Origin of the sequence: Streptomyces inhibens (assembly GCF_003389455.1) — a bacterium.
GTDB lineage: Bacteria > Actinomycetota > Actinomycetes > Streptomycetales > Streptomycetaceae > Streptomyces > Streptomyces inhibens.
The window spans coordinates 1-41970 of the sequence record NZ_QUAC01000122.1 but is presented as its reverse complement, the minus strand read 5'-3'; the positions used below and the strand labels follow the sequence as shown (position 1 = coordinate 41970).

Sequence of the window (41970 nt, the reverse complement as noted above, 5' to 3'; positions counted from 1 at the left end):
AGGCGGTGGCCGGTCCCCGAGAGGGGCCGGCCACCGCCTTCGTCTTCGGCGCGCCCGATCGGCCCACCGGCTCGTCGGCCCACCAGCCCGTCAGCCCGTCAGCCCATCGGCCCACCGGCCCGTCAGCCCGCCGGCTCCTCCGCACTCCGCAGCGGCACCTCCCGTACGCACCACGCCACCGCGAAGCCGAGTACGGCCAGCACCGCGGCGCCGATGAGGACGCCGTGCAGCCCGCTGGTGACCGCCGCCCGGTAGGCGCCCCGCACCGGCCCGGCCATCTCGTCCAACAACTGCGGCGTCAGCTGCCCGGACCCCGCCGTCAGCCGTCGCGCGGCGCCCTCTCCGACCCGGTCGGCGAGTCCGCTGCGCAGCCGGTCGGTGAAGATTGCGCCCAGCAGAGCGACGCCGAGCGAGCCGCCGAGCGTCCGCAGCAGGGTGACCGTGCCGCTGGCGGCTCCCATGTCACGTGGCGCCGCGCTGTTCATGGTGATGATCATGGTGCTCTGCATGACGAACCCGATGCCCATCCCCGCCACAACGGTGAGCGCCGAGGCGACGGCCGTCGTGGTGTCCGTACCGAGCAGCAACAGCAGCAGGACGCCGGCGGTCAGCACCCCGCCGCCCACGATCGGATAGATCCGGTAGCGGCCGTTGCGGCTGATCAGCGCGCCGGTGCCGAGCTGTACGCCGAGCATCCCGAACATCAGCGGCAGCAACAGCAGACCGCTGGCCGTCGGCGACAGGGACTGCACGAACTGCATGTACTGCGGCAGATAGCTGGTCGCGCCGAGCATCACCGCGCCGACCAGGAAGCTCAGGATCTGCGCCACGGTGAAGTTGCGGCTGCGGAACAGCCGGGGCGGGATGACCGGCTCCGCGGCCCGCCGTTCGACCCGTACGAACCAGGCCAGCGCCACCACGCCCACCGCCGCCAGCCCGAGAATCTGCGGCGATCCCCACCCGTAGCGAACACCGCCCCAACTGGCCAGCAGGGTCAGCGCCAGGATGGCGACGGACAGCAGCACCGCGCCCAGGTAGTCGATCCGCGCCGTGCTCCGCTCGGTGCGGGCCAGCCGGATCCCCACCCCCACGATCACCAGCGCCACCGCCCCGAGCGGCACATTCACATAGAACGCCCACCGCCAGCTCAGATGGTCCGTGAGGAACCCGCCCAGCAGCGGCCCGCCGATGAACGCGACCGGCATCATGCCGCCGATCATCGACTGCATCCGGCCGCTCTCCCGGGGCGGCACCAGCACCCCGATGATCGACAGCGCGCCGACCATCAACCCGCCCGCACCCAGCCCCTGTAGGGCCCGGAAGGCGATCAGCTGCCCCATGTCCTGCGACAGTCCGGACAGCATCGACCCGGCCAGAAAGACCACGATCGCCGCCATGAAGGTGCCCTTGCGGCCGTAGAGATCGCCCAGCTTCCCCCAGATCGGTGTCGCCACGGCGGTGGTGAGCAGATAGGCCGTCACCACCCACGACAGCTGTTCCAGCCCCCCGAGTTCGCCGACGATGGTGGGCAGCGCGGTCCCCACGATCATGCCGTCCACCATCGCCAGGAACATCCCCAGCAGCAGCCCGAACACCCCGAAGTACAGCGACCGCGGCCGTCGTCGCCGCGCTCCGCTTCCCGCCGCCTCGTCCGTCTCGTCGGCCCCTTCGGCCCGGTCGGCCGGTTCCGCCACCACCCTCACTGCGCCCCCTCCAGATATGTGTACGACACGCGCCGTGTACGGCGTATCGATCGAGATACAACGTACACACGAGTGTGTACAACGTCTACTCCTGATACGTTGTACGCCACGCTCCGGGAGGATCCGGGAAGGAATCGAGGCGACCCATGGCCAGCAAGAACGCCGACAACGGCAAGAAAGCCGCTGACGGCAAGGACCGGGAGCCGGCCGCCCCCGCCGCGGACGCGGCAGACCCGGCCGCGATCTCCCTCTGGGAGCGCCTGGACCGCCCGGCGCCGGCCCCCCGTGCCGCCCTGACGCCGCAGAAGATCGCCGCGGCCGCCGTACGGATCGCCGACGCCGACGGCATCGACGCCGTCACCATGCGCCGCCTGGCCACCGAACTGGGTGTCGCCCCCATGGCCGCCTACCGCTATGTCTCCGGCAAGGGCGACCTCCTCGACCTGATGACGGACGCGGTCTACGCGGACCTCAAGCTGCCCGATGACATCGACAACTGGCGCGAGGTCATGCGCGCCAACGCGCTGCGCACCCGCGAGATCGTGCTGAGCCACCCCTGGCTCATCCAGATCTCCTCACCACAGGCGCTGCGCGCGCTCACCCCCAGCCGGATGGCCGCGGCCGAACGCGCGCTCTCCGCCNCGCGCTCACCCCCAGCCGGATGGCCGCGGCCGAACGCGCGCTCTCCGCCCTGGACGGGCTGGGGCTCGACATCGACGCGATGATGTCCGTGCTCGGCACCGTCAACTCCTATGTCCACGGTGCGGTGTCCGCCGAATGCGCCCAGTACCTCCTGATGAAGGAGCAGGGCTGGACCAGCACCGACGACCTGCGGCTGGCCCTCGCCCCCCAGATGCGCTATCTGCTGAGCACCGGCCGCTATCCGACCTACCGCCGCTATATCCACGAAGCCACCCGCAAGGACGACCCTCAGTGGCGCTTCGAAACCGGCCTGGACAGCGTCCTCGACGGCATCGCGGCCCGACTGGGAATCTGATCTTCCGTCAGTTCAACGCGGATGCACCAGCTCCACCACACCCGCGAACCCCTCGCTCCCATGGCCGTCCGCCACCCGTCGCCGCATCAGCGCGAACAGCGGGGCGAAGAGCTCGGCACTGACACCCTGCGCGCGGCTCACCTCCCCGATGCTGTCGTGCGAGACCTGCATGGCGAGGGGTGAGCCGGTGACCGCGTAATCGCCGGAGTCGATCTGCGCCGCCATCGCGGGCAGGCCGCCGGCCATCGCCCGCAGCCACGGCAGCAGCAGCGCCGTGGTGAACTCCGCCACCGGACCGCCCGCCGAGCGCACCAGCGCGGCCGCGTGCACAAAGCCGCCGAACATCCCGTACATGCCGCTCAGCAGCGCGAGGTCGTTCAGCGGCGCCAGCCCGGGGTCCTCCCCCAGGTAGACGCTGCGGGCGAACGTGTCCAGCAGCTCCCGATGCGCCTCGAACGCCTCGCGCGAGCCGCTGTAGAGCACAAACGCCTCGGGGCGCGCGATGATCTCGGGGACGGCCATGATCCCGCCGTCGAGATAGGCGGCGCCGAGCGCCGTCACCCGCTCCGCCATCGCTCGGGCCTCCTCGGGCGACCCATTGGTCACATTGACCACCACCCGCCCCTGCAGCGCCGCGCGCCCGACGCCCTGCCCCTCCAACAGGGGGCCGATATCGGCGTAATCGAGAATGCAGACGATGACCACCTCACCGGCGGTGACCGCCTCGGCCACGGAACCGGCGCGCCGCGCACCCCGCCCGACCAGCCCCTCGTCCTTGCCGGGCGTCCTGTTCCACACGGTCACCTGATGGCCGGCCGCGAGCAGCGCAGCCGCCAGCGCCGTACCCATGCTCCCCAGACCGAGGACCGCCACACTCTTCTCTGCCGTCGTCACGAACCGAACTCCCGCCTCATTGCCAATGGTTCAGCGGCCGTCGCATGCTCCGACGGCCGCTGAACCAGTCTTGGCGGGAGTCCGGTACCGGACAAGTACCTACTTTTTAGTGCGTACTTACCTCAAGGTGAGTGCTGTGCTGTGCGGTGTGGGTGCGCGGGTGCCCGTACGGGTGGCCCCTCACTGGCGGTAGTGCTCGACGACCTTCGTGGCCGCGCCGCCGGCCACCGTGACCCGGACCTCGACGTTGCCGAGCCTGGCCGCCTTGCGCAGGTCGGCGAGGGTGCACGGGATGGTGCCGTAGCCGGAGCCGTCCGCGTGGACCCGGCCGTCGGGGGCCTCGCAGATCGCCGCCGCGCCGAGCACCTTGGTGCTGTCGGCGAGGAAGAACGCCTGCTCCGCGCCGCTCTTCGGGGCCACCGTGAGCTTGTCCTCGGTGAGCCACTGCAGCGTGCCGACCCAGGTGCCGCTGACGCCCTTACGGCCGGTGGACGCACCGCCCTGGCCACCGGAACCGCCGCCCGCCTGCTGGCCACCCGTAGTGGACGCACCCGAGGAAGAACCACCGGATGCGGAACCTCCGGATGCGGAGCCGCCGGTGGACGAGCCTCCGGTGGACGAGCCTCCGGTGGACGAACCCCCGGTGGACGAACCCCCGGTGGACGACCCTCCGGTCGCCTTCGAGCCACCGTCCGACGCGCCCTGGCCGCTCGACGAGGCCGAGGGCGCGGCCGATGCCTTGTCGTCCCCGTTCTGGCAGGCGGTCAGCGAGAGCGCCGCGGCGGCGATGAGCGAGGCGGCGGCGAGGCGACGGCCGCGGCGGCGGGTGGCGGCGGTGAGCGACACAGGAATCCCCCGAGCTGGTGAATGGTGCCCTTCGGCGTGATGATCACGACTCTCGCCGGACCGGCTAAAGATCCACTAACGCGCGGGTAACAACGCCTCGCAGCCGCGGCGTTCGTGCCTCACGGCCGAGGCGATGAACGGGAACGCACCGAGGCCCCCACCGTCCTGTCCCATCGGTGGGGGCCTCGGCACGTTCGGCGGAAGTGGCGGTCAGGCGGCGACCGTCACCTCGCCGCCCTCGGGGGCCCGCGTGTCCGCCGACCCGGTGGCCGGCGTCTTGCGGAGGCCCTTGAGGAGGATGACCAGGGCCGTGCTGACGACCGTGCCCGCGGCGATGGCGAGCAGGTAGAGCAACGGCTGGCCGATCAGAGGGACGACGAAGATCCCGCCGTGCGGGGCGCGGAGGGTGCAGCCGAAGGCCATCGACAGGGCGCCGGTGACCGCGCCGCCGGCCATCGCGGAGGGGATGACGCGCAGCGGATCGGCGGCGGCGAACGGAATCGCGCCCTCAGTGATGAACGAGGCACCGAGCACCCAGGCCGCCTTGCCGTTCTCCCGCTCGGCCTTGGTGAAGAGCCGGCCGCGGACGGTCGTGGCCAGCGCCATCGCCAGCGGCGGGACCATACCGGCCGCCATCACCGCGGCCATGACCTTCAGGCTGCCCTCGTTGGGGTTGGCGAGACCGCCGACCGCGAAGGCGTACGCGACCTTGTTCAGCGGGCCGCCGAGGTCGAAGCACATCATCAGGCCGAGAAGCGCGCCCAGGATGATCGCGTTGGCGCCGGAGAGGCCGGACAGCCAGTCGGTCAGGCCCTTTTGCAGCGCGGCGATCGGCTTGCCGACCACGAGGAACATCAGGAAGCCGACGATCGCCGACGAGATGAGCGGTATGACGACGACCGGCATGATGCCGCGCAACACCGGTGGGATGCTGATCCGTTGGATCGCCAGCACCACCGCACCCGCGATGAGTCCGGCGATCAGGCCGCCGAGGAAGCCCGCGTTGATGGTGAGGGCGAGGGCACCGCCGACGAAGCCCGGGACGAGGCCGGGCCGGTCCGCCATGCCGTACGCGATGAAACCGGCCAGGACCGGGACGAGGAAGCCGAAGGCCACGCTGCCGATCTGGAAGAGCAGGGCCGCCCAGCTCGTGGACTCGGTCCAGATGAAGTGTTCGGCGACGGACGGCGCCTTGTTGATCGTGTAGCCGCCGATGGCGAAGGCGAGGGCGATCAGCAGGCCGCCCGCGGCGACGAACGGCACCATGTAACTGACACCGGTCATCAGCCATTTGCGCAGACGGGTGGCGAAGCGGTCGGTGGCGTCGGCGCCCCTGTCCATGGGCACGCCGGCCCGAGCCGGGGCGCTCACCTCGCCGCGTTCGGCCTTCTCGCGTACCTCGGCGATGAGCTCGGCGGGGCGGTTGATGCCCGCCTTCACCCCGACGTCGACGGTGGGCTTCCCGGCGAACCGTTCCTTGTCCCGTACCTCGACGTCATGCGCGAGGATCACGCCGTCCGCGTCCGCGACCAGCTGCGGGTCGAGCCGCTTGAACCCGGCCGAGCCCTGCGTCTCGACGAACACCTCGACGCCGGCGGCCTGTCCGGCCTTCTCCAGCGACTCGGCGGCCATGTAGGTGTGTGCGATACCGGTGGGGCAGGAGGTGATGGCGACGATACGGAAGGGGGCGGGGGCGGGGGCGGTCTCCGCTTCGGCGTTGGCGTCGGCGTCCGCCTTGGCCTCCGCGTCCGTCTCCGCCTCCGCCTCCGTCTCCACGTCGGCCTCGGCTTCAGCCGACGGGGCGGACTCAGCGGCTGGCTCAGCGGAAGGCTCGGCAACCGGCTCGGCAACCGGCTCGTCCCCGCGGATCAGTGCCGCCGCGGCCTCCCCTCCGGTGGCGGACCGCAGCGCGCCGGTGAAGGACTCGTCCATCAGATGGCGGGCGAGCGTCGAGAGGATCGACAGATGGTCGGCGTCGCCGCCCGCCGGGGCCGCGATCAGGAAGATCAGGTCGGCCGGGCCGTCCGGCGCACCGAAGTCGATACCGGAGGCGCTGCGTCCGAAGGCCAGCGTCGGCTCGGTGACATGCGCGCTACGGCAGTGCGGAATGCCGATCCCGCCGTCCAGACCGGTCGGCATCTGGGCCTCGCGTGCGGCCACATCCGCGAGGAAGCCCTCCAGGTCGGTGACACGGCCGGACGCGACCATCCGCTCGGCCAGCGCTCGTGCGGCGGCGTCCTTCGTTTCTGCGGACAGGTCGAGGTCGACCAGTTCCGCGGTGATCAGCTCACTCATCGCGGGCTCCCTTGCGCGCGGTACCGCCGGACGGCGGTGGGGACGGGGCGGGGGGTGGCTGGGGACCCGGAGGTCGCAGGAGATCGATGCCTCGCGGGCGGGCGAGGACGCGCGGAGAGGTGCGGCGGGCAGTCATGACACCGGCTCCGTCAGCGCGCGGTCGAGCGGCACCTCGTCCGTCGTCGTCACGGCCGCCATATCGAGATCGGCCGGCGTCGGCATCAGGCTGCCGGGCAGCTGGACGGCGGCCGCGCCGTGCGCCACCGCGGCGGCCAGCGCGGCCACGCCGCTGCCGCCCGCCGCGAGGAAGCCGGCCAGCGAGGCATCGCCCGCGCCGACATTGCTGCGGACGGCGGTGACCGGGGCGCTGCCGAAGTGGGTGCCGTCCTCGTCGACCAGGAGCTGACCGTCCGCCCCCAGGGAGGCCAGTACGGCGCGGGCGCCCCACGCCCGCAGCTCCTCGGCGGCCTTGACCGCGTCGCCCACGGTGGCGAGCGGGCGTCCGACGGCCTGCGCCAGCTCCTCGGCGTTCGGCTTGACGACGTCCGGGCGTTCGCGCAGCGCCGCGGTCAGCGACGGTCCGGAGGCGTCCAGGGCGATCCGGGCACCGGCGCGATGGGCGCGGGCGACCAGTTCGGCGTACCACTCGGGTGCGAGGCCGCGCGGCAGGCTGCCGCAGCAGGCGATCCAGTCGGCTCCTGCCGAACGCTCGCCGACCTTCCGCAGCAGCGCCTCCGACTCGTCGCCGGTCAGCTCGGGGCCGGTCGCGTTGATCTTCGTGAGCGTGCCGTCGGGTTCGGCCACCGAGATGTTGGAGCGGGTCTGGCCGGCCACCGGCACGCCCGCCACCTCGATGCCCTCGGCGCCCAGCAGCCCGGCCAGGGCGGCGCCGGCGGGGCCGCCGAGCGGCAGCACCGCGAGGGTGATGTGTCCGGCGGCGGCGACCGCCCGCGAGACATTGACGCCCTTGCCGCCAGGGTCGATCCGGTCGGCGGTGGCCCGCAGCACGGCTCCACGGTCCAGCGCCGGGATCTCGTACGTACGGTCCAGGCTGGGGTTGGGGGTGACGGTGAGGATCATGCGCGTACTACTTCCGTGCCCGCGCGCTCGATGGCGAGGGCGTCGTCGGGGCTCAGGCCGGTGTCGGTGATGAGCAGGTCCACGTCCGACAGCTCGCCGAAGCGGGCGAAGTGCTGCTGCCCGAATTTGGCGGAGTCGGCGAGCAGGACGACCCGGCGGGCGGCGGCGATCAGCGCCCGCTTGACCGCGGCCTCCGCGAGGTCGGGGGTGGTCAGTCCGCCGTCGAGGGAGAAGCCGTTGGTCGCGAGGAACAGCACATCGGCGTTGATCTCGCGGTAGGCGCGCAGCGCCCAGTCGTCGACCGCGGCGCGCGTACGGTGCCGGATTCGGCCGCCTACGAGGTGGAGGGTGAGGCCGGGGTGGTCGGCCAGCCGGGCCGCGACCGGCAGGCCGTGGGTGACGACCGTGAGCTCGGCCTCCAGCGGGATCTCGGCGGCGAGCCGGGCGGCGGTCGTACCGGCGTCCAGGATCACGCTGCCGGAGCTGCCGGCGCCGTCCTCGCCTCCGGGGAGCTCGGCGAGCGCAGCCCGGGCGATGCGCTGCTTCTCGTCGGCGGCGACGGCGTCCCGCTCGGCGAGGTCCGGCTCGAAGTCCAGCCGGCCGGCCAGGATGGCGCCGCCGTGCACCCTGCGCACCAGGCCGGCCCGGTCCAGGGCCTTCAGATCGCGCCGCACGGTCTCGGCGGTGACCTGGAACTCCTCCGCCAGGGAGAGCACATCGACCCGTCCGCCCTCACGGGCCAGACGCAGGATCTCCTGCTGGCGCTCCGGTGCATACATCAGCGTTTGTGTCCGTTCCCTGCCCGAACCTGTGGTTTCACTGCGATGCTACGCCTGGATTTCCGAGAAGTAAACGGATTCGGGCTTCAGTCAGACCCAAACGGACATCGGAGGGTAGGGGAGGGCGCAGGTCACCCCGCCCTGGGATGCACAGGACGCACAGGACGCACGGGACGCACGGGACGCACGGGACGCACGGGACGCACGGGACGCACGGGACACGGAGATACCCCGGGGCACACCCGGGACACAAAGGAGCCCCGACGCCAGAAGTGGCACCGGGGCTCGTCCTATCGGGTACGGGGGGCTTACGCGGCCGCGTCGAATCCCGTGTCACGCGCCATCCGCTTCAGTTCGAGCAGCGCGTGCTTCTCGATCTGCCGGATCCGCTCGCGGGTCAGGCCGTGCTGCTTGCCGACCTCGGTCAGCGTGCGCTCGCGGCCGTCCTCGATGCCGTACCGGGCCTTGATGATCGAGGCGGTGCGGTGGTCGAGGCGATCGATCAGATCCTCCAGCTCCTCGCTGCGCAGCAGCGTGAGCACGGATTGCTCGGGCGAGGCCGCGGAGGCGTCCTCCAGCAGATCGCCGAACTGGGTGTCGCCGTCGTCGTCCACCGACATGTTGAGGCTGACCGGGTCGCGCGCCCAGTCCAGTACGTCGATGACGCGGGCGGGCGTCGAGCCCAGCTCACCGGCGACCTCCGCCGGCTCCGGGTCACGGCCGTTCTCGCGGTTGAACTCGCGCTGCACGCGACGGATCCGGCCAAGCTCCTCGACGAGGTGCACGGGCAGCCGGATCGTGCGCGACTGGTCGGCGATGGAGCGGGTGATGGCCTGACGGATCCACCACGTCGCATACGTCGAGAACTTGAAGCCCTTGGCGTAGTCGAACTTCTCCACGGCACGCACCAGACCGGCGTTGCCCTCCTGGATCAGATCCAGCAGCGGCAGTCCGGCGCGCGGGTAGCGGCGGGCGACGGCGACGACCAGGCGCAGGTTGGACCGGATGAAGACATCCTTGGCCTTGGCGCCCTCCGCGGCCAGCGCCTCGAGTTCCTCGCGGCCAGCACCTGCGGCGTTGCCGTCGGTGACCTCGCCGTCCAGGATCTGCTGGGCGTAGACACCCGCCTCGATGGTCTGGGACAGCTCAACCTCCTTGGCGGCGTCGAGCAGGGGTGTTCGCGCGATCTCGTCGAGGTACATGCCGACCAGGTCGCGGTCGGCGATCTCCCCGCCTACGGCGCGAACACTGTTGGCCCCGCCAGAAGCGCTGGTGCTTTCCTGACGACGGGCGACGGCACGGGTTGCCATGCGTGTGCTCCCTTTGCGATGAGTCGGTCGCGGGACGATGGGCGGGCCGGATGGTGCACGGGGTGCCGATGCTCACCGTGTGGTCCGTCCGAAGGAAACAACGGCTGGAATCCGGACAGAATTCCCACGCGGCAGCTCTATTTTTCTGATCATGCAGTACCCTGCACGGCCACCCTGGGAGGTCATGTGCTGCAGGAGCACCGGGAAGTGCAGGTCAGGGCGGGCGTCGAAGCGGACCTCCCGGCCCTTACGGATCTTTACAACCACTACATCCGTGAGACGTGCATCACATTCGACATGGAGCCCTTCACTCCCGAGGAGCGCCGCCCGTGGTTGCTCTCCCACCCCCAAGACGGCCCGCATCGCCTTGTGGTTGCACAGGAGACGACAGATCAGGCGAAAAAGCCGCACAACGGGCCGGCGGCCGGCCTACCGGGTGGTGCGTTGCCCAGTGACGAAGCCGCTTTGCCGGGCGACGGCGCACTGCTCGGTTACGCGACCAGCAGCGCGTTCCGCCCGAAGGCCGCCTACGCCCCTTCCGTCGAGGTCACGGTCTACTGCGCGCCGCACACCGCCGGCCGGGGCGTCGGCACGCTGCTCTACAAGGCCCTGTTCGAGGCGCTGGCCGACGAGGACGTGCATCGCGCCTACGCCGGGATCACCCAGCCGAACGAGCCGTCCACCCGCCTGCACACCCGCTTCGGCTTCCGGCACATCGGTACGTACACGGAGGTGGGCCGCAAGTTCGGCCGCTACTGGGACGCGGCCTGGTACCAGAAAGACCTGGGCTGAACCCGCTCCGCCGCCCACGCCGCCCGCTCCGCCCCGACTCCGTTGCCCGCTGATCCAGTTGACGCGGGCGGCACCCGGGTGTCGCCTGGACTGGAGGGCAGCGGGGCAATCGAGAGGAGCCCGTCATGGACCAGCACGCTCAGCGGCACGGCGCGAGGGCCGCCCGCTCACACGGCACCGTCGACGTCGAACGCGGTGCGACGGCCAACGCCCACACCCCGGAGCGGGCCTCGGGCATGGCCGGAATGGCCGCCAGGGCCAAGCGCATCCCGCCCAGAGTGTCGCTGCCGATCATCACGGCGCTCGCCTTCGGCTGCTTCACGATCTTCCGCACCCACACCGACGGCACCAAGGGCGGCCCGGCCATGCTGTACGGGCTGGCCGCGGCCGTGGTCACCGGGGTGCTGGGGCTCATGGTGGCCCACTTCCAGTCGTCCATGGTCACCGAGACCCGGGCGCTCGCCTACGGCGCGCTCTTCGGCGCCTCGATCGGCTGGGCCTACAGCCTCGGCGGGGAATCGATCCTCAAGTCATGCGCCTTCGGCTTCACCTTCGCCGCCTGCATGTTCGTCGTTGCTCTCTACATCTTCCGCACCCACCGCGTCCGCGAACCGCACGGCGAACACCGCCCCCACGAGCCCCACCGCCACCATCGCCTCCCCGTGGCGACGCACTGAGGCGGCAACGCTCCGAGGCGCGGCTCCGAGGCGCCGCCGCCACGAACGCCTTCACACCTAGGGAGCGCGCCTACCTCACCGGCCGCCCGCCGGCCCGCCTCGCGACCACCGGGCCGGACGGCGGCCCGCAGGTGCGCCCGGTCGGCTTCGTGCTCAACGGACGACGACACCATCGACATCGGCGGGCCCGCGGTGAGCCGCGGCCAGAAGTACCGCAACGCCCGGGCCCGCCCCGAAGTCTCCCTGCTCATCGACGACATGGCGCCGGCCGACGACCCGTTCGCGCCAGCTGGCACCTCGAACCGGATGACGGCCGCCCCGGACCCGCAACGTCGGTTGAGCCCCAAGGCACCGGACCGCCTCACTCCACCTGCCGCACCGCGTCGTCCGACGTCCGACGGATGGTGCGCAGCGGCCGGCCCGGCACCCAGCTCTCCAGCACCAGACACGGATCCTCGACGTACGTACGCACCACCTCCGTCAGCTCCGCCCGGAACAGATGGAACGGCTCCGGTGGCCGCGCCACCGCCGCATAGCGCGCGACCACCTCCACGTCGGTCACCTCGACCGCCCGCCCGGACACCCGGACGTCACCGCCGGCCAGGTCGGTGCCCGGCCCCGGATTGGCGTGCAGCGAGAAGCGAGGGTCGCGCCGCAGGTCAAGCGCCTTGCGCGAGCCCAGCATCATGCCCAGCCACAGTTCCCCGCGGCGGAAGTCCGCCTCCAGGCCGGTGAGCCGCGGCGCACCGTCCTTGCGGAGCGTGGCCAGGACATGGTGCTGATACGCCCCGAACCGCTTCCGCACCCGCCCGGCGAACTCCGGCACCGCCTCCTCGACCGCCGCCCAGCCGACCGCCTTGCCCACGCCGTCTCCGCTGCCCGCACCGCCGGCTGCACGGACCGCACTGCCCTCGCCGTCTGTCTTCTCACTCGTCATGCCGGCAGCTTCCCCCCCATACCCGACACCTCCTGTCCGGTATGGGAACCCTCCGGAATCACGACAGCGGCCGCCCCGCTCCTGCGGACCGATCGCCTCCGGCCTTACGACCAGCGGTGTAGGCCGGAAGCCCGTTACGCGCCCGGTACCCGCCGACCTAGCCTCGGGCCATGGATACGACGAGCGGCACACTCGACGAAGCCCTGCAACGCCTGCACACCTCCGGCCCGGAGTTCAAGGGCTTTCTGAGCAACCACGGCCCGATGGCCGTCGAAGCGATGATCCGCAACGGCCAGGCCCACACCGTCCACCGCTGGCTCGACGCGTACGAGAACAAACTGGAGGGCGTACCGAGCGCCCGCGCCCGTATCACCGACGCCAACTGGCAGGAGGCGCTGGGCGATACGAGCCGGGTCACCGACTGGACCGCGTACTTCACCGACCGGGTCGCCGAGCGTCCCTGGCGCGAGATTCTCGCCGAGTGGTGGCCGCGTCTGCTGCCCGGCATCGCCGGCGCCGCCACCCATCCGGTCATCCGCTTAGGCCATGCCGTACGCAGCCTGCTGACGGAGGGGGAAGACGCCCCGCGCCTCGCGGAGTTCGCGCACGCCCTCGGCTACTGGGCCGCCCGCCATCTGCTGCTGCCCGCCGCCGTGCACCCCGCGGGCAGCGCCACCCCCACCGAGGCGCTGGCCGCCCTCCCCCGCATCGCCGACCAGCGCGTGACACCCGTGAACGGCTACGCCCAACTGACCGACACCCCCGGGTGGTTGAGCACCACCGAGTCGCTGTACGTCCCCGACGACCCCGAGGCCGTACGCGCGGGCCTGACGGCGCTCGTCCGGGCCGCCACCCTCAACTACGCCGACTACGGGCACGGGAACGGCATCATGCTGGTGCACGCCGCCACCGCGCCGAACGCGGTGCTGCGCACCCTGCCCGCACTCCCGCGGGATCTGTGGGCGAGCTCCTTCGCGGTCGCCTGGGCGGCGACCTCGGCGGTCACCGCCATCTACGCCGCCGGCACCCCGCGACCGGCACCGGACGCCTCCTCGGTCACGCCCGAAGAGGTCTTCGAGCGGGCGGTCGCCAACGGCAACGAGCATGCGATCAAGTTCGCGGACACCGCTCTGGACGTGGCGGCGGCCTCCGAGGACGGCGACACCCGCGCCCTGTCGGCGGCCCTGAACGCCGTTGCCCTGATCGACGAGGACGACTGACGGCAGCTGCCCCTCTGTGCCCATAGGCCCCTACACCCATAGGCCCCTACGCCCCGGCCGCTCTCAGCCGAACTGCACCGACCGCTTCGCCAGCCCCATCCAGAACCCGTCGATCACACTTCGCCCGCTGTCCAGCTGCCCCTGGGCGTCCGCGGCCCCCAGGGTCACGAACAGTGGCGCGAAGTGCTCGGTGCGTGGATGGGCCAGCCGTCCGGCCGGCGCCTTGTGCGCAAAGTCGAAGAGGGCGTCGAGGTCCTGGGCCTCCAGGGCCTGCCGCCCCCAGTCGTCGAACTCCGCCGACCAGGCGGGCGTACCGTCCCCGAGCTGCCGCAGCGCCGCCAGATTGTGGGTGAAGAAACCGCTGCCGATGATCAGCACGCCCTCCTCGCGCAGCGGCGCGAGCTTGCGGCCGATCTCGTGGAGCCGCCGCGGGTCGAGCGTCGGCAGGGATATCTGCAGCACGGGGATGTCGGCCTCCGGGTACATCTCGACGAGCGGCACATACGCACCGTGGTCGAGCCCCCGGTCGGGGATGTCCGCCACGGGCGTGCCCGCCGTACGCAGCGTCTTACGGATCCGCTCGGCCAGCTGCGGCGCACCGGGGGCCGGGTAGGTCACCTGGTGGTAGTGCTCCGGGAAGCCCCAGAAGTCGTGGACCAGCGGCACCGTCTCCGTGGCGCCGAGCGCGAGCGGCGCCTCCTCCCAGTGGGCGGAGACGATCAGTACGGCCGCGGGGCGCGGCAGCTGCGCGGACCACGCGGCCAGCTGGTCCGGCCACCAGGGGTCGTCGGCGAGCGGCGGCGCTCCATGACTGAGATATAGGACAGGCATTACGGACATAACAACTCCACAGCGGCAGACTGGGCGGTAGTCGGTGCGCCATCGACATCCAGCCGCCGCACACCCTGATACTTGAATGTTCAAGCGTCAGATTCCAGCCTAACCCGGCGTTGTTAAAACTTAAATAACTCTCCGAGCGGTGAGAGAGTGGATGGTATGAGCAACGAACCCGCAACCGAGCCGCGCTGGCTCAGTGACGAGGAGCAATACGCCTGGCAGTGCTACCTCCACGCCACCACGCTCCTGGAGGACCACCTCGACCGTCAGCTACAGCGCGACGCCGGGATGCCGCACGTCTATTACGGCCTGCTCGTCCAGCTCTCCCGTGCGCCGCGGCGCCGGATGCGGATGACCGAGCTGGCCCAGAACGCGAAGATCACCCGTTCCCGGCTCTCCCACGCGATCGCCCGCCTGGAGAAGAACGGCTGGGTGCGCCGGGAGAACTGCCCCTCCGACAAGCGGGGCCAGAACGCCCACCTCACGGACGAGGGAATGCGGGTACTGGAGAAGGCCGCCCCCGGGCACGTCGCCGCCGTCCGCGCGGCGATATTCGACCGTCTCTCCACGGAACAGATCGGCCAACTTGCCGAGATCTGCCAGGTAATGACCGAAGGACTGCAACCGCAAGGCGCCGACCTCCCCTGGCTCCGCTGACGGATCAGCGGAACCGGAAGAGGCCGGCGCGCGGGTGGGTGAAAGAGCCGGAAGAGGACGACACCGGTTCAGGTGAACTACGGGCGGCCGGGGCGGCGGAAGGCCTTCGCGGGCCCTCAGGGCCCCTGCGAGCCGCGCCGCCCCTCCTGCCTCAGTGCACCATCACCGGAATCTGGACCTCGTCCCCGTCCTCGGACGCGCCCACGGCCGCACCCGCACCGTCGTCGGAGGAGGCCACCGGCGAACCGGCGCCCGGCCGTCCGGTGTTGATGAAGGTGAAGGCGATTACGCCCGCCAGGGCCAGGATGCCGACCGCCCACCAGATGGCGGTGCTGTAGCCGTGCACCATCGACTGGAGCTTGAGCAGGTCCGCCGAGCGTGCGCCGGCCGCGTGCGAGGTGGCGTACGCGGTGGTGGCGCTGGCCGCGATGGTGTTCAGCAGGGCGGTACCGATCGCGCCGCCCACCTGCTGCGAGGTGTTGACCATCGCGGAGGCGACACCGGCGTCCCGCGGCTGGACACCGTGCGTGGCCAGCGACATGGCCGGCATGAACGCCGTACCCATGCCGAGGCCCATCAGCAGGAACCCGGGCAGGATCAGCGCGGGGTAGGACGTGTCCAGGTCGATCTGGGTCAGCACCAGCATGCCGAGCGCGGCGACCGTGAAGCCGGGCGCCATCAGCAGCCGCGGCCGGACGCGGGTCATCAGCCGGGCGCCGATCTGCGTCGAGCCGGTGATCATGCCGACGATCATCGGGAGGAAGGCCAGACCGGTCACGACCGGCGTATAGCCCTTCACGATCTGCAGGTAGTAGGTCAGGAAGAGGAAGAGACCGAACATGCCGATCACGGCCAGTCCCAGCGACGCGTAGACACCGGCGCGGTTCCGCTCCGCGACCACCCGCAGCGGCAGCAGCGGCGCCTTCACCTTGGACTCGACCAGCACAAACGCCAGCAGGAGCACAGCGGCCGCGACGAACAGCCCGAGCGTCGGGCCGGCCAGCCAGCCGTCGGACTCGGCGCGGGTGAACCCGTAGACCAGCGAGACCAGGCCGAGCGTGGCCAGGATGACGCCGGGGACGTCCAGCCGGGAGGGGTTACGGCCCTCCGCGGGCTCCCGGATGACCAGGAAGGCGCCGGTCGCGGCAACCACGGCGAACGGGATGTTGACGAAGAAGGTCCAGCGCCAGTTCATGTACTCGGTCAGCACACCGCCGAGGATCAGGCCCACGGCGCCGCCACCACCGGCGATCGCACCGAAGATGCCGAACGCCTTGGCGCGCTCCTTGGCCTCGGTGAACGTCACCGCCAGCAGCGACAGCGCGGCGGGCGCCAGCAGCGCACCGAAGACACCCTGCAGCGCACGCGCGCCCAGCAGCATCCCCTGGTTGGCCGCGGCCCCGCCGAGCGCGGAGGCGACCGCGAATCCGACCAGCCCGATGATGAAGGTCCGCTTCCGTCCCCACAGGTCGGCCACCCGCCCGCCGAACAGCAGCAGCCCGCCGAAGGCGAGCGCGTAGGCGGTGATCACCCATTGCCGGTTGGCGTCGGTGATACCGAGATCCACCTGGGCGGAGGGCAGCGCGATGTTCACGATGGTCGCGTCGAGGACGACCATCAGCTGGGCGAGGGCGATGAATATCAGCGCTTTCCAGCGCCGGGGATCGGCATATGTGGCTGTTTCAGGCATGGCGGGATCCACCTAGTGGTGCGGTGAGCGGACAAGGGCGAAGAACGGGACGCGTGAACGTGAAGACGTGCGAAGGCCGGGGCGCGTGGGGCGGCCGACGGGACGCGTAAGACGGGCGGACGGGTAAGACGGGCGGGACGTGGGAGGCCTGTTTGTGCGGCGCGCTGCCCCCGGTTACGAGCGGCGCCTCAGGTCTTCCAAGGTGGCGGCCGAACCGGGCAGTTCGGAGCGGGCGGGCGCCTGCAGACCGTCCAGGAACAGCTGCAGATGCCGGTGCACGAACTTCTCGAAATCGGTACACGCACTGCCGGGAAGCGGGCGGGTGAGCTGGGTGAGCGCGACCATCAGGTCACCGACGGCGATGTCGGTACGCAGCTGGCCGCTGTCGCGCGCGGCACCCATGACGGCCTCGACGGCCGCCCCCAGGCGCTCGCGGGCGGCGAGCAGATCGGGGTGGTCACGGTCGATGCCATCGGAGAGCAAGGGGCACAGCGCCCCGATCCGCTCCTCCACCGCAGCGTGGACGAAGCGCCTCAGCGCTCGGAAGGCATCGGACTCCTCGGCAAGGGCGCTCTCCGCGGCGTCCGCGGTACGGGACATGACGGAGAGCGTGACGTGGTGGATCAACTCCAGGCGATCCGCGAAGTGACGATAAAGCGTCGCATTGCCGACTCCCGCACGTCGAGCTATTTCATCGAGCGAGACCTCGGCCCCGAACTCGACCATGGTCTCGCGGGCGGCCGCGATGATCCGCTCCCGGTTACGCAGGGCATCGGCCCGCAGACGGGGCGGCTGCCCCTGCTGCTGCCCCTGCTGCCCGGTCTTCGCGCAGCTGGCGACGGCGGTCATGCGGCTCACTCCCCTCGACTTTCGGTGCCGAACCGATGTTCGGTACTGAATCCACTTTCGGTGCCGAACCGGGGAGACGCTCCCCGTTTCATCCGGACGCCTGGTTAAACGGGGAGACCGTCCCCGGATATTTCACGTCCCACATGTGATCTGGTTCACATTCATGGGCCGGCTCGCCGGAGACTCCCCGCGCCACAGGACCTGCCCGAGGACCGACCCAAGGACCAACCCGAGGACCGACCGAGGACCGACCCATCCGGCCCTGCCCCGCGACTCCAGCTGACGCCACTTGACTCCGGTTGACGTAACTCCGCGCGCGAGCGATCACCCCTCGACACAAGGTGATCGATATGAAGCTCAAGGTATCCGCCGTTCTGGCCGTGGGCGCGGCCACCGCGGCCGCGGCCATAGCGCTGGGCTCGCCGCCCAACGCCGTAGCCATACCTTCGGGGCCCGGCGCCCCGCCGAGCGGCCCGTGCGCGCTGCGCGGCATCAGCAACGACGTCGCCGAATCCGCGGACACCCCCGCCGGTTTCGCCCGCTCGTCCGGCGTCGTACGGGCGCTCACCCTCTTCATCGACTTCCCGGACGCCCGCGCCACGATGTCCCCCCACGCCCGCTTCGCCGAGTTCTTCCCGGCCGCGACGGACTACTTCCGCATCAGCTCGTACGGCAGGCTGACCTACCACCCCATCCCGCTGTTCCAGTGGATCCGCATGTCGCGACCGCTCGCGGCGTACGGCATCCAGCGCGGCGCCAGCTTCGACCCGGCCTCGGACAGCGGCTATCACGCCCTGTCCCAGGAGGTCGTCCGCGCCGTCGACCCGATCGTCGACTTCCGCGACTACGACGTCATCAACGTCATCGCCTCACCCAACGCCGGCCCGCCCGCGACGCGTACGGTCCTGTCGGTCACCTTCAGCGGTGGGGACATGGGGATGAAGACCGCCGACGGCGTACCGTTCCGGAACACGTCCTTCATCTGGAGCCGGCAAACCGGGGTGAGCGCCTTCCGCGTCCTCAACCACGAGAACGCGCACAGCTTCGGCCTGCCCGACCTCTACTACACCGACGAGCGCCGCGCCACGCCCCCCGTAGGCCACTGGGACCCGATGGACGAGGACTGGGGGCCGAGCAACGACTTCGTCGGCTGGCACAAGTGGAAGCTCGGCTGGCTCTCCCCCGACCAGGTGCACTGCGCGCCGCACAACGGGACGCCCGGCGAACACACCCTCACCCCGGTCTCCACGCCCGGCGGCACCAAGATCGTCGTCATCCCGACCTCGCCCCGCACCGCCCTGGTCGCCGAGGCCCGCACCCGCGGCCTGCTCGATCCGACGGTCTGCCGGCCCGGCGTCCTGGTCTACCGCGTCGCCACCGACGTCCCCTCGGGCCGCGGCCCGCTGCGCATCGTGGACGCCACCCCGCACAGCGGCGGCTGCTACAAGAGCAGCAAATTCGTCGAACCGGAGCTGACCGACGCCACCTTCCTCCCCGGCGACACCTACACCGACCACACCACCGGCGCCGCGGTCACCGTCCTCACGGAGAACCCCGACGGCACCTACCGCGTACGGGTCACCCCCGCACGCACCTGACCCACAACCTCACCCCTCCCCCCGTTCCTCCTCCCCTTCCCCTCTCCTGTCCTCCCGCCAGTGCCGCCGCCCGATACTGATCAGCCGCAGCTGACGGCGCGACCTCCGCACCACCTGCCCGGCCGCCCCCTCCGCACCGTCCTCCTCGGCATCGAGCAACGCCGCAGCCGTCGTCACCAGCCGGTCCACATACAGCTCCGCCAGCATCCGCACATCCTCGTCGCGCCACCCCTCCGACGCCGGCTGGGACTTCAGCGCCGCCGCGACCTCCTGCGCGAACCGGTCCAGCTCACCCGCGATGGCCTGCCGTACGGCCCGTACGCCGCCATGCCGCTCGCGCGCCACGAACCGGATGTGCAGCGGGTGTTGGCGCACATGCTGCTCCACGACCGCGACCGTACGGTCTATCCGCTCCTCGGCCGCGTCCTGCTCGGCGAGGATCGCCCGCACCATCACATGCAGACTCCCCAGCGCCTCCTCCACCAGCGCGACACCCAGCTCACCCATGTCCCGGAAGTGCCGGTAGAACGCGGTCGGGGCGATCCCCACCACCCGCGTCACCTCCCGCAAACCCAGGCTGCTCAGGCTCTGCTCCTCCAGCAGGCCGAGCGCCGCGTCGAGCAGCGCCTGACGGGTCTTCTGTTTCTGGGCCTGCCGGACTCCAAGACTGTGACTCATGTCATCCAGTAAACAACCGTTCTCCGAACTACTCCAGTCGCGGGCAGTCGTAGACTGAGGGAACTGAGTGAACAACTGTCCTCTGGAATCGGAAAGGCAGATCATGCTCTTCCTCGTCGCAGCCCTCCTCCTGATGGGGATCATGCTGGGCACCGCGGCACACCTCCCCGTCCCCGTCACCGTCGTCGCAGCCACCGTCATCGCCGGCTGGCTGCTCGTCTTCTTCCTCCGCGAACGCCGCCACCAGGCCGAGGTGACCTCCCGATGACCGCGCTCACCGAAGCCACGTCGACGACGCGGACCGCATCGGCCGCGGCCAAGGCCCTGCGCCGCTCCGCCTCCCGTCCGCGCTCCCACGCCGACGGCATGGCCGTGGCCTCCTTCATCCTCGGCCTGCTCGGCACCCTGGTCCTCAACCTCGTGCTCGGCCCCTGCGCCCTGGTCCTCGGCGGCCTGGCCCTGGCCCGCGGCACCGACCGCCGCGGCCGCGCCCTCCTGGGCATCGCCCTCGGCGCCGCCGACCTCCTCCTGCTCGCCCTCCTCGTCACGACGGACGGCACCGTCAGCTGGCACATCGGCAGCTGACACCCCGGACGGCCGGGCACCTGGTCCGCCGCTACGGCAGTACGCCATCACAGCCGGCGGCGAACCGGGTCCCCCGGACCGCCCCCGCTACCGCAGGCCCTCATCCCGCACCGCCATCCCCCTCCCCCCTTCCCCCACCACAGCCGCGACAGCCCCACCCGCCGCGACCGCCTCACCCTCACCCTCACTCGCCGCGACCGCCGCGGCATCGAGCACCGTCCGCGCCAAAGCCGCCGTATCGGCAAGGCTGGTGATATGCCCCTGCCCGGGCCGTACGGAGAGACGGCCGTTACGGCAAGCCCTCAGCAGCGCACGCTCATCACGGCGGAACGGATCGCGCGCCCCGTTCACCAGCCACACCGGCCCCGCATAGGCAGCCAGCGAAGCCATCGGCTCCATCGCCTCCACGGCCGCCACGACGCTCGGCGCCACCTCACACGACAGCCCGCCCGATGCCATCGCCTCGGCCACAGGTCCGGGCAGCACACGCCGGAACCCCCACGCACTGAGGCGATTCCCCGCCTCGGGCCACCTGGCCGCAGCCCAGGCCGCTCGCCCATAGACGGCACTGATCAGCCCACGCGGAAGGGCGGTGCACCCCATCGCCACCAGACCGGCGACCCGACCGGAATGACACCCGGCGGTGGCGATTCCCGTATAGCCCCCCAGTGACAGCCCCACGACCAGCGCCCGGCCGCCCAGCTCGTCGATCGCTTCGGCCACCGCGTCCACGGCGCCGGACATCGTGAACCGTTCGCCACGCCGCGCTCCGTGGCCCGGCAGGTCGGGCGCCGCCGTGGGATGACGATCGCCGATACGTTCCCTCACAGGCCGCCACATCGTGCCGCTCACACGGGTCCCGTGCACAAAAACGATGGGCAGCGCGGTCTCTCTGGACTCCATGATCCGCACGCTAAACCCCAACGCAACACAACGCAACGGTGCGTAGCACTTTCCCTGCTAACCTCCCCCCATGAGCAACAAACAGCCCGAGCCCCAGAGCCAGAGCCAGGGGCGCGGCCCGCGGAAATCCCAGGAGATCTTCGACGCCACACTCGACCTGCTCGCGGCAAAGGGCTACGAAGGGCTGACCATCGAAGGGGTCGCCGAACGATCCGGCGTCAACAAGACCACCATCTACCGCTGGTGGCCCTCCAAAGGCGCCCTCCTGGGAGCCGCGCTCATGGGCGCCCGCCGGCTCGACATCGAACCGGCCGACACCGGCAGCCTCCAAGGCGACCTGGAAGCCCTGCTGCACACGATCACGTCGCTGCTCACCACACCCCCGGCCTCCGGCATCGCCGTCGCCACACTGGGCGCCGTCACTCACAGCCCCGAACTCGCCACCCACGTACGCGACTTCTTCGCCGACCGCCTCGCCCGCGAGCAACCCGTCTTCACCCGCGCCATCGCCCGCGGCGAGCTGGCACCCGACGCCGACCCCATGCTCCTGATCGACCTACTGGCCGGCGCCGCCTGGCTCCGCGTAGTCCTCCGCCAACTCCCCCTCGACGCAGACTTCGTCCCCCGCGCCATCCACACCGTCCTCAACGGCGCAGCCCCAAACCACCCATCACACACCCACTGACCTGCAAAAACGCACTATCTACCAGCCCACATCCCATATCCGCTACGCTAGGCGCCGGATCTACGGATCCCCCCGCCTCCGTAGCTCAGGGGATAGAGCACCGCTCTCCTAAAGCGGGTGTCGCAGGTTCGAATCCTGCCGGGGGCACCATGCATTGCCACTCTGACCTGGGGTTTCTTCCTCAGGGAGGGGATTGGTCGGCCCCGGACTCCTCGTCTGGGGCCGCTTTGTGTGAACGGGACGGCTCGACCGCCGGACTCCATGTTGGCGATCACATGCCGGGGAATCGGGTAGCCGATCTCCGCGCAGGCGGCATGTGGATCTCGCCCCCGCCCCAGCTCGGCCGGAGCCGGTGCTCCTCACGGCACGGCGGGCGCGACGCGTTTGACTTCGCGAAGGGTGGGCGCGGTCTGGATGCTCTGGATACCGGAGAGCCGGCTGATGCGCTGATCGATGTAGTCGTACAGGTCGGACGGGTCGCGGAAGATGCCGCTGGCGACGAGGTTCGAGTCGCCGGTGACGGCGGCGGCGAAGGCGATCTGCGGGTGGGTGGCCAATGCCTCCCCAACGGTGCGCAGGTGCGCGGGGGTGACGTTCAGCCAGAGTCGGGTGGTCATGTGGTAGCCGAGCAGCTGGGTATCGAAGTCGACGGCGAAGCTGAGGGCTCCTTCGCCCCGGAGGCGGTCCAGGTGCCGCTGGATGCTGGAAGGAGAGCGGCCGGCCGCTGTGGCGAGTTCGGGCAAGGTCAGGCGGCCGTCGCGGGCCAGTTCGGTGAACAGGGTGCGGTCGGTGGGGTCCAGGGGCAGGGGAGCGGCTGTGGAGGTGCCGGAATCCACCGCGGGGGCGGCGCCTTCGGGCCGGAAGCGGGTGGCGTGCCACGTGCTGGTGGCACCGACGAAGATGCGCAGCATGCAGTGAGCGCTCACGGAAAGCACCTGCGGGGTGTGGGGGAGTTTCTGTAGCAACAGGGCATTGCGCTGGTCAGCCGTACGGACGTTGAAGGCGCAGTACACCTCTGTGCCGCCTGAGGCGAGCGTGACCCAGTAGGTGTCGGAACGGCGGGCGAGCGCCTCGGCGATGCTGCCGGCGGCGTCCGGCGTGCAGTGCAGACGCAGCAGCCAGCGGGTCAGGCCGAGGCGTGAGGCCACGGGTTGGCCGACGACGCGCAGGCCCAGGGTGCGCAGGCGCTGGTAACGGCGGGTGATGGTGCGTTCGGAGACGTCGAGGTCGCGCGCGATGCGGCTGAAGTGGGCCCGTCCGTCGAGCTGGAGGGCTAGGAGCAGGCGCTGGTCGAGGTCACCCAGGATGACGGAGTCCACCGCTAGGCACCTTTCCTTCGCCTGATTATCCCGCGTTCGAGGATACGGCTTGGGCAGGGGGAGACGGGTTCGGATGGTGGTGAAGTCCTTCTCACCACCCCGACGAAAGCTGTTTCGCATGCGTATCTGGGGGCCGCTGGCCGCCATCTGTCTGGGCACCTTCATCCTGCTCGTCGACGTCACCACCGTCCTGGTCGCCCTGCCGGCCATATCCGATTCCCTGGGCTCGTCACTGTCGCAGCTCCAATGGGTCGCCGACGGCTACGCACTCGCGGTGGCCGCCGCGCTCCTTGCCGCCGGGATGCTCGCCGACCTGCACGGCAGGCGCCGCATGTATGCGGGCGGCCTGATCGTGTTCGCGCTGGCCTCCATCGCCTGCGCGCTGTCGCCGAGCATCGGCGTACTGATCGCCGCTCGCGTCGTCCAGGGCCTGGGGGCTGCGGCGATGTTCACCACCACCCTGTCCCTGATCAGCACTCTGTACTCCGGGCGTCGCCTGGGACTGGCCTTCGGCGCCTGGGCCGCGGTCGCCGCAAGCGCCTCCGCACTGGGACCGATTCTGGGCGGTCTGCTCACCCAGGCTCTGGACTGGCGGTGGATCTTCTACGTCAACGTCCCCGTCACCGCACTCGCCCTGACCATGACCTTTCGCTACATCCCGCGCTCCACGCCGACGCGGGATGCCTCGCGACGCCTGGACGTTCCCGGCCTGCTGCTGTTCGCCCTCGGCGCGGGCGGATTCGTCTACGCGTTGACTCAGGCACACGCCCAGGGATGGACGTCCCCGCGCACACTGGCGCCGCTGGGCAGCGCAGCGGCGGCGCTCGTGCTGTTCGTACGCACGCAGCGGCGCAGCACTCACCCTCTGCTCGACCTGTCTCTGTTCCGCCGCCCGGCATTCACGGCCGCGATGCTCACGATCGCGGTGGGCGAGGGCGCGGTGTACGGGATCCTCCCCTACACCTCGCTGTGGCTGCAGTCCGTTCAGCACCTCTCGCCGATCGGCACCGGACTCGTCGTGCTGCCCCATGCGGCGGCCGCCGCTCTGGTGGCGGTGGTCAGCGGGCGGCTGATACCCAAGCCCTCCCCGCGCCTGGGTTCCTGTCTCGGCCTCGGTCTCGCCGGACTCGGTGTGGGGGCGCTGGGCTTCCTCGGCCCCGAGTCCGACTGGCCGGCCCTGGTGGGCGGCCTGGCCCTGAGCGGAGTCGGCATGGGCCTGATCTTCCAGGTCGCCGCGTCCCTCGCGCTCGGCTCGGTCCCCGGCGAGCGCGCGGGCATGGCCAGTGGCGCCTACAGCACTTTCGAACAGCTCGGTTACGCGTTCGGCGTCGCTGCCTTCGGCACGCTGGCCGTCTCCGCCATGACCGACGCCCTGCACGGCGAGGTCGCCGACCCCGGCAGCACCGCGCAGACCTTGTCCGGCGGCGGTGCCGACACTCTCCTCGCGACCGTTCCCAGCAGCCATCGCCCCGTTCTTGAGCACACGCTGCGCGCCGCCTTCGCCACTGGTCACAACACCCTTGCCCTCACCGCCGCAGCCGCCACCCTGGCTTGCGCCGCCCTCGTGCTGTGGCTGACCCGCACCGGGCCACCCCCGCCTTCGACGCCCCCGGCTCCAGACCCTGACACCCGGTCGGCGACAGCGGCAGCGGCAGCGGCAGCGGCAGCCGAGTGAGTGTGACCCCCGCCGGCCTGCCCGTGCCCCGGCCCCGCCCAGCAGCACCAACCGACATCAAAGGGAGACGCCACATGGCCTCCACCCGCATTCCGGTCATCGACCTCAGTCACTGGTACCCGAACGACAGCGCATCCCGGAATCACCTCGCGGCCAACGTCGACCAGGCCCTCAAGTCCACCGGATTCCTCCTGGTGACCGGACACGGCATCACACCGGGTCTGGCCGGCCAAGTACGCGCCGCAGCCTACGACTTCTTCCACCTTCCCCCGGCCGTCAAGGAACGCTACGCCCAGGACACGGGCCGACGCGGATGGATCGGCCGGGAGCGCGTGGCCACCGCCCGGTCCGAGGGCTCCCACACCCCGCCGGACCTGCTGGAGGTCTGGTCATGCGGCGCCGGCTCCACCACGCACCCCGGGCGCACACAACGGCTGCCCAGCCGCTGGCCCGACGAAGTCCCGTCCCTGCACGCGCTGGTCACCGAGTACACCGAGCAGATGCGCCGCCTGGCCGATACCGTCCTCGAAGTCATGGCGACGGCCTTGGACCGGCCAACCGACTTCTTCACCCGCCACACCGCCTGCCCGCAATGGGACTTCACCATCAACTGGTACCCGGCGGCCAGTGAGACCGGTCCCGCCGCCCCCGGCCAGTTCCGCATCGGACCGCACACCGACTTCGGCCTCATCACCCTCTTGGACCGACAGAGAGGCCAGGGCGGCCTTCAGGTCCACGACGACGAGGACGGCTGGCACGACGCCCCCTACGAACCCGGCGCTGTCACCCTCAACATCGGTGATTTGATGGCCCGTTGGAGCGGAGATCGCTGGCGCTCGGGGCGCCATCGCGTCCTGCCCCCGCCGCCCGACGCCCCGGGAGAGGAGCTCACCTCACTGGTGTACTTCCACTCCTGCGCACCCGACACCAGGATCACGTCGCTGTCGGCTCCCATCGGCCGCAGGTCCTACTCCCCCGTACGCGCGGGGGACTACCTCCACGACAAAATGCAAGCCATCTACACCACCGGGTAAGCCACACCAGCAAGAACCCCACCGGCTCTGCCACCGGGCAGAGTGCCCCCGCATGCGTGAGGGGTGCGTGAGCGGTGCGTGCGCGGACGGCACAACATAGGCCGACCTGGACAGGATTGACGATCCTGCCGCGTGGCTCTGATCAGGTAGAACAGCACCACGCGGCAGGAACGAACACCAACGGAAACGGATTCGAACCCGCCCCTGAAGCGGGTGTCGCAGGTTCAAACCCTGCCGGGGCACGGAGGGAAACGCCTGAACAGAGCGCGTTTCACGACTGCCCGTCTGGGACTTCCCAGGCGGGCAGCCCGATCAGCCCGGCGGCGAACCGTAGAGGCGCCCGGCCACCTGCCCCTTACGAGACCGTCCGGCGCAGGTCGAGCATCATCACGTCATGAACGTCCGCACCCTCCCACGGACGTGCCTCGCCGATCTTTCGATAGCCCCACGCCCGGTATGCCGCCTGCGCCGCCTTGCTGTCCGGGTGAACGTTGAGCAGCACGCGCTCGGCCTCGGTGCCGGCAAGCAAGGTCTCGTGCAGGCGGCCGGCGATTCCGCGCCCGCGCCACGGTCCACGTACGGCGATCTCCATAAGACCGAAGGTCCGGCGCCCGTCCTCGCGACGCATGTCGTCGGGTACTGGTTGGGTGAGCTGATCCCACCACCCCGTGTTGGGACCGAGCGGGTAGCCGTACGCGATACCGACCGGCTCGCCACCCCCGGTGCGGGCCAGCGCGCCGCGGAATGTGCGTTTGCGGGTCTGCGAGCGGAAGCGCCGGAAGGTTGCCGCGACGTCGTCCTCGGTCTCGTTGTAGGGCGGCTCGGCGAACGCCTCGGCGTAGACCAGCCTGATCTTGTCTTCGGCCTGCGCGGCCGCCGGCCCGTCCAAGTACTCGACACTGATGGATTCCTGCTGCGTCACGCGGTACCCCCTCGGACGGTCTCACGGATGCGCTCGCCACACTCGCGAGCCGCCGTGCTGTCGACTCGGCAAGCGGCTCGCTGAAACTCTCGGATCTTGCCCAGCAGCCGCGGAGAAGCGATGCCCCCGCACGCGTCGAGAACGGCGCTCATCTCCCCACACGCCTCATCGGCTTCCCCGGCATCGAGAAGTACACCCGCGAGTTTCACACGGTACGAGGCGCTGTTGCGGGCAAGATCGCCACCGATGCCTCGCACGGCGGCATGCAGGAAGGGCACGGCGCGTTTGGGCTGCGCGGCACGCACGTACATGTCGGCCGTGGCGTAGTCGACCTCGAACGGACCGGCGAACTGCGCCCAGTTGGGCACCTCCGTGTCCGCGTCCGCGCGCCCCTGGAAGGTCACGGCACGACTCAGGGCACGGCGCGCCCCGGATAGGTCTCCGGTATGGGTAGCGACATTGGCGTCACGCAACGCGATCACGAGATGCACCGTGTGCCCTGCACCCGCACTGGTGGCGAGGCGGTAGGCGTTCTCGACCGCACTTGCGGCTTCCCACGCCCGCCCTGCCTTGATCGCGAGGAGCACAAGGGTCTCCAGTACGGAGACCTGTAGGAGGGGGTTGTCGACGAGCTGCGCCGCCGCGAGAGCCTCGATACATGCGACACGGCCCTCGTCGATAAGGCCGCCGTCATAGCCGTACCAGGCTCGGTGGCCATGCAGTTCAGCGAGCATGGTCTGGAGCTCGCGTCCGATGCGAGAGGTGTACGAGGCGGCGCCGAGGACCCCGGTGATCTCGCCCTCGATGCGGCGCGCCTCCGCCATCGCCGGCACGCTGCCTTCTGTGTGGTCCGTCTGATAGAGGCCGTCCAACCGCGTGCGCAGCCGGCCGAGGTCGGCCGTGCCGATGCGCGGGCCTGGCCTGGTGGGGAAGAAGGCTCCCGCGGCGAGGGCACCGGTGTCGGCGACGAACGTTCTCCTCTTCACTCCTCCAGCGTCGCTGATGGGCGCCGCAACCGTCATGCGATGTCCAGGAACGTCGAATCCCGTCTCGGCCAGTGGCACGCCGAGCATGGCTTCCAATACGACCTGCTGGCTCGGGTGGGGCAACGGCGGCGGTGTCTCGCGCTCCCATCGCCGCAGCTGCCGCACGCTGAGCGAGGCGTCGATGCCGAGCCGTGCGGCTTCATCCATGAACGCCACCACGAACGACTGCTGCGTGTGACCCGCTGCCTGTCGTAAGCCCGCCAGTCCCTTCGTGACCTTGCCCGCCATGCGCTTCCCCTCGCCATCGCGGATTGTCCCCACACCGTAGTGAGTTGGCCGCATGGCGTGGTGGAAAACGTCCGCCTAAACGTCCGGTCGCGCAGCACGCGTGCCTCCTGCTCACGCGATGCACTGGGGGTGCGCAACAACGGCCCGTCTTCCCCCATTGATCAGGAGGACACACGATGAGTGCCTCGCGACCGAGTCAACCGCAGATCGCGTTGACCCTCTTGGACCTCAAGAGAAGGCACCAAGCAGCCCAAGAACAGGCCGCACCGCCGGCCCATGAAACCGATCAGATCGCGCTGCGCGAGATCGAGGACAAGGCCACCGGGACGCTTCGGCAAATCATCGCCGCGCACGGGTGGCCGGGTCGCTCGCTGGTGGGCGAAATCGGGGCCGTTGCGGCCTGGTGGATCGCCCAGCACGCCACCGCCAATCCCGAGTTTCAGCAACACGCCCTTGCCCTGGTCGAGGAGGCCGTACGCGCCGGCGAGGCGACCCCGAAGCAGCTCGCTCACCTCACCGACCGGTGCCGCATCATCGCCGGCCAGCCGCAGCTCTACGGCACGCAATTCAGCTACATCCAGACCGGAACCCCGGTCCCGTACGCCGTTGACGACCCCGACCAGCTCGACGTCCGCCGAGCCGAGATGGGCCTCGAACCCTTCGATGTGTTCCAAGTGCTCATCCGGACTCTGTACCCCCCGCTCGAACCTCCCACCACGGAAAGCACCGCCTGCTAATCGACGGGGCCGGGCTCGAACCCCGGATGCTCTGCAACTCAATCTCATGGGGGCGCAAGTTGATTGCATCGAAATTCGCGACCGAGTCCAAGACCGCGGCCGGCTACCTGGACGTAGCAGCCAACGCACATGGGGAGGAAAAGGGCTACCTCGCGTACCAGGCACTACAGCGAGTCGAACGGGACCGTCCTCGGCTGGTGGAGATCGGACCGGGCGGAGGCTCGGCCGTCACCTTCCTGGCCTCCCGCCTCGCCGCCGGCGGGCACGGACACCGGAACGTGAACCTCACCCTCGTTGAGGTTCCCGGCGTTGTCTCAACGTCGCTCCATCAGGCTATGGCGGAATTCGGCAAGGTTGGCACGTGTGACCTGGTGACCGGCTTTGCGCAGGACATCGGGACACTGGTCACCGACCCTGTAGACGTGATCAGCGCCTCGGCTCTCATGCACGAGGTGTACAGCTACGGCGGCGGGTATGCCGGCCTGCACTCCATGATCCGGACGATCCCCATCGTACTGAGGGAAGGTGGCCTGTTCGCCTACCGCGACGTATACGCGGTAGACGGCGGCTCCCTGCATGATCGTGCAGTGCAGACTTACGGGGCAAAATCCTGGGTTCAATTCCTCCGGATGTTCCTGCCGCAGTACCTCCGCGAAGGGACGCACCCCTACCACGGAGAACACGACGAGGTAATCGTTCGGCAGGATTCGCGCATCATCCCCGTGGACGAAATCGCCAACGGCACCCATGTGTTCATCTCCGCACCCATCGGGATCTTCCGCGAGGTGCAACGGCACTACATCACGCTGCGGGATCACGTCTGGCGTTCCGGGGTGCTCGGTTTCGTGCCGGTCCTCGACGGACAGTTGGCCTCGGACTGGATCGATGCCAAGACCGGACACAAACGGGTGCACTACCGCTTGACGGATACGGACTGGCTCCCGATCTCTCAGAAGACGATGATGCTCGCCCTAAGCGAGCGATACGCCGACCACTACACCGTGGATGGGGACATCTTCGATCAATGCACCGATATCGCACTCTCACAATTCCTCGCGTCGGCGGAAGTCTGCGAGGGAGAGTGCCAAGAAGTCTGGGAGCACTGGAACACGCGCGAGGGACGTGAAACCTACGCGTACATGACGGTCGACACTCTGCTCGCGACGTTCGCCGTCAGCTCCACCGAGTCCAACCAGGACAACCGAACCGTGCTGATGCCAGTCCAGGTGGAAGACGTGGTCCAGCGCGACCGGAGCTACTACAACCGCTATCTTCGCCGCGCGTTACCCAATCCCTTGCGGGACGCGAAGCAACTCGTGCTGTTCTCGAACATCCCACTCACGGACTCGGACGCCCTACAGTCCGCCATGCACTCAGTACAGCAGTGGTGCAGCAGGGCGAACCTTGCCCGCATGTACTCGGCGGTCAACACAGGAGGGTGACCACATGACCGACACCATCGAGGTAGAGCGGAAGCGAGAGCTTCCGGACGACGGCAGCAGCATCACTCCCTTACTCGCTGAGCTTGGCTACGTGGCGGAAGCGCCCGTGACCGAGATCGACACGTACTACAGCCGCCCGGACATCGACTACATGAAGACGGTCGAATGCCTGCGGGTCCGGCGAAGGGGCGACTTCGCAGAGATCACCTACAAGCCTGCCTCCAACCCGACGACCCACAATCGTGACGACGTGGTGTCCAAGGTCGAGACGAACGTCATCCTCCGCGAGGGCAAGCAGGCACTCACAGCCGAGAGGCTGCTTACCTCTATCGGAATGCGTGAGTTGGTCCGCGTCGAGAAGACCCGCACCAGCTACCGCCACCCGGACACCCCCGGCGTCACGGTCAGCATCGACACCGTCAGCGGAGTCGGCACCTTCGTTGAAACGGAGGTCAACCGGGCCACGGCCGCCGGCGCTGCCGAACTCGTCGAGGACATCGAAAAGCGCCTCGGTATCTTCGGCCATCCCACGGTTGCGCTTCCCTACCGTGACTTGGTGCTCAGGCAGCGCGCCTAGAGTTCGCCCGGTGAGTCGTGGGTGACTCACCGGACGCTCCCTAATCGGCCGCCCCGCCAGCGCCTCCATCACTCAACGAGTCTCCAGTGCGATCCCGCTTCTGAAGCGGATGTCGCAGGTTCGAATCCTGCCGGGGCACCAGATCAGCGGTATGTACGGTCAGGGACGCCCGGCGTGCTCGAGCGGCCGGCCGGCCACGGCGGACGAAACGCCCGAGAGGCTCCCCGCGTTGCTGGAAATTCCGCGCCTTCCGTCGCCTCGGCGGTCTGGAACACACGATCGAACGCGCCGTCCGGAGGAACGCAGGCTCAAGGGCTCAAGGCGCTTGTCCCCCCGGCGGAACCGGCTTCCGTCCCCGTCTCCGGCGGCGAAGCCGCGATCGCGGAAGGCACACCACGACGGCCTCGGTACGACGGCGTTGGCGTTCACTGCACACGTAGCTCCGCCGGTGACGGCAGTGCTGCCAGCCTGGTGACCGGGGACGCGACGAGTCCGATCGCGACGGCGGCGGAGCCGATCGCCGCGGCGGTCAGGGCGCCTTTGCCGCCGAGTGCGCCGGTCAGGAGACCGGCGGACAGGCCACCGAGTGCGCCGCCGCCGAACAGCAGCGTCCGGAAAGCTGCGGTCATCCGCCCCATCATCGACGCGGGAGTGCTCGTCTGCCGGAGGCTGACGATGATGACATTGGCGACGCCGAGTCCCAGGTACGTGACGAAGAAGGACGCCACGCACATCGCGATCACCAGCCAGTTCGGTCCGGCGGCGGTGGCGAGGAGGGTCGGGCCGAGCAGCAGGGCCGACTGGGCCAGCAAGTAGACGCGTCCGAGGCGGAACCGCTTGATCACCCGTCCGGAGATCAACGCGCCGATGAGGCCGCCCACCGAGGCCGTGGCGAAGATGCCACCGAGAACCGACGGGGCGAGATGCAGGTCATGTGTGCCGTGGAGCAGGAACATCGTCCATACGGTGATCATGGAGAAGTTGCAGCAGAACCCGACGAGCGCCAGGGCTCGCAGGATCCTGTTCCTCATGACCCAGCCGAGGCCGTCCCGCAGCTCCGACCAGATGTGGCGGCGGGCGCCCTGCTCCGGACGCGGCTCGGGTGTGCGGATGAGCAGGGAGATCACGGAGACCAGGTACGAGAAGGCGTCCACGACCAGTGCCACCGGTGCGGTCAGCGCCGACACCAGGACGCCCGCCAGACCGGGCCCCGCCACATCCGCCGTGGAGGAGCTGACGCCCGTCTTCGCGCTCGCCTCGACATAGTGACCGGGGTCGCGGACCAGGGTGGGGACGTACGACATCCAGCTCACGTCGAACAGCACCGACGCGACACCGACGGCGCACGCGATGACCGTCAGGGTGACCATGCTGAGGGCGTCCGCCCAGTACAGGACGGGGACGAGCGCCAGCAGGACCATCCGGACCAGGTTCGCCGCGAGCATGACCCTGCGCCTGCGGACCCGGTCCACCCACACCCCGAAGATCAGGGCGAGGCCGAGGTAGGGGGCGAGCTGCACGAACCGCAGCAGTCCCACCTGTTCGTCGCTCGCCCCGAACGCGCGGATGGCGGTGAGGGGCAGCGCGAGGGTCGTCACCTGGGTGCCGAGCAGCGACACGGTCTCGCCCACCCAGAACTTGAGGAAGTCCCCGTTGTGCCAGAGGGTTCTGGGTGGTTTCCCGGCAGCCGCCTCCGGGCCGGCCGCCGCCACCTGCGCCGACGCCATCAGCGGGTCTTCTGCCCGTGCTCGGCGAGTTCGGCGACGGCTGCGGCGACCGTGTCGACCTCGCCCTCGGTGTTGTAGTAGTGCGGTGACAGGCGGAGGCACCACTCGACGTCCTTGTCGTTGAAGTCGTACTGCGCGAACTCCCGGAAACTCAGGGCCGAGTTGATGCCCCGCTCGTCCAGGGCCGTCTTGAACGGCTGCGGCTGCCAGCCCTCGACCTCGAAGGTGACGAGCGCCGCCGGGGCCGGGCCGCGGTCGAGGACCCGTACACCGGGGATGCCGGCCAGCTGGTCGCGCAGCCGGGCCGCCAGCGCGGGCGTCCGGCGGGAGATCGGCTCCAGCCCGACCCGGAGGGCGTAACGCACCGCCGCCGCGCAGCCGAGCAGGGTGGCGTACGGGAACTCCCACTCCTCGAACCGTGCCGCGCTGTCCACCGGCCGGTACGTGTCGGGCCCGACCCAACGGGCGCCGTACATGTCGATGAACAGGGGCTCGTAGCCCTCCCGCAGAACGCGGTCGGAGACGTAGAGGAAGCCCGAACCGCGAGGGCCGCGCAGGAACTTGCGGCAGGTCGCGGTGAGCAGATCGCAGCCGATCTCGTCCACGTCGAGCGCGTACTGCCCCACCGACTGGCAGGCGTCCACGAGGTAGAGCAGGCCCAGCTCCCGGCAGTGGCGGCCGATTTCGGCCACCGGCTGCACGAGGCCGGAGTTGGTGGGCACATGCGTCGCGGCGACGAGGCGGGGGCGGTGCGAACGCATGAGCGCCGCCATGGCGCCGACGTCGACGCCGCTGCCGTCGGGGTGGTCGGGGGCGTGGACGATCTCGACGCCGAACCGTTTGCGCAGGGCGAGGAACGCGATCTGGTTGGAGATGAAGTCGTTGCGCGTGGTGAGGATGGTGTCGCCGGCCCGGAAGTCGATCGCCGACAGGGCCTTGGTGTACGCATGGGTCGCGCTGCCGGCGAAGGCGATGTTGCCGGGGCCGGTGCCCAGGAGGTCGGCGATCGACGCGTAGAAGTCGCGGACCTGGACTTCCCGTGCGGCGGAGGCCTCGTATCCGCCGATTTCCGCCTCCAGTTGGAGGTGGTCGGTCATCGCCGCGAGGACCGGGCGGGCCACCAGGCCGCAGCCCGCGTTGTTGAAGTGGATGACCGACTCACAGCCCGGGGTGTCGGCGCGCAGCGCCGCAATCTCCGCCGCCGTGTCGAGGAGCGATTCTCCAGCAGGAAGGAAAGCGTTACTCTGTTGTCTCATGTCTGAGAGTAGCAGTACTGAGGCGCTGGTATGGATACTCCGTACCGAGATCGCCCGCCTCGCGCCCGGCGACCGACTGCCCAGCAGCCGGGAGTTGACGGGGCGTCATGGCGTCAGCCCGGTGACGGTGTCGAGGGCGTTCGCCCAACTGGCAGCCGAGGGCGAGGTGGTCACCCGCCCGGGCAGCGGCACCTACGTCGCCCCGCGCCGCGCTCGCTCGGCCACCGATGCGCCGGACACCTCCTGGCAGGCAGTGGCACTCGCCGGACGTGACTTCGATCCGGGTGCCGCGGACGGCCTTTCGGATGCGCTGCCCACGGGCGTGATCGCCATGGCAGGCGGCTATCTGCACCCTTCGCTCCGCCCGGAACGGGCGTTGAGCGCGGCGCTGGCCCGCGCGGCCCGCCGTCCCGGCGCCTGGGACCGGGCACCCGCCGCGGGCCTGGCGCCGCTGCGCGCGATCTTCGCCCAAGCGGCAGGAAGCGCCGTCGGCCCGGAGGACGTGCTGGTCACCGGCGGCGGCCAGGGCGCACTGTCGATGCTGTTCCGGGCGCTGGCCGCACCGGGCAGCCCGGTGCTGGTGGAGTCGCCGACGTACCCGGGCGCGCTGGCCGCCGCCCGCGCGGCGGGGCTGCGCCCGGTGGCCGTACCGATGGACGACGACGGTATCCGCCCCGACCTGCTGGCCGACGCCTTCGCCGTGACCGGGGCCCGGCTGCTGTACTGCCAGCCCACCTTCCACAACCCGACCGGCACCGTGCTCGCGCCGGCGCGACGCCGCCAGGTCGTGGACGTGGCCCGCGCCGCCGGGGCGTTCCTCGTCGAGGACGACTTCGCCCGCCACCTCGGCCACGGCGGCCCGGTGCCTCTCCCCCTGGTCGCGGACGACCGCGACGGCACGGTGGTCCAGCTGACCTCGCTGACCAAGCCGGCCTCGCCGAGCCTGCGCATCGGGGCGGTGATCGCCCGTGGACCGGTGATGCGAAGACTGCAGGGGATGCGCCAGGTGGACGACTTCTTCGTCGCCAGACCGCTGCAGGAGGCGGCCGTGGAGCTGGTGAGCACCCCCGCGTGGGACCGGCATCTGCGCGCCCTTTCCACGCACCTGAGGGAGCGTTGTGCCGTACTGGCCGGAACCATGGCGCGCGAACTGCCCGACTGGACGCCGACCCGGATCCCGGAGGGTGGCCTGCATCTGTGGGTCCAGCTCCCGCCCGGCCTTGAGGACTCCGCCGTCGCGGACGCGGCACGGGCCCATGGTGTGGCGGTCAACGCGGGCGCCCGCTTCTTCCCGGCCGAGCAACCGGGCGCCTGCCTGAGGCTCGGTTTCGCGGCCTCGGAGGACCCCGCCGACCTCGCAGAGGGCGTCCGCCGCCTCTGTGAGGCGGCACGAGCGTGCGCTACGGCATGAGGCGGGCACACCCTGTGTCCACCGAGCGGTGCCGCGCCGCCCTCGCCTGCCGTTCCTCCGCCGTTCCAGGCTTGTGGCCGCGCTGGGCACCGTCGCCCTGTTCGCCGTGGCGCTCCTCGCCGGCATGGCCTGGTTCTCTCCCGACACCGGCTCGGCGCAGGGCCCGCAGACCGATCCGTCCGCACCCGTGTCCTCCCCGCGCGACACACCGGCGCTCTCCTTGCTCTCCGTCACAGCCCGCCGCCCAGGAGCCCCAGAGGCCGGCCGACTACGCCGAGCCGGGGCCCAAGAAGCCCGATAAACAGGGCGGCAAGGGCAAGCGCTGACGAGGGCCGGGGCGTTCCGCACCGCACTGGCGCGGTGCAGTCCTCCCCGAGGGGTGACCGTCTTTTCACCGGCGCCCACCGGCCCGGGCCGCCCTTCCTGAGCGATTCCCCGGAGCACGCCGGCCCGCACCTTGGCGGGCGGGTGCGTCCCAGTTGTGCGTCAGATGCCTGGCGACGAGCCCGCGCACACCCCCTTCATGCGTGCGCGATGCGTGAGCGGACTGTCCGGCACGAGGTGTCCTGATCGGGATCGAGTACGACGCCGCGTGGCGCTGAGCAGGTGAAACAGCACCACGCGGCAGCGTCGGGCACCACCCGGCAAGGATTCGATCCCACTCCTGCAAGCAGGTGTCGCAGGTTCGAATCCTGCCGGGGTGCGGGCGGGAGTTATCCACAGGGTCGACGGGGACCCCCGCGGAGCTCGTACGCTTCTGGAATGGCTCTGGCGGACGTGGAAGTGGTCGTGGACATGGATGTGGAAGACGCTTCAGACGCAAGCGAGGCGGTGCAGGTGCTGCGCCGGGTGTTCGGGTATGAGGCGTTCCGCGGCAGTCAGCAGGAGATCATTGAGCACGTCATAGGGGGCGGGGACGCGGTCGTCCTGATGCCGACCGGTGGCGGCAAGTCACTGTGTTATCAGATTCCCTCGCTGGTCAGGAGCGGTGTGGGGGTCGTGGTCTCGCCCCTGATCGCGTTGATGCAGGACCAGGTCGATGCCTTGCGGGCGCTCGGGGTGCGGGCCGGGTTTCTCAATTCGACGCAGGATCTGGAGGAGCGGCGACTCGTTGAGGCGGAGTTCCTGGCCGGGGAGCTGGACCTGCTGTATCTGGCGCCCGAGCGGCTGCGGGTCGAGCAGACGCTGAACCTCCTCGACCGGGGGAAGATCTCGCTCTTCGCGATCGACGAGGCGCACTGTGTCGCCCAGTGGGGCCACGACTTCCGGCCGGACTATCTGGCGCTGTCGATGCTGCACGAGCGCTGGCCCGAGGTGCCACGGATCGCGCTGACCGCCACCGCGACCGACGCCACCCATACCGAGATCACCTCGCGGCTGCGCATGGAGGACGCCCGGCATTTCGTGGCGAGCTTCGACCGGCCGAACATCCAGTACCGGATCGCGGCGAAGAGCGAGCCGAAGAAGCAGCTGCTGGAGCTGCTGCGGGACGAGCATGCGGGCGACGCGGGGATCGTCTACTGCCTGTCGCGGGCGTCGGTGGAGAAGACCGCGCAGTTCCTGGTGGACAACGGCATCGCCGCGGTGCCGTATCACGCGGGGCTCGATGCCCGTATGCGTGCCGAGCATCAGGCGCGGTTCCTGCGGGAGGACGGGCTGATCGTGGTCGCCACGATCGCGTTCGGAATGGGGATCGACAAGCCGGATGTGCGGTTCGTGGCGCATCTGGATCTGCCGAAGTCGGTGGAGGGCTACTACCAGGAGACCGGGCGTGCCGGGCGCGACGGACAGCCGTCGACGGCCTGGCTGGCGTACGGGCTGCAGGACGTGGCGCAGCAGCGGAAGATGATCGACGGGTCGGAGGGCGACGAGGCACACCGGCGGCGGCTGTCGGCCCATCTCGACGCGATGCTGTCGCTCTGCGAGACGGTGCAGTGCCGGCGGGTACGGCTGCTGGCCTACTTCGGCCAGGAGAGCAGTGCGTGCGGCAACTGCGATACGTGCCTGACCCCGCCGCAGACCTGGGACGGCACGGTGGCCGCGCAGAAGCTGCTGTCGACGATCGTACGGCTGAAGCGTGAGCGGGGGCAGAAGTTCGGCGCGGGGCAGATCATCGACATCCTGATGGGCAAGAAGACCGCCAAGGTCATTCAGTTCGATCATGACGGGCTGAGCGTCTTCGGGGTGGGGGACGATCTGCGGGAGGCCGAATGGCGGGGTGTCGTACGGCAGTTGCTGGCGCAGGGACTGCTCGCCGTCGAAGGTGATTACGGCACGCTGGTGCTGACGGAGAACAGCGGCGAGGTGCTGGGCGGCCGGCGCGAGGTGCCGATGCGGCGGGAGCCGGAGAAGGCCGCGCGGGCGGCCAAGGCGAAGGCGGCGAAGGCCAAGCGGGCGGCGCCGGTGGATCTGCCGGAGGAGGCGCTGCCGGTCTTCGAGGCGCTGCGTGGCTGGCGGGGCCGTACGGCCAAGGAGCAGGGCGTGCCCGCGTATGTGATCTTCCATGATGCGACGCTGCGGGAGATCGCCACCCTCCGGCCGACGACGACGGCCGAGCTGGGCGCGGTCAGCGGGGTCGGCGAGAACAAGCTCGCGAAGTACGGCCAGCAGATTCTGGATGAGCTGGCGGGGCGGGGAGCGGAGGGCGGCGACGGGGCAGCCGCCGGCTCTTCGGGAGCGGCTGCCGGTGCCGGCCCTTCGGGAGCGGCTGCGGGAGCGGTCGCGGGGTCGGCCGCGGGAGCGACTGCGAGAGCGGCTCAGCCCGTGCGGGGGGATCGTCTGCCGCCGGAGCCGGAGCCGGAGCCGGAGGACGAGGAGGCGCTGCCGGAGCCGCCGGATGACATCGACTGGTGAGGACTTCGGCCGGTGATGGCGTCGACCGGATCACGGATCGGCGCGGGCCGGCTCACGGCTCACGGCTCACGGCTCACGGCTCACGGCTCACGGCTCACGGCTCACGGCTCACGGCTCACGGCTCAACAGCAGCCTGAGGCGGCAGCCGGAGAACGGCGCGGGCGCCGCCGTCGGGGGCGTTGCTGAAGCGTAGGTCGATGCCCAGGACGGCGGACTGGCCGACGGCGATGGTCAGGCCCAGGCCGTGGCCCTTGCCGCGGCCTGGGGCGTCGGTGCGGAAGCGCTGGGGGCCGTGGTGCAGCAGGTCGACGGGGTAGCCGGGGCCGTGGTCACGTACCTCGATGGTCGGCGGGCCGCCGGGCGGGGCGTCGACGGTGACGACGACCGGGGGCCGGCCGTGCCGGTGGGCGTTGATGACGAGATTGGCGACGACACGGTCGAGACGGCGGCGGTCCGTCTCGACGACCGTGTCGGAGACGATCCGCATCTCGGTGTCGAGTCCGGTGGCGCGTACCGAGCGTGCGACCAGCGCACCGAGTTCGTACGCATCGAGGTCGGCGTGCTCGGCGCCGGAGTCCAGCCGGGAGATCTCCAGCAGGTCCTCGGTGAGGCGGCGCAGCGCCCGCAGCCGGTCGTTGATCATCTCCTTGGGGCGGCCCTCCGGGAGCAGCTCGGCCGAGGCGAGGATGCCGGTGAGGGGCGTACGGAGCTCATGGGCGACATCGGCGGTGAAGCGCTGTTCGGCCTGGAGGCGGCTCTGCAGGGAGCCGGCCACCGAGTCCAGGGCCGCGGCCACCGCCGCCACCTCGTCCCGCCCCGCCGGGCCGCCGCGCGTCCCCGGGCCCGCACCGTCGCCGTCGCCGACCCGGGCGTCCAGGTCGCCGGCGGTGATACGGCGCGCGACCGCCGCCGTGGTGCCCAGCCGGCGGCTGATGCGATGGGCGAGGAACAGCCCGGCGAGGGCGACGGCCACGGCGGCGAGTACGGCCGAGCCGAGGATGGCCGTATCGAGGTTCTCCAGGGAGCGGCGGGTGTTGCCGTAGGGCGACCAGACCGCCATGACCCGGTCGTCGGCGGGCGCCGCCGCCCACATCACGGGGCGGCCCCGATACGTCCCGACCATGGTGCCGCGATGGCCGGAGCGCGCCAACTTGCGGAGCTCTGCGGGAAGTTCGGGCGGGTCGAGGAGGGAGTTGATGCCCTCGCGGGAGGTGCCGTACTCGAAGAGGTCCAGGGCGGTGTCGAGGTCGGTGCGGGTCTCCTTGCGGACCTGGCCGACGGTCTGGCGGGCCACCGCGTTGTGGACGAGGACGCCGAGGACGGCGGCGACCGCGCAGCACACCGCCGTCACGGTCAGCGCGATCTTCCAGCGGAGGGAGACCGCCGGGCCCCTCATGGGCTGCCGCCGCGGGCATGCGGGGTCTGCGGCCTACGCTTACGGGCCTCGTCAAGGGTGAGGTCCCACAGGCCCATCGAATTGCCGTCCCACACATAGTCGGTGACGCTGACGTAGCGCGGATCCTTGGTGGGTTCGCGGATGGCGAGATGCCCGGCCGCCAGATCGACACCGTCCAGCACACCGCGCAGTGCGAGCACCCGGGTCACCACCTCGTTCTGCACGCTGTAGACGCGCAGCTCGCTGTTGCGGGGGTCGAGGTCGACGACGACGAGCAGATCCGGCTTGCCGTCGTCCGTGAGGTCGTGCAGTTCGGGGCGGCGTACCGACTTCGGGGCGGGCGGGGTCCGGCCCTGTGCGCCGATGTCGGCGTCGAGGACGGCGAGCGGGTCCGCGTCCGCCATGCTGCCGCTGGGGATGCGCGGGACATCCGGTACGGCCTTGAGGGCCGCCGGATTCTCGTCCCGGCCGAGCGGGGCCGGCGAGTACTCCGGCCACAACGCCAGCGGCGCCTTGACGTCCCTGGCGCGCCCCTCGTCATGCAGGCCGCCCGTGCCCGCGCAGCCGGTGAGCAGGGTGAGCGAGGCGAGGGCGGCGAGCGCGGCGAGGACGGCGCAGGGGGCCGGCACCGTGCGTGGTCGCCACCGTCGCATATCGTCGCCACCGCCTCTGCTGCCGCGCATGGGCCACCAGGACACGCCCTGGCGCTTGCCATGTCCATTACCATGCCTGCAAATCGCCATATATGCAGACGTAGGCCGACACCAAACTATCCAAGGTAACGACGGAGGAAATCTTCACAGCGGCCATTCCGACGACCTTTGCGGCCTTTTGCCCGGGCCGGACGGGCGCTCCGTCACACGACCGATTCCAGAGATCTTGGTGACTGTTACACAACGTATGGATCGCCGTTAAGGACGCTCCGTAACGTGCTGTCACCTACCGCGCCCCACATGGCGGCCCGAGCCGCCCACGACGAGGAGTACCCATGCCGGCCCTGCGCCGCTCCGTGATCCGTACCGCCACCGTCGCGACCGGCGCGCTGGCCGTCCTGCTGCTTCCCGCGGGCGCCGCCTTCGCCGCCGATTCCCTCGCGCCCACGGAGAGCCGGACGTCGATCATGCTGCCCGACAACGGGCTGGCGGGACTGGCCGAGAAGGCCGGCCACCTCCCCAAGGCCGGGCTGATAGGCGGAGCGGGAGCGCTGGGCGTCGCGACTGCGGTCATCGCCGTGCACCGCCGGCGCCACGGCAGCCGGGGCCGGCAGGTCTGAGCCCGCCCGCTCCCCCGTCGGCTACTCCCCCATCAACCGCTGCACCTCCGCATACCCCATCACCTCCCCGCCCGCCCCTGACACCTCCGGCAGCGGTTGGCCCGTACGGATGGCGTCGGCCGCCCCGAGGGTGGCTTGGAGGGCCGTACGGAAGAGCAGTGAGCCGGTGCTGATGCGGTGCACGCCGAGTTCCGCCAGTCGGCTGACGGTGTGCCGTCCCGGGGCGAACAGGATGTTCAGCGGGGCGGGGACCTCGGCGGCCAGCACCGATACATCCTCGTCGGCGACGACACCCGGTACGAAGACGCCGTCCGCGCCCGCCGCCAGATAGGTCTCGGCGCGCGCGAGCGCATCCGACAGCGGCGGCGGGGTGTCCACCAGCCAGTGGGTGTCGATCCGGGCGTTGAGGAACAGGCCCGGCGCCCGCTCCTTCACCGCGCTGATCAACTCGGCCTGACGGGCCGGATCCTGCAGCCCTTCGCCGCCGGGCAGCCCGTCCTCCAGATTGAGCCCCGCGGCTCCGGCGTCCGCCAACCGGGCCGCCAGGTCCGCGACTTCCCCGGGGCCGCCGCCGAACCCGCCCTCGATGTCGACCGTGTACGGGCAGGACAGCCGGCCGTTCAGCCGCAGCGCCAGGGCCAGCGTCGCGTCCCGGGTCTCGGCGAGGCCGCGCCCGTCCTGATAGCCGTGGGCCGCGGCGACGCCCAGACTCGTCGTGCCGATCGCCGCGTACCCGGCTCCGGCGAGCGCGACGGCGGAGGCGACATCCCAGGCGTTGGGCAGCAGCAGCGGCTGGTCGGCGTGGTGCAGCGCATGGAAATGGAAGGTGGCGTACTCCGGGGAGGTGCTCATACCGGCACCGTAGGCACGACTCCCTTCGCTGTGCACCGAAGACTCGCGGCGGACAGGGGAGTCATGACCACTCCGGCGTACAGCGCGGCGCCCGCACGGCTGCCGCACCGCTCACGGACCGCGCCGGGCCCGCGCGTCCCCGAGCTGCTGGAATCCCTGACCGCGCAGCTCGCCCCGCCGCCGGCCGGGGCCCCGCGCGGTGCCCGCGCC

The 41970-nt window shown here is 70.4% G+C and carries 38 protein-coding genes, 2 tRNA genes and 1 pseudogene; 20 read left to right on the top strand and 21 right to left on the bottom strand.

Translation table 11 applies throughout. The features are described 5' to 3' along the window. Positions 1-122: 122 nt before the first annotated feature. Positions 123-1595 carry an MDR family MFS transporter gene (locus DY245_RS15530; protein WP_425329394.1) on the bottom strand — a complete coding sequence of 491 codons (1473 nt, stop codon included), beginning with the start codon at positions 1593-1595 and terminating at the stop codon, positions 123-125. Positions 1596-1849: 254 nt separating this feature from the next. Between DY245_RS15530 and DY245_RS47855 the strand changes: the two are divergent. Both DY245_RS47855 and DY245_RS46315 read left to right on the top strand, forming a co-directional pair. Next, positions 1850-2344: pseudogene (locus DY245_RS47855) on the top strand (TetR family transcriptional regulator); the annotation flags it as partial. A 20-nt stretch (positions 2345-2364) separates the two neighbouring features. Beyond that, entirely contained in the window at positions 2365-2700 is a 336-nt protein-coding gene (locus DY245_RS46315) for a TetR/AcrR family transcriptional regulator C-terminal domain-containing protein (RefSeq protein ID WP_342354194.1), read from the top strand. A 12-nt stretch (positions 2701-2712) separates the two neighbouring features. Here DY245_RS46315 and DY245_RS15520 read toward each other — a convergent pair whose 3' ends face one another. The 6 genes from DY245_RS15520 to DY245_RS15490 all read right to left on the bottom strand — a co-directional run bounded on the left by DY245_RS15520 (position 2713) and on the right by DY245_RS15490 (position 9904). After that, complete coding sequence (locus tag DY245_RS15520; RefSeq protein ID WP_128507713.1) at positions 2713-3594, bottom strand: NAD(P)-dependent oxidoreductase; 882 nt, start codon at positions 3592-3594, stop codon at positions 2713-2715. Between the two features lie 180 nt (positions 3595-3774). Continuing rightward, complete coding sequence (locus DY245_RS44365; RefSeq protein ID WP_181923687.1) at positions 3775-4440, bottom strand: hypothetical protein; 666 nt, start codon at positions 4438-4440, stop codon at positions 3775-3777. 210 nt (positions 4441-4650) lie between these two features. Then, positions 4651-6735, bottom strand: coding sequence for a PTS fructose transporter subunit IIABC (locus DY245_RS15505; RefSeq protein WP_128507709.1), 2085 nt, complete (start codon positions 6733-6735; stop codon positions 4651-4653). 132 nt (positions 6736-6867) lie between these two features. Beyond that, positions 6868-7815 (bottom strand): 1-phosphofructokinase, encoded by a 948-nt coding sequence (gene pfkB, locus DY245_RS15500; protein WP_128507707.1) that lies wholly within the window; start codon positions 7813-7815, stop codon positions 6868-6870. Next, positions 7812-8594 (bottom strand): DeoR/GlpR family DNA-binding transcription regulator, encoded by a 783-nt coding sequence (locus DY245_RS15495; protein ID WP_128507705.1) that lies wholly within the window; start codon positions 8592-8594, stop codon positions 7812-7814. The genes pfkB and DY245_RS15495 overlap by 4 nt, the downstream gene beginning before the upstream one ends. A 308-nt stretch (positions 8595-8902) precedes the next feature. Further along, positions 8903-9904: a sigma-70 family RNA polymerase sigma factor gene (locus tag DY245_RS15490; RefSeq protein ID WP_128507703.1), complete on the bottom strand. Its 1002-nt coding sequence runs from the start codon at positions 9902-9904 to the stop codon at positions 8903-8905. Between the two features lie 186 nt (positions 9905-10090). Here DY245_RS15490 and DY245_RS15485 point away from each other — a divergent pair, with 186 nt between their 5' ends. Continuing rightward, on the top strand, positions 10091-10696 hold the full coding sequence (locus tag DY245_RS15485) for a GNAT family N-acetyltransferase (protein ID WP_128507701.1): 606 nt from the start codon (positions 10091-10093) through the stop codon (positions 10694-10696). 125 nt (positions 10697-10821) lie between these two features. Beyond that, positions 10822-11373, top strand: coding sequence for a hypothetical protein (locus DY245_RS15480; protein ID WP_128507699.1), 552 nt, complete (start codon positions 10822-10824; stop codon positions 11371-11373). 361 nt (positions 11374-11734) lie between these two features. On the opposite strand, the gene DY245_RS15470 is transcribed toward DY245_RS15480, so the two are convergent. Beyond that, the gene (locus tag DY245_RS15470) at positions 11735-12310 is read right to left on the bottom strand and encodes a pyridoxamine 5'-phosphate oxidase family protein (RefSeq protein ID WP_128507696.1); all 576 of its coding nucleotides are present in this window, start codon (positions 12308-12310) and stop codon (positions 11735-11737) included. Between the two features lie 170 nt (positions 12311-12480). Between DY245_RS15470 and DY245_RS15465 the strand changes: the two genes are divergently transcribed. Further along, entirely contained in the window at positions 12481-13530 is a 1050-nt protein-coding gene (locus tag DY245_RS15465) for a questin oxidase family protein (protein ID WP_128507694.1), read from the top strand. Between the two features lie 63 nt (positions 13531-13593). Here the strand turns inward: DY245_RS15465 and DY245_RS15460 are convergent, their stop codons facing one another. Next, positions 13594-14370: a dioxygenase family protein gene (locus DY245_RS15460; protein ID WP_181923686.1), complete on the bottom strand. Its 777-nt coding sequence runs from the start codon at positions 14368-14370 to the stop codon at positions 13594-13596. A 156-nt stretch (positions 14371-14526) separates the two neighbouring features. On the opposite strand from DY245_RS15460, the gene DY245_RS15455 reads away from it, so the two are divergent. Continuing rightward, positions 14527-15024, top strand: coding sequence for a MarR family winged helix-turn-helix transcriptional regulator (locus tag DY245_RS15455; RefSeq protein WP_128507692.1), 498 nt, complete (start codon positions 14527-14529; stop codon positions 15022-15024). A gap of 151 nt (positions 15025-15175) precedes the next feature. Here DY245_RS15455 and DY245_RS15450 read toward each other — a convergent pair whose 3' ends face one another. After that, the gene (locus DY245_RS15450; protein WP_128507690.1) at positions 15176-16714 is read right to left on the bottom strand and encodes an MFS transporter; all 1539 of its coding nucleotides are present in this window, start codon (positions 16712-16714) and stop codon (positions 15176-15178) included. Between the two features lie 174 nt (positions 16715-16888). Next, the gene (locus DY245_RS15445) at positions 16889-17563 is read right to left on the bottom strand and encodes a TetR/AcrR family transcriptional regulator (protein WP_128507688.1); all 675 of its coding nucleotides are present in this window, start codon (positions 17561-17563) and stop codon (positions 16889-16891) included. A 350-nt stretch (positions 17564-17913) separates the two neighbouring features. Here DY245_RS15445 and DY245_RS15440 point away from each other — a divergent pair, with 350 nt between their 5' ends. Beyond that, positions 17914-19161: a M6 family metalloprotease domain-containing protein gene (locus DY245_RS15440; protein WP_128507686.1), complete on the top strand. Its 1248-nt coding sequence runs from the start codon at positions 17914-17916 to the stop codon at positions 19159-19161. Between the two features lie 9 nt (positions 19162-19170). Here DY245_RS15440 and DY245_RS15435 read toward each other — a convergent pair whose 3' ends face one another. Then, complete coding sequence (locus DY245_RS15435) at positions 19171-19839, bottom strand: TetR family transcriptional regulator (RefSeq protein WP_128507684.1); 669 nt, start codon at positions 19837-19839, stop codon at positions 19171-19173. A gap of 67 nt (positions 19840-19906) precedes the next feature. Here DY245_RS15435 and DY245_RS15430 point away from each other — a divergent pair, with 67 nt between their 5' ends. Then, entirely contained in the window at positions 19907-20107 is a 201-nt protein-coding gene (locus DY245_RS15430) for a hypothetical protein (protein WP_128507682.1), read from the top strand. Continuing rightward, positions 20104-20424, top strand: coding sequence for a hypothetical protein (locus DY245_RS15425; protein ID WP_181923685.1), 321 nt, complete (start codon positions 20104-20106; stop codon positions 20422-20424). The genes DY245_RS15430 and DY245_RS15425 overlap by 4 nt, the downstream gene beginning before the upstream one ends. 87 nt (positions 20425-20511) lie before the next feature. On the opposite strand, the gene DY245_RS15420 is transcribed toward DY245_RS15425, so the two are convergent. Further along, positions 20512-21327, bottom strand: coding sequence for an alpha/beta fold hydrolase (locus DY245_RS15420; RefSeq protein WP_244943063.1), 816 nt, complete (start codon positions 21325-21327; stop codon positions 20512-20514). 70 nt (positions 21328-21397) lie between these two features. Here DY245_RS15420 and DY245_RS15415 point away from each other — a divergent pair, with 70 nt between their 5' ends. Together DY245_RS15415 and DY245_RS15410 are read left to right on the top strand one after the other, a co-directional pair. After that, a complete protein-coding gene (locus DY245_RS15415) occupies positions 21398-22012 on the top strand; it encodes a TetR/AcrR family transcriptional regulator (protein WP_128507680.1) in 615 nt (204 codons plus the stop codon). 74 nt (positions 22013-22086) lie between these two features. Then, positions 22087-22162 (top strand) — tRNA-Arg (locus DY245_RS15410). 209 nt (positions 22163-22371) lie between these two features. Here DY245_RS15410 and DY245_RS15405 read toward each other — a convergent pair. Further along, on the bottom strand, positions 22372-23331 hold the full coding sequence (locus tag DY245_RS15405) for an Lrp/AsnC family transcriptional regulator (RefSeq protein WP_244943061.1): 960 nt from the start codon (positions 23329-23331) through the stop codon (positions 22372-22374). 118 nt (positions 23332-23449) lie between these two features. Here DY245_RS15405 and DY245_RS15400 point away from each other — a divergent pair, with 118 nt between their 5' ends. Together DY245_RS15400 and DY245_RS15395 are read left to right on the top strand one after the other, a co-directional pair. Continuing rightward, positions 23450-25006, top strand: a complete 1557-nt coding sequence (locus tag DY245_RS15400; protein WP_181923684.1) for a DHA2 family efflux MFS transporter permease subunit — start codon at positions 23450-23452, stop codon at positions 25004-25006. Between the two features lie 74 nt (positions 25007-25080). After that, the gene (locus DY245_RS15395) at positions 25081-26040 is read left to right on the top strand and encodes an isopenicillin N synthase family dioxygenase (protein WP_128507676.1); all 960 of its coding nucleotides are present in this window, start codon (positions 25081-25083) and stop codon (positions 26038-26040) included. A 355-nt stretch (positions 26041-26395) separates the two neighbouring features. On the opposite strand, the gene DY245_RS15390 is transcribed toward DY245_RS15395, so the two are convergent. Both DY245_RS15390 and DY245_RS15385 read right to left on the bottom strand, forming a co-directional pair. Beyond that, a complete protein-coding gene (locus DY245_RS15390) occupies positions 26396-26962 on the bottom strand; it encodes a GNAT family N-acetyltransferase (RefSeq protein WP_128507674.1) in 567 nt (188 codons plus the stop codon). Further along, positions 26959-28236, bottom strand: coding sequence for an NsdA family TPR-like regulatory protein (locus tag DY245_RS15385; RefSeq protein WP_128507672.1), 1278 nt, complete (start codon positions 28234-28236; stop codon positions 26959-26961). The genes DY245_RS15390 and DY245_RS15385 overlap by 4 nt, the downstream gene beginning before the upstream one ends. A 176-nt stretch (positions 28237-28412) precedes the next feature. On the opposite strand from DY245_RS15385, the gene DY245_RS15380 reads away from it, so the two are divergent. The 4 genes from DY245_RS15380 to DY245_RS44360 all read left to right on the top strand — a co-directional run bounded on the left by DY245_RS15380 (position 28413) and on the right by DY245_RS44360 (position 31133). After that, complete coding sequence (locus DY245_RS15380) at positions 28413-28973, top strand: DUF6624 domain-containing protein (RefSeq protein ID WP_128507670.1); 561 nt, start codon at positions 28413-28415, stop codon at positions 28971-28973. 59 nt (positions 28974-29032) lie between these two features. After that, positions 29033-30415, top strand: coding sequence for a hypothetical protein (locus tag DY245_RS15375; protein WP_220377889.1), 1383 nt, complete (start codon positions 29033-29035; stop codon positions 30413-30415). A gap of 4 nt (positions 30416-30419) precedes the next feature. After that, positions 30420-30992 (top strand): class IV adenylate cyclase, encoded by a 573-nt coding sequence (cyaB, locus tag DY245_RS15370; RefSeq protein ID WP_128507666.1) that lies wholly within the window; start codon positions 30420-30422, stop codon positions 30990-30992. Positions 30993-31042: 50 nt separating this feature from the next. After that, positions 31043-31133 (top strand) — tRNA-Gln (locus DY245_RS44360). Between the two features lie 284 nt (positions 31134-31417). Here the strand turns inward: DY245_RS44360 and DY245_RS15365 are convergent. After that, on the bottom strand, positions 31418-32719 hold the full coding sequence (locus DY245_RS15365) for an MFS transporter (RefSeq protein ID WP_128507664.1): 1302 nt from the start codon (positions 32717-32719) through the stop codon (positions 31418-31420). After that, positions 32719-33975 (bottom strand): aminotransferase class V-fold PLP-dependent enzyme, encoded by a 1257-nt coding sequence (locus DY245_RS15360; protein ID WP_128507662.1) that lies wholly within the window; start codon positions 33973-33975, stop codon positions 32719-32721. Before DY245_RS15360 ends, DY245_RS15365 begins: the two co-directional genes overlap by 1 nt. Here DY245_RS15360 and DY245_RS15355 point away from each other — a divergent pair. Together DY245_RS15355 and recQ are read left to right on the top strand one after the other, a co-directional pair. Continuing rightward, positions 33974-35386: an aminotransferase-like domain-containing protein gene (locus DY245_RS15355; RefSeq protein ID WP_128507660.1), complete on the top strand. Its 1413-nt coding sequence runs from the start codon at positions 33974-33976 to the stop codon at positions 35384-35386. The two genes, DY245_RS15360 and DY245_RS15355, sit on opposite strands and share 2 nt — an antisense overlap. A 762-nt stretch (positions 35387-36148) precedes the next feature. After that, positions 36149-38239 (top strand): DNA helicase RecQ, encoded by a 2091-nt coding sequence (gene recQ / locus DY245_RS15345; protein WP_128507658.1) that lies wholly within the window; start codon positions 36149-36151, stop codon positions 38237-38239. A gap of 115 nt (positions 38240-38354) precedes the next feature. Here the strand turns inward: recQ and DY245_RS15340 are convergent, their stop codons facing one another. Next, complete coding sequence (locus DY245_RS15340) at positions 38355-39635, bottom strand: sensor histidine kinase (protein WP_128507656.1); 1281 nt, start codon at positions 39633-39635, stop codon at positions 38355-38357. Further along, the gene (locus tag DY245_RS15335; protein ID WP_244943060.1) at positions 39632-40318 is read right to left on the bottom strand and encodes a hypothetical protein; all 687 of its coding nucleotides are present in this window, start codon (positions 40316-40318) and stop codon (positions 39632-39634) included. The genes DY245_RS15340 and DY245_RS15335 overlap by 4 nt, the downstream gene beginning before the upstream one ends. 305 nt (positions 40319-40623) lie before the next feature. Here DY245_RS15335 and DY245_RS15330 point away from each other — a divergent pair, with 305 nt between their 5' ends. After that, positions 40624-40908 carry a hypothetical protein gene (locus tag DY245_RS15330; protein ID WP_128507654.1) on the top strand — a complete coding sequence of 95 codons (285 nt, stop codon included), beginning with the start codon at positions 40624-40626 and terminating at the stop codon, positions 40906-40908. 21 nt (positions 40909-40929) lie between these two features. Here DY245_RS15330 and DY245_RS15325 read toward each other — a convergent pair whose 3' ends face one another. Next, positions 40930-41760 carry an isocitrate lyase/PEP mutase family protein gene (locus DY245_RS15325; protein ID WP_128507652.1) on the bottom strand — a complete coding sequence of 277 codons (831 nt, stop codon included), beginning with the start codon at positions 41758-41760 and terminating at the stop codon, positions 40930-40932. Positions 41761-41970 lie beyond the last annotated feature (210 nt).

Coding starts and splice junctions, on each gene's coding strand:
- DY245_RS46315 (WP_342354194.1), top strand. CDS start 2,365: ATGGCCGCGGCCGAACGCGCGCTCTCCGCCCTGGACGGGCTGGGGCTC.
- DY245_RS15505 (WP_128507709.1), bottom strand. CDS start 6,735: ATGAGTGAGCTGATCACCGCGGAACTGGTCGACCTCGACCTGTCCGCA.
- pfkB (WP_128507707.1), bottom strand. CDS start 7,815: ATGATCCTCACCGTCACCCCCAACCCCAGCCTGGACCGTACGTACGAG.
- DY245_RS15495 (WP_128507705.1), bottom strand. CDS start 8,594: ATGTATGCACCGGAGCGCCAGCAGGAGATCCTGCGTCTGGCCCGTGAG.
- DY245_RS15490 (WP_128507703.1), bottom strand. CDS start 9,904: ATGGCAACCCGTGCCGTCGCCCGTCGTCAGGAAAGCACCAGCGCTTCT.
- DY245_RS15480 (WP_128507699.1), top strand. CDS start 10,822: ATGGACCAGCACGCTCAGCGGCACGGCGCGAGGGCCGCCCGCTCACAC.
- DY245_RS15470 (WP_128507696.1), bottom strand. CDS start 12,310: ATGACGAGTGAGAAGACAGACGGCGAGGGCAGTGCGGTCCGTGCAGCC.
- DY245_RS15465 (WP_128507694.1), top strand. CDS start 12,481: ATGGATACGACGAGCGGCACACTCGACGAAGCCCTGCAACGCCTGCAC.
- DY245_RS15460 (WP_181923686.1), bottom strand. CDS start 14,370: ATGTCCGTAATGCCTGTCCTATATCTCAGTCATGGAGCGCCGCCGCTC.
- DY245_RS15455 (WP_128507692.1), top strand. CDS start 14,527: ATGAGCAACGAACCCGCAACCGAGCCGCGCTGGCTCAGTGACGAGGAG.
- DY245_RS15450 (WP_128507690.1), bottom strand. CDS start 16,714: ATGCCTGAAACAGCCACATATGCCGATCCCCGGCGCTGGAAAGCGCTG.
- DY245_RS15445 (WP_128507688.1), bottom strand. CDS start 17,563: ATGACCGCCGTCGCCAGCTGCGCGAAGACCGGGCAGCAGGGGCAGCAG.
- DY245_RS15440 (WP_128507686.1), top strand. CDS start 17,914: ATGAAGCTCAAGGTATCCGCCGTTCTGGCCGTGGGCGCGGCCACCGCG.
- DY245_RS15435 (WP_128507684.1), bottom strand. CDS start 19,839: ATGAGTCACAGTCTTGGAGTCCGGCAGGCCCAGAAACAGAAGACCCGT.
- DY245_RS15425 (WP_181923685.1), top strand. CDS start 20,104: ATGACCGCGCTCACCGAAGCCACGTCGACGACGCGGACCGCATCGGCC.
- DY245_RS15420 (WP_244943063.1), bottom strand. CDS start 21,327: ATGGAGTCCAGAGAGACCGCGCTGCCCATCGTTTTTGTGCACGGGACC.
- DY245_RS15415 (WP_128507680.1), top strand. CDS start 21,398: ATGAGCAACAAACAGCCCGAGCCCCAGAGCCAGAGCCAGGGGCGCGGC.
- DY245_RS15400 (WP_181923684.1), top strand. CDS start 23,450: ATGCGTATCTGGGGGCCGCTGGCCGCCATCTGTCTGGGCACCTTCATC.
- DY245_RS15395 (WP_128507676.1), top strand. CDS start 25,081: ATGGCCTCCACCCGCATTCCGGTCATCGACCTCAGTCACTGGTACCCG.
- DY245_RS15385 (WP_128507672.1), bottom strand. CDS start 28,236: ATGGCGGGCAAGGTCACGAAGGGACTGGCGGGCTTACGACAGGCAGCG.
- DY245_RS15380 (WP_128507670.1), top strand. CDS start 28,413: ATGAGTGCCTCGCGACCGAGTCAACCGCAGATCGCGTTGACCCTCTTG.
- cyaB (WP_128507666.1), top strand. CDS start 30,420: ATGACCGACACCATCGAGGTAGAGCGGAAGCGAGAGCTTCCGGACGAC.
- DY245_RS15365 (WP_128507664.1), bottom strand. CDS start 32,719: ATGGCGTCGGCGCAGGTGGCGGCGGCCGGCCCGGAGGCGGCTGCCGGG.
- DY245_RS15355 (WP_128507660.1), top strand. CDS start 33,974: ATGTCTGAGAGTAGCAGTACTGAGGCGCTGGTATGGATACTCCGTACC.
- DY245_RS15360 (WP_128507662.1), bottom strand. CDS start 33,975: ATGAGACAACAGAGTAACGCTTTCCTTCCTGCTGGAGAATCGCTCCTC.
- recQ (WP_128507658.1), top strand. CDS start 36,149: ATGGCTCTGGCGGACGTGGAAGTGGTCGTGGACATGGATGTGGAAGAC.
- DY245_RS15340 (WP_128507656.1), bottom strand. CDS start 39,635: ATGAGGGGCCCGGCGGTCTCCCTCCGCTGGAAGATCGCGCTGACCGTG.
- DY245_RS15335 (WP_244943060.1), bottom strand. CDS start 40,318: ATGCGCGGCAGCAGAGGCGGTGGCGACGATATGCGACGGTGGCGACCA.
- DY245_RS15330 (WP_128507654.1), top strand. CDS start 40,624: ATGCCGGCCCTGCGCCGCTCCGTGATCCGTACCGCCACCGTCGCGACC.
- DY245_RS15325 (WP_128507652.1), bottom strand. CDS start 41,760: ATGAGCACCTCCCCGGAGTACGCCACCTTCCATTTCCATGCGCTGCAC.